This is a genomic window from Micromonospora sp. NPDC049101 (assembly GCF_040648675.1).
Taxonomy (GTDB): domain Bacteria; phylum Actinomycetota; class Actinomycetes; order Mycobacteriales; family Micromonosporaceae; genus Micromonospora.
In genome coordinates this window covers 115,344-173,014 of the sequence record NZ_JBEZED010000002.1, presented here as the reverse complement: position 1 = coordinate 173,014, position 57,671 = coordinate 115,344, and the positions used below count along the sequence as shown (strand labels likewise).

The window sequence follows — 57,671 nt, the reverse complement described above, 5'->3', positions numbered from 1 at the left end:
GCTGAGTCAACGGCTGGCCGGTCTGCCGCGGCGCCCGGCTGTCCTGGTCTTTCCGCAGGGCGACCTGTGGGCCCTGGAAGCGTGCGCGCGGGGCGGATTCGACTACGTCACCGAGCCGTTCCTGCCCGGGCTGCTGCGCAGTCGGCTGTCCACCGCCTCGGAACGCGGGGACCTGCTCGACACCGTCGAGGAGATGGCCACCGAGGCGAGCCTGCGGGCGTACGAGCAGGACCTGAACAACGCCCGGGAGGTCCAGGCGGGATTCCTGCCGGAGTGCCTGCCCACGCCGGACGGCTGGGAGGTGGGCGTACGCTACCGGCCGGCGCGGCAGGTGTCCGGCGACTTCTACGACTGCTTCGAGCTGGTCAACGGGCTGCGGTTGGGGTTCCTGGTGGCCGACGTCTGCGACAAGGGGTTGAGCGCGGCACTGTTCATGGCGCTGATCCGCACCCTGCTGCGACACACCGCCGAGCACGCCGGGTCGTGGAACCTGATGGGCGACACCCCACCCATCGCCCTCGCCGGCGGGTCGATCGCCAGCACGTCGCTGGCGCCGATCCTGTCCGTCGGGGCCGGACCGCTGCTGGAGTCGGTCAACGCCACCAACCGGTACCTGGCCCGCAACCACCTCGGCCAGGGCTACTTCGTGACGCTGTTCTTCGGGGTCCTCGACCCGGTCTCCGGGGCGCTGCTGTTCGTCAACGGCGGGCACAACCCGCCCGTGCTGCTGCGGGCCGACGGCAGTTACACGCTGCTGCCGCCGACCGGGCCCGCGATCGGGATGCTGGCCAACAGCGTGTACTCGTTGGGCAACGTCCGGATGGAGCCGGGTGACACCCTGTTCGTCTACACCGACGGTGTGGTCGAGGCCCGTTCCCACACCGGCGGCCTGTTCGGCATGCCACGCCTGCTCGACGTGCTCGACCAGCCGGTCGACTCCGCCGAGGCGCTGCTGGTGGCGGTGGAGGGCCGGCTGGACCGGTACGTGGGAACGGCGGATCAGGCGGACGACATCACGATGCTGGCGCTGCGTCGGCGACCCTGACCGACGGGGCCCGGCCGCCCCACGGGCCGGCCCCGGCGTGGCCGGGCTCAGCCACCGTTGACGACGGTTCCCTGCCCGCACTGCACCGCACCCTCGGCGGCGACACGGCGCAGCCGGTCGCCCTCCGCACCGGTGGGCACGTGCAGGACGACCGAGTTGAAGGCGTCGGTCATCCGCAGCACGACGAGCTGGACGGTCAGGGCCTGTCCGCTGGGCAGCCGCAGGTGGCGCGGTCGGGTGTGCGGGTCCCGCACGTCGTGGTCGGACCACCAGGTGCGGAACTCGGGGCTGGCCTTGCGCATGGCCTCGATGAGCTCGTTGAAGTGCTGGTCCCAGGGGCGGGCGGCGGAGGCGATCCGGAACCGGGCGATCACGTCCCGGGTGTCCTCGGCCCAGTTGACGATCCGTTCGCGGGCCTGCGGGTCGGTGAGCATCCACCACAGCATGTTGCGCCGGCCCGGCGGCAGTCCGTCGAAGTCGGTGTACCACCGGGCCGCCGCGGCGTTCCACGCGGTCACCCCGGCGTAGATGTTGCCGGCGTAGACCGGATAGTCGGTCTCGCCGATCAGCGCGACGATCTGCCGTACGAGGCCCTCGTCGGCCGCCTCGGACAGGTCGGGGCTTGCCGGGGGTGCCTGGCCGTTGGCCAGCAGGTAGAGGTAGCGGCGTTCGTCTTCGCTGAGCTGCAGCACCCGGGCGAGGCTGTCGAGCACCTCGGGTGAGGGGCGGATGTCGCGACCCTGTTCGAGGTACGTGTACCACGTGGGGCTCAGCCCGGCGAGGACGGCGATCTCCTCCCGACGAAGCCCCGGGGTGCGTCGCCGAGGACCGACCGGAAGACCGACGTGTGCCGGCATGATGCGCTCCCGCCGGCTTCGCAGGAACTCGGCAAGGTCAAACCTGTTGCGACTGACAGTCAAGACGGTATCCCCCCGTACGGTTCCCCCGAACCACGCCGACATAGGCCCTCGGCAGCACCCAACCTAGTACGTGGGTGCCGCCGGACTTCCCCACGCCGCGCCCGCCGATCGGCGGGTGACCGCTCCCCCGGTCAACGGGGCGCACGATACGGTCCGGTGCCATCCGCTGTCCACTGTGGATTGAGGGAGACGCGCGGCGCCGGAGACGCTCAGCGGTCCCGATGGGCCGGCTCCGGTACACCGACCACCGAGTTGATCAGTGCCGACAGGGACACCGCCACGTCCCAGCCGCATCCCTCCTGGGCCGCGTGGAAGTCGGCGGCCGCGACGGTGGCCTCGCTGATCCGACCGGCCAGCAGCAGGGCGTCGATCAGCGCGCCGGTCAGATAGGGCGCGACCCAGGGCAGTTCGGCGCGCAACGCGTCGGCGCCGATGATCGCCCGGCGCAGGTGGGAGATCGCCTGTCTCGGCCGGTCGGCGGCGAACTCGGCAAGTGCCTGGGCGCTACGGACAAAGACCGCCGCCTCCGGGTCCTCGTCCGGCCCCGGGGGGTTCAGCGCGGCGACCGGGGCGCCGATGTGGCCCAGGACGGCCAGCACCCACGCCCGTACGGCGAGCAGCAGCGCCTCCCGGCCGGGATTGAGCCGGGCGGCTTCGGCCAGCAGCTCGGCGGCCTGGTCGACCTGGCCCAGGCCGAGGGCGAGCAGCAGCGCCCGGGACGTGACCAGCCGCACCGATCGGGCCTCCTCGACCGGGGGTTGGTCCAGTCCGTCGAGCAGCCGGAGCCCCTCGGCCGCCTGGCCGCGCAGCAACAGCACGAAGGCCCACACGGGTACGGTCTCGTCGGCCGCCCCGACCCCCAGGGCGAGTTTGCACAGCTCACTGAGCCGCTCGAAGGACAGTGCCGCCCAGGTTGCCCGCATCGCGGAAAGCAACCGGTCCCGGCCCCGAACGGTCAGGTCGAGCCGCCTCCCGAGCTGCGGGGGCAACTGCCAGAACCCCCGCGTCCGCACCATGGTCTCGGCCAGCCCGTTGCCGATCAGCAGGTCGTGCAGCAGGCCGGGGTTGCCGGCGGTCGCCGCGTGCAGGGCCTCGGCGGTGGCGGTGGCCACCTCGCCGCCCAGCACCCCGGAGACCAGGGCGCGGGTGTGGCCCTCCGACAGCGGGGGCAGGACCAGTGTCCGCACACCCGGCTCATAGCGGAGGCAGTCCAGCGGGTCAGGGGTCGGCGGGGGCGGATCGCTCGGTCGGCTGAGCAGCATGACCGCTCCCGCGCCGCGGTGCAGGTCGCGCAGGGTCTCGATCACGGCGTGGTGGGCCAGGTGAGCGTCGTCGACGACGAAGACGGTTCGCCGGGCGCGGAGTTCCCCGGTGGCCGCCGCGGCGGCCTGCACGACCGCCGGGGTCGAGGCGGGCACGACTGTCGTCTCCGCCATCTGACGTTCGGTCAGCATGGTGGCCAGTGACGGCCGGGGGGCACCCACGTCGACCACGATCACGCGGTCGCGTCGGTGGTCCAGCAGGTCGAGGGCCCGTACGAGCAGTGCCGTACGACCGATACCGGACTCGCCGGTGACGATCAGGGGCCCTGGACGGTCCCGGCGCAGCACGTTGTCGATATGGTCCAACTGCTCCGTTCTCCCGGTGAACGGCCAAATCATTTCCTACCTCCACTTTTGCACGACCTCGACGGACGCTGTCGATCCAGCCAGCACAGGGCACGCGCCAGACGCGACGCACTGTCACTCAACCAATGATTTCGCACACAGAATCATCTGCCAAAGAACAGCTAACAGAGTCCCACCATTTTGTGCGATGTCCAGGTATTGATCGCCGAGGTAGTCCCGGCCCGCAATACGGACACAGAGGGTGACGACGGCGGTCGATCACCACCGGTGAGTCGCGGCCGACCGGATCGAACGTGACGGGGTGCCCCACCAGCGCAGCGGACTGGATGCTGGTACTCAAAGTGCCGACATCACTGCATTCTGTATCGCTCATTTGAAGGAATCGATACTTCTTTGAGCAGGCAGCCAGACATGCGACGTCACACAACCAGGGAGCCGTAGGTGATCCTCAAGATCGAAGACAGCCTGGCAAGTCAGGGCCTGCCGACGCGCCCAGGCCGACACGGTGCCGACGGCGGCGGACCGGCGACGTCACCGTCCGGCCGGCGGTGCCGCCGATGCGGACCGGGACACAGGTGCCGGTACGGGGCGCCACCGACGGCGGGTGCCGGGCGGCGGTCCAGACCCAGGCCGGCCGGGAGCGGCGGCGTCGGCGGACCGGTGACACCGACCCGGACGCCCATCCGGTCCGTCCCAGCGGCGCACGCCATCGTCGACCCCACCCCCGACCTGGTGCAGACGATGTCGAGGGCAGGACCGGTGGCACCACTGCGCCCGACCACTGCGCCCGACCACGTCGCCCGACCTCCGTCCCCGCGTGGAGCGGGGACCCGCCGCCGGATGGTCGCTGGCGCGACCCACGGTCCGGTCGCGGACAACCGAACGGCAGCACCCCGGACCCGATCTCCGCATGGAGCTCGGGTCCGGCCGCCTGCCACCGGCCGCGCCCCGGGGACGCCGACGGCCGTGACGAGGCGCCCGGCGCCGTGAGCGGTGCAGCGTGATCCCACCCCCGACGCGGCCCGCGGCCGGCACAGTCAAAATGCGCGCGCCGGATGGAACGCCACCGTCCGACGCCCTGACGACCGCCGGGCGCGGCAATCCGACCCCGATTCTCCGACTGACGGTGCTGTCGGTCGGAACCTTGCCAAGTATCGACGGCTTCCGCTTCTGAATGGCGCACCACCGTCCGGCGCGGTATGGATGGAACAACCGGCGATTTACCTCGCCGATATCACCCCCCATCCGCATCGGAATGCGTCAGATTTTCCGAGAGGCGAGTACATCCCGTACACACTGCGTGCGATCCAGATATCCAAGTCTGTGGACGTCCTGGAAGCATGGCAATACCGCTGAAGCCGCGAATCCGACGGGAGCATTTAATGGTAAACATTGATACCAATCTATATCGCGGCAGCACCGGCGACGATCTTCTGTCTGAGTTCTGCCAGGAGATGCTCATGCACCTGCCGCGGTCGGACCAACGCCGCTGGGGGGAGATCTACATCCGGGGTCTGGTCTCCGTGCCCGGCCGCAAGTCGATCCGGCGCATGTCCGACTACATCGTCGGCGGGCGGGCCGACCAGGGCATCCAACAGTTCGTCAACCAGAGCCCCTGGGAGTGGGCCCCGGTCCGGCGCAGCCTGGCCAACCACGTGCTGTCGCTGTCGAAGCCGGACGCATGGGTGGTCGACGAGGTGGTGATCCCCAAGAACGGCGCCAACTCCGTCGGGGTCGCCCGGCAGTACGCCCCCTCCGCGGGCCGGGTACTCAACTGCCAACTCGGCCTGGGCATCTTCCTCAGCAGTGGCGAGCTGACCAGCCCGGTCAACTGGCGCCTGCTGCTGCCGCCGAGCTGGGACGGCGACGCCGCCCGTCGCGACCGGGCCCACGTTCCGGACCACGAGCGGCACCGGACGCGATGGCAGTACCTGATCGACGCGCTGGACGAGATGACCTTCGAGTGGGAACTGCCCCCGATGCCGATCGTGGTCGACTCCAGCCACGACACCTCAGTCGAGCCCCTGCTGCGCGCCCTGGAGGAACGCGGCCACCGCTACCTGGTCCGAATCGCCTCGGGTACCCCGATGTCCCTGGGCGCGACGGCCTGCCGGACCGACACGATCACCGCCAGCGAGTTGGCCACACTGGTCAACCGCAACGGCAGCACCTCCCTGAGCTGGCGCAACGACGACGGCACCGCATCCCGGTTCGTACTGCAACCGCTGCACCGCGGCGGACTCGGCATACACCGGCCCCGGCACCTGCTCGCCGAGTGGCTACCCGGTCAGCAGCGGCCGAACGGGATCTGGCTGACCAACCTGACCTCGGTCAGGCTGCCCCAGTTGATCGACCTGGCGCGGACACCACGGCGCACGCGGGCCGAGCTGAGTGATCTGCGCCAGGAACTCGGGCTGTGCCACTTCGAGGGGCGGTCCTTCCGCGGCTGGCACCATCACCTGACCCTGGTCTCGCTGGCGCACGCGTACGTGCGCGGCCGGGACCTCGCGGAGCGGGACGAGCAACTGCGACTGCGCGCGTCGTACGCCTGACCCCGCTCCGGTGGGCGTCCGCGCCGGATCGGACCGGTGCGGAGGCCCACGAACCTGGTTGCCAACCCCGGTAACTGGGCGACTCAAAACCCCATCGACAAGCTTAAAGCCCTGACCAACGTTTCCGCTGGTCAGGGCTTTTTGTCTGTCGGGGATGGCCGGATTCGAACCGACGACCCCTTGTTACGCGACCACGGACGCCGTCAACCGCCAGCAGCGCACAGCGTGCCAAGGGAGGCGGGACGTCGACGCGACCATCCACGGAAGCCATTCGGCAGGACCGTGGCATCCACGTCTCACATCACCCGGTCGGCGTCGTAGACGAGCGCGCCACAATGCCGGAAGATCGACTGCGCGATCAGGCCGGGGCGGGCTGTTTGCTGGTCACGTCGGGACAGGCGTCGAGGATGCGTCGGCAGGCTGTCAGCTCGGCCTCGGTGTAGGCGAGGAACAGCACTCGCTCGGGGGCGGCGGCCGAGCGGGTCAGGTGGTCGACAGCGGCCAGCAGGAGGGTGCGGGCCGTCTCGTCCAGGTCGCCGCCCGCGGTGCCCGCGCCGGCCAGCGGGAACAGGACCACCTGGGCCGGGGCGAGAGCGGTGCCATCGGCGAGGACAGGGCGTCCGGCTGCTTTCAGGGCGTGCTGCACGGCCTGATCGAGGTCACGGATCGGGCGGTAGCCGCTGCCGGGCTGGCCCTCGACCGCGGCCGAGTGCACGATCATGCGTACGCCATGGGTCCGGGCCAGCTCGCCGGCCGAGGTCACGATGGCGATGCCGGGGGTCACCGGGCGGTGGTCGCGGACCGCGTCGGCCAGCTCGTTGGCGATCACGTCGTCGAGGACACGGCCGGTCACGTCGCGACGGGAACCTTCGTAGCGAATGATGCCGGACATCGAGAACTCGTGGATGCGGGACATCATCAGGTCAGTGTTCTCAGAGTTGACCCAGGCGTCGGCGCTGGTCACCCGGCGTACGTCACCGGTGATGACCCCGATCCACCGCTTGCCCGAGCCGGCCGTGCGGCGCAGGCGATACCAGTGGGTCTCCTGACGGCCGATCACGGCCGGTCCGGGCGGTGCGGCGGGGACGGCCTTGCGGGCGGCTGCGGCCTCGCGCTTGTCCCGGTCGGCGGCCCGGTTGCCGGCCCGCAGCGCGGCGGTCCAAACGAGAAGCACGAAGGCGCCGGCTCCGCCAAAGGTCACCCCGAAGACTGTGCCGTCGGCCGTAGACGTCGGGAACAGTGAGAAGGTGACGAGCGTGGCCGTGAGGGCGGCGCACAACCAGACGAAGACGAAGAGCGTGTGGCGTACGCCGACCGAGGCCGGCCGGGTCGCCCACCAGAGGGTCGCCAGACACAGAACCAGAAAGACAGCGGCGGCAACGGTCACGACCAAGACGGGAACCTCGATTCCAGCCGGGGGTTCCCACGGTAGCCGGTGCGTCACAGCTGGTGCATGACACGGCGGAGGGGAGAGGCGGCCCTTGCGTACGGGTCTCCAGACGGTCGAGGTCGACACCGGTTTCGCGGACGCGGTGATCGGGCCGACGCCCAGGTGCTCGCCGGTGGCGTCCCGGTGTTCCTCCTGGAGAACTGGCGTGCGGGGCCGGAGCCGGACACGGCCTGGCTGCGGGCGGTGCCGAGCCGGATGCTCGACCCCCGGAACGCGGTCGTCGAATTCCAGGGACGGACAGCCGAGCTGGCCGGTCTGCATCGGTGGTTGTCGCCCGACTGGCCGGACGCTGGCTACACGGGCCAGAAGGAGCGGGCAAGACGCGACTGGCGGCCCGGTTCGCCGACCAGGCGGCAGCGCGGGGGTGGAAGGTTGGGGTGCCCACGCGGGTGCTGTTTCTGGGAAGCCCGGCCCTGATCGGGCTGGCCTCGATCCCGGCGGTGCCACTCGGGCTGCTCGATGCGGTCGAAGGCGCCCTGCCACGGCACCGGGACGTCGATCTCGACGCCGGGATCGCCGCGATCAGCGCCGTCCTGACCCGTCACCGGATCGCGGCCACAACCAGCCCGGCCGTACGGGCCGCGGTGCACCTCGAAGGTTGACTCTACGAGCAGGTGGGCCGGTCGCCTGATCTCGCAGGCCGGCTGCCTCGCGGCAGTCGGCCAGCCGGCGAATGCCCTGGTCGCGGCCGACCGAGCAGCTGCGGCCGGAGGCAGCGCTCAACAACCCGGGCTTCCTCCAGGCACGACAGGGACTGGTCTCGACTGTCGAAGCCGCGGTCGAGGAAGCGGGTGAGATCTGTCGCGAGCTGGTCCGGCGGCATCCGGGATGCTCTGAGGACGGTCTGGCCGAGGTGGAGGATATGGCACGCGAGATGCGGACCTAGCAGACTTCGAGCGGGCGGATGTCGGCCTGAAGCCGGGTGAGGGCGGCGCGCAGCGCGGGCAGGCCGTCCATGGTGCTCGCGGTCAGGAGCAGGCGGACGGGGGCGTCGGGGCGGTGCACCAGGCCATTGCTCAGCAACCAGGTCAACTCGGGTGTCGACCAGTCGTCGGCGCCGCCCACCATGATCACGACGCCGGGGAATCCGGCCGGCGACTCGGTGGGCAAGAGGTCGACGGCCCGGGGCATGGCCGGCTGCTGGATGCGGGCGTCGAGCACGATCCACCCGGCCTGCTCCAGCTCGGCGGCGATCGATTCGGCCACTTCACCCGTACGCGGGAAGTCAGGCCCGTACAGCCAGAGCGCGGCCAGCCGGCGGCCGGGCCACTCGTGGGTCACGGTTCCCCCGGTGATCAGGCCGTGCAGCCGGGTCAACCGGTACGAGGCCTTCTCACGTCCGTGGACATGCAGGTCAGCATGCATGACCGCGTAGGCTGAGGCGCCGCGCGCGAGAAGCCACTGCTCGTCCATGTTGTCCATGATGCCCGCCGCTACGCTTGGCCCGTGAGCACACAGGACGGTGCGGACGTGGTGGTGCTGACCGCGCTGCCGCTCGAGTACGATGCGGTCAGAGAGCACCTGCAAGGCCTGGCGCGTTCTTCCCATCCGGCCACGGGCACGCAGTTCGAGGCCGGGTCCTTACCCGGCGGCACCGGTCGGGTGGCGATCGCGGTGCTGGGGCCGGGCAACACCGACGCCGCCCTGCTGGCCGGTCAGGCCATCGAGTTGTTCGATCCACGCGCGATTCTCTTCGTCGGAATTGCCGGCGCCCTGCACGATGATCTCCAGCTGAGTGATGTCGTCGCCGCCACCAAGGTCTACTCGTATCACGGCGGCTCGGTGACGGACGACGGATTCCGCGCGCGTCCTCGGTCCTACGACGCGGACCACGAGCTTCTCCAGCGCGCCTACGCCGTCGCCCGCGAGCAGTTCTCCGGGCCGAGCACGCCCATGATCCATTTTCGGCCCGTCGCCGCGGGCGAGGTCGTGCTGAACTCGCGTACGCAACCGCTGGCCGACCAGTTGCGGACGCACTACAACGACGCCGCGGCGATCGAGATGGAGAGCGCCGGGATGGCTCGGGCGGGCCACATGCATCGGAAGCCGACATTGACCGTTCGCGGCATCAGTGACCGGGCCGACGGCGCCAAGGCCATCGTCGACGCTTCCGGTTGGCAGCCTCGGGCGGCCCGGCACGCGGCCGATTTCACGATGGCCGTCATCGCGGACTTCCTCTCCGCACCGCCCAGTTCGGCCGGGCGCCGGCCGGAGCGCGCGGGTTCCCCGTCCTCGATCCAGAACATCAACGCAATCGGCGCACCGGCCTACGGCGCTCTGCACGGCAACGTCTACGTGCACGAAGGCGAGCGCCCGTCCACGCCCGAGTGGCGCACGGTGAGCCGACCGCCCGAGGTGGCCTGGCGGTCGATGATCACGCGGTCGACGCTGAATTTCGAGCCGTCCACGCTGGAAGTGCATCTGGTCCCGGCCACCCAGGCCCCGTACATCGAGGTCCGCCGCTTGGCCGGCCTGGCCGACGAGCTCGCCACCCACCTTCCCGCGAGGGTCGCCGTCGAGACCGAGGTCGATGATCGGGGCGCCCGGGCCGTCTCGACCGATCGCAGGGCCGGACCGCAGGGGCTGTTTCTCGGCCGCAACGGTCAACGTTCCGCCTGGGAACCGCTCCCCCGCGACACCATGGGCGCCCTCCTCGACGAGTCCTGGCTGACCGACCACCTCGCGGCGTTGATCACCACTTTGATCAGGTTCAGTCCTCCGCGTGCGGCCCGATATGCGCCGGCGCTCGCGGTGAGCTCGGCCACCATGCTGACCATTGGGCGGGCGGATCAGTTGTCACGGACAGCGGCGAGCGGGTTCCTGATGAGGGACAAGCTCGAGGTGCCGCCCGAAGAATCTGTGCCGGCCGACGACCTCGACAACCTTGCCTCCGAGGTGGCGGCCGAGCTGACCGCCCGGCTGCTGCTGGCCTTCCGCCAGGGCAACCGCTAGGGGCACTGGCCGTGGGACAGCACGTCAGCGCGGTCGAGGGATTCGCGCACGGAGTCGTCGGGGCCGATCTGCACGTCGGGGCCGACGGGGTGCCGCTTTACCTGCTCGCCCGGTGGGAGCGGGTGGATACGCCTCCGAAGGAATGGCTGGCCGAGCTGCCGAGTCGCCTGCTCGACGCCCGGCACCGGGTGGTGCCGTTCACCGGTCGCGACGACGAGCTGGCCGCCTACCGGCGCTGGCGGGACGGCCCGGCCGCGTACGGGATCCGCTGGTTGCACGGCCCGGGCGGGCAGGGCAAGACCCGGCTGGCTGACGAGGTGGCCGCTCAGGCCCACGACGACGGGTGGTTGGTCGTCACCGCGAGTGCCGGTGCCGGGCAGATCCATGCTCCGTCGGCCGGTCCTGACCTGAGAGCGGCCGACACCCCCGGCGTCATGGTGATCGTTGACTACGCCGACCGCTGGCCCGTCTCGCACCTGATGCTGCTGTTGGAGAATCGCCTGCTGGCGCGGGCAACGGTGCCGGTACGGGTGCTGTTCCTGGGGCGAAGTGATGCCACCTGGCGGGGACTCACCAGCGCACTGAACGCCGGTCACCTTGAGCTGGCGTCCGAGCGTCTGTCCCCGCTGACCGGCGCCGGTGACACCCGCCGCCACATGTTCGAGGTGGCCCACCGGGCCTTCCAGGACGGCGACGAGGGAGTTCCGGCCGGCGTCGGTGAGTTGCTCGCCCGGCCCGATTTCGGCCTGACCCTGGCCGTGCACATGGCGGCCCTGGTCGCGGTCGACGCCCGTCCGCTGCCCGCCGACCTGGCCGGCCTCACCCTCTCGTTGCTCGATCGTGAACAGCTGCACTGGGCCAATCGCTACGGCCGGGGCGGCCGCCTGCGGCCCGACCTGATGCGCCGGGTCGTCTTCGTCGCGTCCGTGTGCGGGGTCAGGCCGTCCGCCGAGGCCGCCGGTTTGCTGAGCGACGCGTTGCCCGGCCACATCGATCCGGTGATGGCCGCCGACGACCACGCCGCCTGCTATCCCGCCGACGACACCCAACGGTTACAGCCGCTCTATCCCGACCGGCTCGCCGAGGATTTCGTGGCGTTGACCCTGGACGGCCACGATGCCCCCCACCCGTCGGCGGCGTGGGCCGGGCCGTTGCTCGCGCGCCTGCTGGAACGCGATCCGGCCGGCTCGTCGCGACCGTGGCTCTCTGCCGCCATGTCCACCCTGGCCGCCGCCTCGCTACGCTGGCCCCACGTCGGCGCCCGGCATCTCTATCCGGTGCTGCGCTCGGATCCCCGTCTGGCTGTCGAGGCCGGCGGCAGCCCTCTGGCCGCCCTGGCCACGGCCGAAGGGGTCGACCTGGACCTGCTCGTCGAGATCGAGCCACACCTGCCCAAGGGCCGCCATCTCGACCTCGACCTGGCCGCGCTCACCCTGCAACGCCGCCTGGCCGACCAGCGCCTGGCCGCGGCCGACGGGCCGCGGGCGCGGGGTGACGTCCATGTCGACCTCGGCTATCGGCTCAACGTGGCCGGGCATCGCGAGCAGGCTCGCACCGAGATGGCGGCCGCCGTCGAGGCGTACCGGATCGCGGCCGCCGGCATTCCGGCCGACCCCGACCTGGCGCACGCGGTCATGAATCTCGCGCATACCCAACTCGACGTCGGTGACCGCTCCTCCGCGCTGGCCAGTGCCGAGGAGGCGCGGGATCTCTATCGCACGCTCGCGGTCCAGGATCCGCCGGAGCACGAGCCCGACCTGGCCTATGCCTGGATGACCCTCGGAACAGTCCTCGCCGCCCTCGGCCGGCACCGGGAGGGCGCCGATGCCTGCGGCGAGGCCGTCCAGCTCTACGCGAGGCTCGCGGAGTCCGATCTCGACCAGTACGAGGGTGAGCTGGCCGGGGCGCTGGGCAACCGTGGCATCTGGCTGCACGGGCTAGGCGCCTACGACGAGGCGCTGGCCGACGTGCGCCGGGCGTCCGCGATCTATCGGCGGCGGGCGGCCACCGACCCGAACGCCTACCTGCACGAGGTGGCGGCCTCACTGGTGAACGAGGGGATGCAGCTGGACGGCCTGCGCCGCTATCCGGAGGCCGTCGAGGTGATGACGGAGTCGGTAGCGGCCTATCGCAAGCTGGCCAAGCTGCGTCCCGACTCGTTCGAGCACTTCCTCGCGACCGCTCTGAGCAACCTGAGCGAGCCGCTCTTGCACGTCAGAGGCATCGCGGAGGCACTGGCCGCCTCGGCCGAGGCGGTGGAGATCCGACGGCGGCTGGCCACGGCCCGGCCCGCCGTGTTCGAGGCCGACCTCGCCGTCGGCCTCAACAACTACGCCGTCGACCTGCTGGCCGCGGAGCGCACCGGCGAGGCGATGGACGCGGTAGCCGAGGCCGTGGCGATCCGACGCCGGCTGGCCGCGGGAGACCGGGCGACGTACACCGAATTCCTCGCCTCCTCCTTGAACAACCAGGGCCAGGTGCAGCGGGCGCTCGGCCAGCCCGAGGGGGCCGCCGAGTCGTACGCCGAAGCGACCGCCCTCTATCGCGAGCTCACGGCCGAGCGGCCGGCCGCGCACCGGATCAACCTCGTCACCGTGCTGAACGGCAGCGCTCGCGCCCTGCATGACCTCGGCCGCCACGACGAGTCGCAGGCGTCCGCCGAGGAGTCCGTGCGTGTCTACAGCGAGTTGCCGGCCGAAGTACGGGAACGGCCCGGCGTACGACAACTCCTTGAGGAGGCCGAGGAAGTGTTGCATGGCTGAGCTGGACGAGGCGCTCGAGTGGCTGGCTGAAATACCGTGCCCTGGCCACCCTTGCCCAGTTGGCGCCCAAGGATCACCCGGGTGCCTTCCGCCATCAGCATTACTCGGCTGCCTGATCCGGCGGCCGCTGCGACGGCATCACCTGCGCCGGCGGCCGTACCACCGCCTGGAGCTGCGGCGGCGGCACGAAGCCGGGCGGCCACGGGGTACCCCAGCGGGACGCGCAGATGGCTACGGTCGCCCACGGGACCCACGGCCCATGCAACATGATCGGCTCGGTCCGCTCGTAGTGCAGCGCCACGGAGTAGCCGAGCGGGTTCGGCTCGATCATGAGCAGGTGGTCGTGGTAGTACGAACTCCACTGCCCCGCCATCACCAGCAGGCGTTCGCTGGTGACGATGGCCGGGAAGCGTCCCATCAGCCTCCACTGCGGAGCGGCAGCCGCCTGCGCCTTGCGCCGGTTGTTCGCGTTGACCGCGGCCGAAGCGGCCAGTGACGCCGCAGTGAGGAAGAGACCCCCGGCGGAGAACATGCTGCTTGAGTACTCGACGTCCGCTCCGCAGAAGATGGACATGTTGACTGGCAGCGTGCCGTACTGCACTTCCTGTGGCCGGCACGCGATCGTCGGCGGGGTCGCGAGCGGTTGTTGCCCCGCCTGCACGCGGGCGATCAGCAAGGTCATCGAGTGCCAGCCCGCAGCGGCTTGCTCCGCCTCGGCCTGCTGCATCTGCTGATACCTGGACATGCTCATATCTGACGGACCGTTGCCACCTCACCGCTACAGCCGCCGGACGTCTGGTCTTGCGGTGGTCGGGCTCGCCGCTCAAGACATCTCGGCCGGGGCGTCCTGCCCCGATGCTGTCGTGACGTTCCGTTACCAGCGAGCCAGCACCGGCGGTATGGCGCATCCGCTTCTTCCGAATTGAGTGCATCCGATCAGTCGGCGCGAGGCGCCGAACTCGCACCTTGCCCACTTCCAATAAATGTGGCGACGGAGTCAAGAGCGCCAGCTTCTCCAGTGAAGACTCCGGGACTCAGATTACTTGCAAGATCATTTTGCCTGATGCGGTTCGCATTACAAGTCAAAGCCAACAGTGAGATCTTCGTGAATGTAATTCACTCACGCACCAACCGAAAGAGGCCACTGGCAGGTGGCGCAAAGATTGCGGGCACTAGGTAGCATGGGGTGCCCGTCCAGAGGAGAAGTCTAGTGATGCTGGAAGATGCGGGCAACCTTGGTGATCTTGTCGGCTCCATCGGAGTAATCATCTCCTTACTTCTAATTGCACGACAGACTCGCCAGTTGACACAGCAGACAAAGATCAGCAACGAGGTCGGTTCAACCGAAGCCGCCTACAGCGCTCTCGAGCGGATTCACCAGATCAGTCAAATCATGATTGACGATCCTCAAATGCAACAGTACTTTCACGAAGACAAGGATTTTCCTGCCGATAAGCTCGAGCGCGCGCGGGTGATGATGGTGGCACAGGTCCTGGCTGACACGATCGACTACGGGCTAATGGTATGTGACCTGCGCTCGCACATGGAGAACTACCAAGGATGGCCGGCATTCGCAGTTAGCTCCATGAACACCAGCCCCGCATTGCGCCGCGTCGTAGACGATCACCCAGAGTACTGGCCGCGACTGAACCGGCAGTGGCGGGAGCATCGCCGCGAGCTGGCGCGACCATAGAATTGAGGCAAGTACTGCCGTGGCCCGCCCTTGGAAGCCGCCGCCAGCACCCCCTCCTGCGGACACCGGAGGTGTTACTTTGACCGGGTGGCTAGCAACGCAGGCGTCACCGCCCTTCGGGTCATGAGATACGACGACTTAGCCCGTACGGTCCTAACTCGACCTCCTCAACTCGGCGATTCACGTCTGGTTGCCATCGATGGCCCCAGCGGATCTGGTAAATCTTTCTTTGCGGAACACCTCATGCAGGGCATCGCCGCATGTGGGTCTAACGCTTCCCTCGTGCATACTGACGATCTACTAGAAGGCTGGGACGATCAGATTTCGTTCTGGGAGCGCCTAGAGCTTTGGGTACTTCAGCCGCTACGCCGAGGCGATTCTGGCGGTTTCTACCCATATGACTGGGCAACCGCGCAACGTAGTGCCGACTGGATTACTGTCGCGCCCGCCCCGATTGTGATCATTGAAGGTGTCAGCAGTTCCCGGCAGGCGATTTGCCAGGAACTTAGTCTCGCAGTGTTCGTCACAGCACCCCAGCCGTTGTGCGTTTCACGAGTATCGGCCCGCGACGGAGGAGACTTGCTGCCATTCATGGAGAATTGGCGAGCGAGAGAAAAAGACTTCTTTCGGGAGGACCGAACCCGAGCGCGGGCCGATTTAGTCGTAGACGGCGCGCCCAGCCGGAGTAGCTATCAGTGGGGCGAAGAATTCGTCGTCACCTCCGGGTGAAAGCATTAATTGTGACGGGCGCGCAACCCGATGAAGATCTTGTTCACCCGGGCGGCGTCGAGCGACGCATTCGGATCGGCGGCGAGCGCGGCTTCCAATCCGGCGCTCGGATGTGTAATCCCCGGACTGGCACGGGCTGTCTCCGAGCCACCTCGCCTACCTCATCCGCCGCTATACCCAGTTGGTGAGGTGGTGCTCGACCTCGACGCGCACCCCGCCGCCATCGCTGTGACCGCCTACCTGGACCGGGTACCGGGCCGGCTGGTCACCGGTCGCCACGGCCTGCACGTGCGGCTTTGCCTCGCCTCGCCAGCCCTGGCGGTGGTGGGAATGTCTGCTTGCGGTGCGCGTGAGAGCATCGCTCGATGCTGCGTTATGACGAAGCGGATCTAATCGCCTACGTTGCTGAGCACTGCTCCGGGGTGGCCCTCGCGTTGTACGACACCACGGACCAGGCCGCTGGCGTCGCAGCGCTGCAGGGTGCGGTTCGGGCGGTTGGCCGGATACCGCATCCGGACGACCCCGAGGACCCGCTGCCGAGTTGGTGCACCGTACTCCTGGAGGACGCCGTTCCGGTGTTTCGTCTGGACCTCAAGGACGAAAGTCAGTACGCCGAGCACGTCGTCCGGATCGTCCTTGATGAGCTCGACGCGGCTGACATCGACGGTCGACTCGAGCCCAAGAGGCCAGCACAGCCGCCCTACGACCATGACGCCCAGGCCGACATCTTCTACGGCACCGCGACGGGCCTGACCGAACTGGACGGGGGGCTGCCCCCGCGCTTTCCCGCCAGCTTCCCAATACCGCAGGAAGCCACGCTCGTACTCGCTCAGCAGGCCCGCGACGGCACCTGGGAACACGCCGCTTGGCGGCGTTCAGGCCGGCCATTCATCGAATACCCACAGCAGCTGCGGACCTTTGGGTGTGAGCTCGGCAGCGTCGCCGCGGCCGAGGTCGCCGACTACGTCGACACGACATGCATGGTCAGGTACTCGCTGGGACGGGGACGGGACCGCGGCAGCGTCTCGCTCTATCACGAGATGCGCAAACCGGGTCAGCAGCCATCGAACTGGTACGTCAGCGTCGTCTGGCAAACCGCTACCGACCTGCCGCCTCCGTTACCCGAGAAGACCTCGGCACCGACGTCTGCCGCCGATCGCGGCCTGGACCCGGCAAGGGTACGCGAGCTGGTGCCGGCCTTCGCTGGACTCGAACACATCGTCAGCTGCGAGACGCTGCTTGCGATCAATGCGGCGTCGCTCGCCGTGAACGCGGTGGCCAGTGCCCTGCCACCGCAATGCCACCATGAACGGAACTTCCCGCTCTGGCAGCATGGCCAGCTCGCACCGCTGCTGCGCGGGCTAAGCCCCGATCAGATGACGGTAGTCCGCCACGCCTGCCTGACGACGATCTCCAACTGGACATACCATCGGATAGCGCGCCTGCCACGCCTTCCCCTGGCTCGCGACGACGCCGGCTATCTCTTCGCAACCGACGCCCGACACGCGGCCGCCCCGACGCTGCAACCCGAGCAGATCCTCGAAACCGAAACGCTCTACGCGCTGCAGACCGCCGCGATCATGCTGGACCCGTTGCTCGAAAGCCTACGCACCACCATCGCCGACCCGCTGACCCAACTCCTCGGCCAACTCGTTACACACGACGACGGCAGGCCGCTGGAAGAACTGGTCCGGGGTCCCGACGCAGACCGCTCCGAGCTCGTCGCCGAAGCCGAGCGGGCTGGCATCGTGCAAGGCTCGGCGAGCACCATGTCCGCAGCCCCGATTCTCGTGCGCCTCACCCGGGCCGGCACCCATCAGGTCAACACAGCGATGCGCCAACGAGCCGGCCAACTCTCCAGAACCCTTGAGGGCATCACCCCCGAACAGCTGACCGATGCACGCGACGCCTGCTGGCAGATAGCCTCAAACCGGCCCACTTCGCCCGCAGCTCCCTGACCCGGGAGTTTCTAGTCGATCGAAGCGCGAGGCCGTCGGGTAGGCGACCGGGCCGCCGCCGGGGATCAGCTCGACCACCTGGCCGGTCGCCCCGGGGCTGCGGGTTGTCGGGGTGCCCGTCCAGGGGCGGCAGCTCAGGGGTCAGTCGGCGGGGCGCGAAGCGTACCGACCGTGCGCCACCAGGTCGGCGAGCAGGTCCGGTGGGATCTCGTACAGGTATCCGCAGCCGCGGTCCACGGCGAGAGCGCCGCCGTCGACGCTGGAGATGTCGGCGTCCAACGTGGTGTCGCAGCGGTCGCAGTGCACCCGGGGCCGGGGGTTTCGGCGGCTGCCCCGGACCTGCGCAGCGGGGGCCGGCAGGCGGGTGAGCCGCTGGGCGACCGCGACACGACCGGTTCGGATGTCGATGCTCAGGTCACTGGCGCACCCCTGGCAGGTGAAGGACTTCACGGCGGGATGCGCGCCGTTGCCCTGCAGCACGAACGGGGCCTGGCAGCCGGCGCAGGTCAACGGTCGCCGCCAGTGGCCGGCGGGTGGGTTGTCCGGCGCGGGCGGCGGGCTGCCCGGGCGCGGACCGACCAACCGTGTCGAGGCGGCCCCCGGCGCGGGGAGGCCCGGCGGGCTCGGCCGGTCGGCCAGGCGCGACCGTACCCTGTTCCACGCGCCGGTCGCCGGGGCCGCGTCGAGCCGCGGCTGCGCCAGCGGGCGCAGGTGGGCGCGGTGCACCTCGTCGGGGTACGCGTCCCACAACCGCACCCAGAGGGGCGCGAACACCTCCGCCGCCAGGCCCGGCAGCAGCTCCCGGGAGAACCGCCACGCCGCCTCGGACGGCGCCACCGAGATCAGCCACCGCCACAGGACCGCCCAGACCTCGGTGCGCTGCCAGGTGGTCAGCTCCCGCTGGGCGGCCGCGAGCAACTCGGGCCGCGCCTGCCACTCTTCCACGATCCGGTCGATCACGCCGTACGCCTGGTCGACCGGCGCGTTGGACTCGACCGCCGCCCCCACCACGTCCAAGTCGGTCGGATCGCCGCTGATGAGGTCCTTGGCGATGAGCGCCCAGGACGGCCGTGTTCCGTTGCGGCGCAGCCAGTTCGCGACGACGACACGGAATTCCCGGTCCCGCAGCAGGTGCCGGCACGGCCCCTCGTGTATCGCGATCCGCCACAGCGGGCCGGCCGAGAACTCGTAGGTGTCCGCCGCGCTGAACCAGCGGTGCACCAGCTCGCCCAGGTGCGTGCTGTCGAGGTCGCCGGCCGTCGCGGCCAGCACCCCCGCCCACCGCTTGTCGGTCATCTCGGTCAGCAGCCAGGGCAGCGCCAGGGCGCGGGCCCGGTCGACGGGCAGTGACGGGCGGATGGCGGCGTACACGGCGCCCCACGCCGGTCGAGGGACGCCGAGCCACCGTTCGGCGTGGACCAGCACGGCCGGTTCGGCGGGGGTGCCCGCCGAGGCGGTGGTCGCGACCTGGAGGAGCTGCGCCGCGCGGCCGGACGCCGGGTGGGCGCGTACCCAGTCCAGCAGGGTGCGGGCCGTCCGTTCCCGGTGCTCGGGGGCCGTGGCCCGGGCGATCCGGGAGGCGAGGTCACCCCACGCGGTCTCCTCGTCGGGGTAGCGGGTCAGCCAGAGCAGCGCGGTGTCCGCCACCTCGGCGCGCCGCGCCGGTGGTGCGACGCGCAGCATGCCGACGAACACGTCGGCGCAGTGCAGGGCGTCCAGGCCGCCGGTCAGGCGGTCGGCGCCACGGCCGACGAGCCCGTCGTCCGGCTCCACCATGTTCAGACAGAGATGGCTGTACACGCGGGGCCAGCGGGTCGAACCGGGGTTGCGGTCCAGCCAGTCGATCGCCGCGGCCCGGATCTCGGGTTGCCGGACGTGGGCCGCCCGTAGCTGCACGAACAGCAGCGACCAGGCCGGGTGGTCGGCCGTCAGCAGGCCGACCAGTCGATCCCGCAGCGGCGGGCAGAGCTCACCGTGCCGTTCCAGGTGGGCACGCAGCACGTCGCGCCGCCAGCCGCCCCGGAGAAACCAGGGCCAGCTGACCAGGCGGGCGAGGGCGTGGCCGGTGCCGATGTCGGTGGGGAACGACCGCATCCACGCCCCGAGCGCCGGCAGCAGGTCGACCGGTACGGGCGCGGCGAGGATCTGCCGCCACACCAGGGCCTGCTCGCGGTGGGGAGGACCGGCCAGCCAACCGTGCACGACGCCCTGGTGGTCGCCGCCCCGGCGATGCAGGGCGGCGACCAGCGGCGCGAGCGGCCCGTCGGTCGCGATCCCGCCGCGGACCAGCCGGTGCGCCACCTCCAGCAGCGGGCGGTACGACCACGGCTGGCGCAGGACGGCCACCAGGGTCTGGAGCGCGTCACCGTCGACGCGGCCGGCCGTCGTCTCGACCAACACGTCGAGGTCCCCGTCGTCGGGTCGACGCTCGACCAGCCGGCGTGCCGTGGAGTGCCAGGCCGGCCAGCTCCGCTTCGCCCGCAGGAAGGCCCACACCGCCCGGTCCGCGACCGGATCGCGCAGCCGTACCAGCGCGTCGACCAGGTCGGCCAGCCCAACGTCGGTGCCGGCCGACGTGGTCAGCCGGTGCAGGGCGTGGGCCATCGGACTCCAGCCCCGGGCAAAGCGGACCTGGCGCTCCAGGCCGACCCAGACCGCGAGCACCGGGTGGGCGAGGCGGGTCAGGTCCGCACCGGTCGCCTCGGCGGCGGCGAGTACGGCGGCTTCGGCGTCCAGCCGGGAAAGCGGGGACGCGGCGTCCGGACCGTCGGCGCGACCTGCCGTTTCGGTCGGATGCTGACTCAGGGCGGCCCGGGTGACGGCGGCGAGCAGCACGCGTAGCAGGGGCAGGCTGGCCCAGCCGCGCGGGTTGACCCGCACCGCGCCCAGCAGCGCGTCACGCAGGTGCTCCCGCCGGACGGCGGCGTGCCCCGCCACGGGAAACCAGACGTCGTACATCAGGCCAGCCAGCAGGGGATGGGCGAGCCGGTAACCGGGGCGACCGTCGTCGGACGGCAGCACGTGCAGGTCGGTCCCGTAGCCGTCGAGGGCGTCCCGGACCTCGGCGGGCAGCAGGTGGAACGACTCCTCGGGGTAGCCGACGTCCAGCCGGTTGACGGCGAGCAGGTCGACGAAGAACCCGTACAGCTCAGGACTGTTGGTCGCGGTCACCCGCGACCGGAAACGCCTGGCGTACGCGGTGATGCCCTCACCGTTGTTGCGCCACTCGAAGAACAGCTGCGCGGGCAGGGGAACTCCCCCCTCGGGCAGCCGGGGTGCCGGGGTGCCGGTGCGCAGGGCGTACCAGTCACGGAGCTGTTCGCGCAGCGTCGTGTCGTACCCGTCGTGGCGGTAGCCCCCGGTGACCACCTCGCCGTGCCGCCGCTCGAACATCGCCCGCTGCTCGGTCGGGGCGCAGCAGACGAAGACCGGCAGGCCGCTCACCGGCTCGGTCTGCAACCGGTGGGCGAGGATGTCGAACGCCTGCCGCCAGGGGTCGGGCCCCTGCCCGTCGCCGACGGTGAGCGGGTCGTCCACCCCGATCACCACGTGCCGGGTACGACCGAGTCCGTCGGCGTGCCGCGCGGCGTCGGACAGGTGGGACCCGCCGGCGGGGCACAGCACGGACATGCCGGCGCGGGCGTTGAGCCGGGCCAGCAGTTGCAGGAGCAGGATGCTCTTGCCGGCGCCGGACGGCCCGGTGACCCAGAACATCGGAAGCCGGCCAGCGAGCTGACCCGCGTCGGCCAGGATGACGTCCTCGTACCAGGCCCAGTAGGCCCGTTCCACCTCGTCGACGGCGTCGGTGGGGGCGAAGAAACCCTCGCGGAGGTGGGCCAGGGTGGGTTTCTGGTTGACCAGGACCCCACCGGGACGGGGGACGACGTGCTCAGGTGCCCGGTCCCGGCCGGTCATCATGACGACGGGCGCCGGGCCGGCCTCCCCGAGCGTGGTCCGCAGTAGCTGCTCCGGGTGCTCGCCCAGACCGGAGGCGAAGATCTCGCTGACCAGCTTCGGTGCCCGCGCCGCCGGTTGTGCCCACCCGCCGTTGTGCAGCAGGGCGATCAGCCGGCCCTGCGGGTCCGCGCCCGGGTGCAGGTCGACCCGGTCGATCAGGTCGTGCAGGGTGCGCTCGGCGTCCTCCAGCTCGTCCGTCGGTTGGCCGGCCAGCATGTCCGTCAGCCACCGCCGCATCTCCGCGTGCGGGTCGGCAACCGCGATGCGAGGCGCCTCGATCCGGTACCGCAACCGGGCGCTCGCCCGGGGCAGCGCCGCGACGGTCGAGTGCACCCGGGCCAGCTCGTCGAGCAGCTGGCGCAGGACGCCCGCGGAGAGGGGTCGGCTCGCCGCCACCCGGTACACCGGCCCGGCGGCCTCCGAGCGTGTCAACTCGGTGTGGATCCGCTGCGCGGCGGCACCGGGATCCTGCGGATCCACCGTGGCGAAGGCGCGCTCCAGCACCTCGTACAACTGGATCGCGAAGGTGCCGGGACGCCGCGCCGCCTCCGGCACGCGGGGATTCTGCCGCAGCTCGTCGTGGACGGCCCGCAGGTCGTCCAGCCAACCGGCGCTGGCCCCGTTGCCCGGCAGGACCGGCGCCGCGGCGTGGTCGGGCACCCCGAGCAGCCGCCACCACCGCTGCGGATCCGGGACGCCCGGTCCCCATTCCGGCCACGCCCGGTCCGGCTCCAGCAGGGTCAGCGGCGCGCAGAGCAGGCGGCCGGTACGCGGTGCGTGCTCGACCACCACACCGACCAGGTGGTCCCGCACGATCACCGGACCGCCGGACATCCCGTCCCAGGCCGAGTTCGGCGGGTGGAGGAAGCCTCTCGTCCGTGCGCCGCCGGGGTCGCCGTCGGTCACCGGGGGCAGGCGGACCTCAACCAGGCCCGATTCCAGCTGCGACGCCCGGAGCAGCGAACCCCGTTCACAGAACGACAGACCCCGGTTGGTCTCGGCGAACGCCGGACAACCCCACACGTCCACCCCGTCGAGCGGCGCGAGGTCGGTGCCGACGCGATCCAGCCGGGCCACCGGGAAGGTGCGCAGCCCCGCTCCAAGCCCGGGTACGCGGAGCAGTGCGAGGTCGGGGCCGTCCGGGCCCGGCGTCCAGATCGCGTCCGGGCCACACGGGACCGCATGCCGGGCTCCGTGCAGGTCGACTGCGGCGACCGTCCGACCGGCGGTCACCACGTGCGCGCAGGTGAGCACCACCTCGGGCCGGACCACGAAGCCGCTGCCGTAGACGTAACCGCCCTCGACCCCGACCTCGATCCGCACCAGCCGCTCCGCCGAGGACAGCCCGGCCGACGGTGTCACCAGGACCGGCCTCCCCTCACCGCAGCCGGGTCGCGCTCACCCGGTTGACCTGCACCGGGTTGCCGCTGGCGTCCACCGGTGCCCCGAACTCGATGGTGATGGTGTGGGTGGCCTCGCGCGAGTAGCTGGCGCCCCCGCCCAGCTCCGCCTCGATGATCGGGATCTTGAAGCCGGCCCGGCCGTCGATGTCCGTGGTGGCCACCGCGCTCAGCTCCACCGAGACGGCGTTGATGGGAAACCGGATCTCCGCGCTGGCCGCCCTGGTCTGGGCGAGCGTCAACTCGCGACGCAGCTCCTCGATGGCGTCGGCCAGGTCTAGGCCGCCCTTCCTGGTCATCCGCACCTCCGGGATCACGATCGGCGTGCGCCGCCCGATCGGCGTTTCGACAGCATCGCAGGTGGTAGTCGATCATCCGGTGCGGATGCGGTGCGAGGGAGTGTCCGATTTCCGATTGCCGCAGGCCGCCGTCCCCGCGCCCATCGGTGCCGGGTCGGCGCGCCGCTGCTGCCGCCCCGACCGCCTCGTCGGCACCGGTTCCCGAGCCGTAGGCCCCTCGATGACCGCAAGGCGTTGTGCGGGATCCTGTTCGTGCTCTACACCACGATCCCGTGGGAGTACCTGCCCCAAGAGCTCGGGTTCGGGTCGGGGATGACCTGCTGGCGCCGGTTGCGGGACTGGAACGACGCCGGCGTGTGGCAACGCCTGCGCGAGACACTGCTCGGCAAGCTGCGGGCCGCCGACCAATTCGACATGTCCCGGGCGGTGATCGACGGAACCCATGTTCGGGCCCTCAAGGGCGGCCCAAAGCCGGTCCGAGCCCGGTCGACCGCCGCAAGCCAGGCTCGACGACATCCACGAAGCCTTCCTCACCCTCGCCTGCGCCATCATCTGCTGGGAACGGGTTGAACGCCTCGGTCACGGCGGCGGCGCGGTCCCGGACGCCGAGATTGGCATAGCTGCTCAGCAGGTGGCGCTTGACAGTGGCCGTCAGGCTGACGGTCGGCCGTTGGAACAGCCACATGGCGCTGAGCGAGAAGGGTTTCTACGGTCTCGCGTACGCCATGACCTGTTCGCCGCCGTTGCGGGGCAGAAGTCCGTGACCAGCTCCAGTTCCACGCCCCCGACGCACACGGCACCGCGGTCCCGGCCGATCCGATGGCACGCCTGACAGGCGTGATCGATCCCGTTCGGTCAGCCGCGAAGGTAGGTGAGAACGGCCGACACCCGGCGGTCCGAGTGCGGGTCGATCGGGAGCTTGGCGAAGATGTTGCCGATGTGCTTGCGCACCGCGGCCTCGCTGACGAACAGCTTGCCGGCAATCGCGTGGTTGGTGTGGCCTTCGGCCATGAGCGCCAGCACCTCCCGTTCGCGTTCGGTGAGGCCGGCGAGCGGACCGTCGGTGTGCCGGCGGACGACGAGCTGGCGGACGACCTCGGCGTCGATGACCGTGCCGCCCGCGGCGACACGGTCGACGCTGTCGAGGAAGTCGCGTACGTGGCCGACCCGGTCCTTCAGCAGATAGCCGATGCCGCCGCCGGGGGCGGCGTCGAGCAGCTCGCCGACGTAGGCGTCGGCGACATAGGCGGACAGCAGCAGGATCGCGATGCCGGGATGGGCGGCTCGGATGGTGGCCGCCGCGCGCAGGCCCTCGTCGGTGTGGGTGGGTGGCATGCGAATGTCGGTGACGACGAGGTCGGGGCGGCAGTTGGCCGCGTAGGTGAGCAGGGCCTGCGCGTCTGCGACGGCCGCGACGATGTCGTGGCCAGCGCGTTCGAGGATTCGCACCAACCCTTCGCGGAGCAGGGCCGCGTCCTCGGCGACCACGATGCGCAGTGCCTTCGGCGGCGTCAGTGGATTGGGCACGTCATCCTCACCTGGGTCGGGCCGCCGACGGGGCTGGTGACGTGCAGGTCGCCGTCGAGGGCGTCGAGCCGGGCGCGCAGTCCGGCGAGGCCGGTGCCGGCCTGCGGGTCAGCGCCGCCGACGCCGTCGTCGACCACCGAGACGATCAGTGCGTGGTCCTCGGTCCACGCGTGCACCTGTGCCGATCGGGCCCGGGCGTGGCGGGCGATGTTGGTGAGGTTTTCGCTGACGAAGAAGTAGGCCGCGGCCTCGACGGCCGGGGGGAGCCGGCCGTCGAGGGCGAGATCGAGGTGGACCGGGACCGGTGAGCGACCGGCGATCTCGTGCACGGCCGCGGCGAGACCATGGTCGGTCAGTACCTGGGGGTGGATGCCCCGGATCGTGGTGCGCAGGTCGGCGAGGGCCTGCTCGGCCTGCTGATGGGCCTCGCGCACGAGGTCGAGGCCGGGGCCGTCGGTCAGGTCCAGTTCGGCGCTGCCCAGTGTCATGGTCAGCGCGACGAGGCGCTGTTGGACGCCGTCGTGGAGATCGCGCTCGATCCGGCGGCGTTCGGTTTCGAACGCGTCGACCAGCCCGCTTCGGGAGCGGCGCAGCTGCTGGACCGCTTCGGCCAGTTGGGCTTCGGGCGGGTCCAGCAGGTGCCGCACCAGGGCCGCCTGGCCGCAGGCCAGCGCGGTGACCGCGTACGCCAGCAGGACGAGTGTGAGGATGCCGGCGGGCGCCGCCAACCACGCCTCACCGGTGTTGTCCACCCGCCACCCGGCGGCCTCGACCACGTCGTGACGGACCAGCACCGGAGCGAGGATCAGCACGACCGGAGCCGTCAGCAGCACCACCACCGCGGCGTCCACGAGCCAGAACAGCGTCACCAGCAGGACCGTGACGGCTGTCTCCGGCCAGGCCACGCGGCCACGTTCCCGATCGCGCGGCGCAGGTAACCGGCTCACCGGTCGCCCGGGAAAGATCAGCCGGAGGCGGCGCCGCTCGCCCGCGGCGGCGAGGTGCGCGAGCGTCGGAAGGCCGGCGAGCACGAACAGTCCCGCGACCACCACGATCGTGGCCACGCCCACTGTGAGTACCACGAGCAGGAGGATCAGCCAGCCGAGACCGATGGGCACGGTGGTGGCCACGTACGCGAGTGAGCGCCACGGCCACACCGACGCCAGAAACCGCGTGGGACGTCCCCGTACGGCTGTCCAGGCATCATCCACGTGCCCAACCCTACGGTTCGCACCGGCCGGGCGGGGTAGCGTGCGCGCTACCCCCGAAGTCGCGTCGAAGCCCGTGTGGTGGGCCGCGCCGGCAGGTGTACTCAGGGCATGAACCAGGCATCCCCGGCGGCCGTCACGCTCGACGGCCTCACCCGCACCTACCGCTCGCGCGCCGGCACGGTGCATGCGCTGCGCGGCGTCACCCATGTGTTCCAACGCGGCACGTTCACCGCGATCATGGGACCGTCCGGCTCCGGAAAATCCACCCTGCTGCAGCTCGCCGCAGGCCTCGACCGGCCGACCGGCGGGCGGGTGCTCGTCGGCGACACTCAGCTCGACAAGCTGGACGAGACCGCGCTGACCCGCTTCCGGCGCACGTCGATGGCGTTCGTCTTCCAGTCCTACAACCTTCTCGACGCGCTCACCGCGTTCGAAAACGTCGCGCTTCCCGCCCGCCTGGCCGGACGCCGTGTCGACCCGGCCGCCGTGCAGACCGCCCTGGCTCACGTCGGCCTTGCCGAACACGCCAGGCGTCGGCCATCGGAGCTGTCCGGCGGCCAGCAACAGCGGGTCGCGATCGCCCGGGCGCTGCACGGTCGGCCCGACGTCCTGTTCGCCGACGAACCCACCGGCGCCCTGGACCGCGGCACCGGACGCGACGTGCTGGAACTCCTGCGCTCGCTGGCCGACGGCGGCCAGAGCGTCGTCATGGTGACCCACGATCCACTGGCTGCCTCGTACGCGGACGCGGTGTTGTTCCTCGCCGACGGGCAGATCGTCGGTCACCTCACGCACGCCGACGCCGGTCAGATCGCCGCGACGATGACCGACTTGGAGCGATGATGCTGACTTTGAGCCGGCAGACGGTGCGCAGCTCATGGCGCGGCTACCTGGGCGCCTTCGTCGCGCTGCTGTTCGGCGTCGTCCTGATCGCCGTCACCGTGACGCTCCTCGGGAGCGTCGACGCCACCGGCGGCCGGCCCGGCGTCACCACCGACCAGCGCGCCCAACTCGACGACCTGGCCGCGGTGTTCGGGATGATGTCGGCGATCTCGGCGTTCATGGCGCTGTTCGTGGTCAGCAGCACGTTCGGCTTCGTCGTGGCCGGCCGCCGGCGCGAGCTCGGCCTGCTGCGCCTGGTCGGCGCGACGCCAGGGCAGGTGCGCCGGCTTCTGCTGGGCGAGTCCCTCGTCGTCGCGGCCGCGGCCACCACGGTTGGCGGTCTGCTCGGCACGGCGCTGGCCCCCGCTGTTCTCTGGCTGGTGGAGGCCATCGGGATCACCACGCTCGACCTTCGGGCGCCGCGCCCGTGGATCGCCTGGGCGGTCGCCGTACCCACCGGTGCCGTGATCGCGCTCCTCGGGGTCTGGCGATCCTCGCGCCGCGCCGCCCGGATCGCCCCGAGCGCCGCCCTGCGGGAGGCCACGATCGAACGAACCCGGCCGAGCATTCTCCAGCTCGCCGTCGCGACGCTGTGCTTCGGCGGCCTGGTGGTGGTGGTCGTCGTCGCCGCCGGCATGCCGCCGCTGTTCGCCCTGATCGCCTCCATCCTGCTGCCCGAGGTGGTCGTGATTGGCCTGACGAGCATCGGCCACGCCGTCATCCCGCGGCTCGCCGCCCTGCTCGCCCGCCCGTTCGTCGCCCGGGACGTCACGGCCCGGATGGCCCGCGACGAGGTGCGTGCGGCCGCCCGCACCACCGCCGCGGTCGCCGCCCCGGTCGTGGCCATCTCCGCCATCGCCGGGTCGCTGCTGCTGTCCCTCAGCTTCCTCGCCGACTGGACGAACGCGCAGGACCGGGCCCGGCTGCGCGCACCGCTCGTCGTCGAGGCAGACAGTCCGGCCGCGGCGGCGGTCGCGTCCGACAAGGCCGTCGCGATCGCCGACGTACGCCGGCAGGGCATGCTCCAGCGTGACGAGGAGGGCCGTCCCGGCGTGCGCGATCAGGTCGAGATCCTCGACCCCGTCACCGCCTCCGCCGCCCGGGGCCTGACCGCCACCCGCGGCACCCTCGACGACTTCCAGGGACGCGTGGTGGCGGTCACCGCCTCAGGGGTCATTGACGCCGGCGTCGGCCTGGGCGGCACTCTCCCGGTCTGGATCGCCGGCGAGCGGGTCCCGTTGCGGGTCGTCGCCGTCATCCCCGACGCACCCGACCTGTACGGCGATCTCGTCATCCCGGCCGGCCTGCTCCCGCCCGCAAGCGAACGTGCCACCGGGACGGTCTTCGTCCTACCGCGCGCCGACGCCGCCGCGGCGCGCGTCTCCCTCCAGCGCACCCTCGCCGGCACCAACAGCCGGATCCTCGACTCCGGCGACTGGATCGACGCCACCACGGCCCAGACCCGCCAGGCCAACAACCTCGGCCTCACCATTCTGCTCGGACCGGCCGGCCTCTACGCCGCCATCGCGATCGTCAACGCCACCCTCATCGGCGGATCCCAGCGGCGCCGGCAACGCGACCTGGTCCAGTTCCTCGGCGCGACCCCCGACCAGGTCCGGCGAGCAGCCATCTGGCAGGCCGCCCTCGTCTGCGGCACCGGCCTGCTCCTGGGCGGTGCCACCACCGTGCTGCTCGGCTGGCTCGTACGCCGCGCCATCACCGCCGACCTGGTCGGCATCGCCGTGCCCATCACCATCCCATGGCTCCCGCTGCTCGGCATCGGCGTCACCTGCCTGCTGCTCACCGTGGCCGCAGCAGCGGCCGGTATCCGTACGCGCAAGGCTCCACATCTAGCCGGGAACGCGCCATGAGCGTGGATCCCGGAAGACGTCACGGTGTTAAATCCTTCCGACAGGAGAACCCGATGTCCCGTGTCCTTCCCCGCATCCTGGCGGCCCTGGTGACCGTCGGCGCCGGCCTCGTCGCCGCGCCCGCGGCCCACGCCGACACCTCCCCCGTCCAGCGCAGTGTGGACGCGCTGGTCTCCCAGGACCGATTCCCCGGTGTGCTGGCGTCGGTGCGGCAACCCGACGGCCATACCCGCAACTACACCGCGGGCGTCGCGGACCTGCGCACCGGAGCGAAGATGCCGGTCGACGGGCGGGTCCGGATCGCCAGCAACACCAAGATGTTCACCGCCACGGTGGTGCTCCAGCTGGTCGGCGAGGGCAAGGTCGGCCTGGACACAACGGTCGAGACGTACCTCCCGGGCGTGGTCCGTGGTCCCGCCATCGACGGGCGCAACATCACGGTCCGGCACCTGCTGCAGCAGACGAGCGGCCTGCTCGACTACGACGAGGCGATCTTCGCGGACTTCCCCGACGGACTGAACACCTACTACGAGCCGTACGACCTGCTCCGGGCCGGCTTCGCCACGAAGCCGGAATCCGCGCCGGGGGCCAAGTTCGTCTACAGCAACACGAATTACATCCTGGCCGGCCTGGTGGCGCAGAAGGCGAGCGGCCGCCCGATCGGTGAGCTGATCACCGAGCGCATCATCGAGCCGCTGGGCCTGCGCGGCATGTACTGGCCGGCCGAGGGTGAGACCACGATTCGCGGCACCCACCCGCGCGGGTACCTCCCCGCCGATCCGCCCGTCGACATCACCGAGTCCGACCAGTCGCCCGCCTGGTCCGCCGGCGCCCTGGTCGGCCGCCCCTCCGACGTCAACCGGTTCCTCGCCGGACTGCTGGGCGGCCGCCTCCTGGCACCGGCGCAACTGGCGGAGATGAAGAAGACGGTGGCCGCGCCGGGGTTCGACAGCGTCGGCGGTTCCCGGTACGGCCTCGGCCTCGCCACGTTCGCGCTGAGCTGCGGCGGTTTCGCCTGGACGCACGGTGGCATCGCGCCCGGATACGTCACCGTGGTCGGCATCACCGCCTCCGGCAAGGCGGCGACCGTCGCGGTGAACTCGATGGTCCCGGACGACGACGCCAACCGGCGACTCGAGCGGTCCCTCGACATCGCCCTGTGCCGGGGCTGACACCCCGCGTCGCCCGCGTCACCCTGATCGGGCCCGGCGGCGGCGGGAGCGGATCGGAGGCTCGCGCGGCCTCGCCTCCGCGAACCGCGCGCTCGGTCTGCGGGAGACCCGGCCCAGCTCACACCGGGGGATCACCAAGACCACGGTCGCCGACCAGCTCCGGCTGCTGACCGCGCTGACGTCGCCGACGGGACCGCTGACCCCGCAGGACCGTACTTTCATCATGGGCCTCATGAAGAGGGTAATCTCCGAGCAGCGATGGGGGGTCAGCGCCGCACGGGAGTCGGGCAGTCAGTCTTACTACGTCAAGAACGGCTGGGACGCCGCCGATGTTGACGGCGGCCGCTGGCTGGTCAACAGCACCGGACGGATCGTCGAGGCCCGTCACGACTGGCTGATCGCCGTACTCTCCGACCATCACGTGAGCCAGGAAGCGGGCGTCCGCGTCGTCGAGAAGGCCGCCACGTACGTGCTCAACGAGCTGCGCGCCGCCACCTCGGCCGACGGCCCTTCACAGGGGTAGGCCGCACATCCGAACTGCCCCACGTCGGCTACCACTTTGACGAGGTCAGTCGGCGTACACGATCAGCGCTTTTCCACAGTGCCCACCCGCGGCCGCGCGCCCCCATGCCATCCTCGGCCTTGCGGGCCGTGCGGTACGCGGCCTGGCTCGCTCCGCGGAACATGCTCCAGGCGATGGCCAGGTCACGAGCCGGATCACGCGTCATCGAGTCGATAGGAAGCAGGGAGATCCGCGGCGGTCAGCGCGCCGGCCAGGCGGCCATGGCCAGTTCCGCGGTATCGGTGAGTTCCGCCGCCGTGGCGCCATCCCGGGCGCGTTGGGACATGCCGTGCATGACGGCCGTGAAATACGCGGCAAGCTTGCGAGGGTCGGCTGCCGCCGGCAGTTCGCCCTCGTGCCGGGCGGTTGTCAGGCGCTCCTCGAACGTGCCGACGCTGGCGTTGCGCAGGTCGCGCATGTAGGTGGCGACATCGGTGTCGGCCGCGGCCGCGCTGCAGAGCAGGTTTCCGGCCGGCGTCTCGGGGTCGGTGTACATCGCCGCCGCGTCGAGCAGGATGCGGCGGAAGGCGTCGAAGGCCGTCGACTCCCTGGACATGGCGGCCCAGATGAACTCCCCGGCCGGGGAGCGGCCGTACGTCTCGATGACCTCGTTGAACAGGGACCTCTTGTCGCCGAACGCCGCGTAGAGGCTGCCGGGCCGGATGCCCATCTCCCGGGTCAGGTCGCTGATCGAGGTCCCCTCGTACCCGTTCTCCCAGAACAGGCGGGTGGCGGCCGCCAGTGCCGCCGCCCGGTTGAAGGTCGGCGGCCGGCCTCGCCGTACCTCTGGTGTGTCCATGACCCCATTCTAGAGCGGTCGTTCAAAAGAGGGCAGGCTATTTGTTGGCAGATCACTCAAGAACGAGCTAGGTTCCTCTTGAGCGATCATTCAACAAGGGAGCGGTCATGTCAGGAGCACTGCGGAACAAAGTGGCAGTCGTCACCGGCGGCAGTCACGGGATCGGCCGGGCGACCGTCGAGCGGTTCGCCCGCGACGGGGCGACGGTCGCCGTCGGCTACGGCCACGACGAGGCGGCGGCCCGCGACACGGTGGAGCGCATCCGCAAGGACGGCGGACGTGCCTTCGCCGTGCACACCGAGCTGGGCACACCGGGCGACGCGGCTCGCTTCTGGGAGACCTTCGACAAGGCGGGCCGGGAGCTCGTGCCGGACGGGAAGATCGACATCCTCGTCCACAACGCCGGCAAGGGAAGCTTCGCCCGGCTGGCCGACCTCCCCGAGGACGAGTTCGACCAGGTGATGGCCGTGAACGTGAAGGCGCCGTTCTTCATCACGAAGCTCGCGCTGCCGCGACTGCGCGACGGCGGCCGGATCATCAACGTCTCCAGCACCGCGGCCAGAGTCGGCAGCCCCGATCTGCTGGCCTACGGCGTCAGCAAGGCGGCGCTGAACTGGTTCAGCTACGACATGGCGCTGGATCTGGGCCCGCGCGGGATCACCGTCAACTCGGTGTCACCCGGCATCGTCATGACCCGGAACAGCCAGTACCTGGTCGACAATCCGGAACTCGCGGCGCAGCAGACGGCGCGCGTCGCCCTCGGCCGGCTCGGCGAGACCGACGACGTGGCCAGCATCATCGCCTTCCTCGCCTCTGACGAGGGGCGCTGGGTGACCGGTCAGGTCATCGACGCTTCGGGCGGCACCGCGCTCTGAGGACAGGCTGGCCAGGTCGCGTTCGTAGGTGGCGTTGATGTTGCGGCGTGGCGGTAGTCGATAACGGAAGAGGTCTCCGGTGGTTGATTCAGCGACCAAGCTAGAGCTTCACACCGGAGACCTCTACCACTGCCCGCACTGCCGGTTTTCCGGGCACCGTGACCTGGTCGCGGCTGCCACCATCGCCACCCGTAGCCCGGGCGGCGGACACCACCCCGACAGTTGGTGTGTTGTCGGAGGTGCTCACGCACCGTCGAGCCGGCCGGTCCCGATGTGATCCCGGCCGCCCGCGCGCGGCGCGAGGATCAGGTGGCCCGCGGAGGACCGCCCCACCACCCGGAGGGGAGTCGCTCGCCCACAAGGCGAGGATCCGCAACGACCACCGGACGCCCGGTGAACGTTCGTGGACACCGCACTAGCGGACGCGGAGCCCGGCCACGAGGAGGTCGACCAGGCGGCGTGCGTCGTAGCGGGGGTCGTTGCCCGCGCCGATGCAGAGATTGCCGACGCCGCGCAGCAGCGCGTAGGCGTCGAGGTCGGGGCGGATCTCGTCGGCGGCGACGGCGGCGTCGAGGAGTTGGTCGCAGACCGGGACAAGCCGGTCGAGGAAGTAGGCGTGCAGGGTCTGGAAGGCGGCGTCGTCGGACTGTAGCGCGGCGGCGAGACCGTGCTTGGTGACCAGGAAGTCGACGAACAGGTCGATCCACTGCGCCAGGGCGGCGTACGGGGTGCCGCTGTCGGCCAGTAGGTCCGGTCCCGCGTCGGCGCACGCCTCGATCTGGTGCCGGTAGACGGCGACGATGAGGTCGGCCCGGCTGGGGAAGTGGCGGTAGATCGTGCCCACGCCGACCCCTGCTCGGACGGCGATGTCCCGCACGGGGACGTCGACGCCGGAGGTGACAAACGCCGCGGCGGCAGCGTCGAGCAGGGCCCTCTCGTTGCGCCGGGCGTCGGCCCGCTTACGCGGGACCGGTTGCTGAACGCCGCTGTCGATGTCAGCCACGTCGCGTTACCTCCGTCACTCCACTTGGCATCCGGAACGCAGTTCCGTATCGTGTTTACCGGAACGACGCTCCGCTTGCTCAGCATAATGAACCGGCGCGCTACCGCCAAACCCTGGACCGCCGGACGTCTGAAGGAGAAACAGTCATGCAGTACCGCACCTTGGGCCGCACTGGTGTGCAGGTCAGCACCCTCGTACTCGGCGCGATGAACTTCGGCAAGATCGGCAACACCACCCAGGAGGACGCCACCGCCATCGTCGACGCAGCGCTGCAGGCGGGGATCAACCTCATCGACACCGCCGACGTCTACAGCGGCGGCCAGTCCGAGGAGATGGTCGGCAAGGCCATCGCCGGTCGCCGCGAGGACGTCATTCTGGCCACCAAGGCGACCCTGCCGATGGGCGACGAACGCAACCAGCGGGGCGGCTCGCGCCGCTGGTTGGTCACCGCGCTGGAGAACAGCCTGCGCCGCCTCGGCGTCGACCACGTCGACCTCTACCAGATGCACCGGTGGGATCCGACGACCAGCGACGACGAGACGCTGTCGGCGCTGACGGACCTGCAGCGCGCGGGCAAGATCCGCTACTTCGGCTCCTCGACCTTCCCCGCCTACCGCATCGTGCAGGCGCAGTGGGCCGCCCGCGAGGGACGTCTGAGCCGTTACGTGACCGAGCAGCCGAACTACTCGATCCTGCAGCGTGGCATCGAGACCCACGTGCTGCCCGCGACCCAGGAGTACGGCATGGGCGTGCTCGCCTGGAGCCCACTGGCATCGGGCTGGCTGTCCGGCGCGATCCGTGCCGGACAGGACATCAGCACGAACCGCTCGAGCTTCATGCAGCAGCGCTACGACGTCAGCATCCCCGCCAACCGCGCCAAGCTCGACGCCGTCGAGCAACTCGCCACAGTCGCCGACGAGGCCGGCCTCAGCATCATCCAACTCGCGCTCGGCTTCGTCACCGCGCACCCGGGCGTGACCAGCGCGATCATCGGCCCTCGCACGACGGACCACCTCCGCTCGCAGCTCGCCGCCGCGGACACGGTCCTCCCGGCCGACGTGCTGGACGCCATCGACGCGATCGTGGCCCCCGGCGTCGACCTCGCCGCCGACGAGAAGAACGACACCCCGCCCGCTCTGCTCGAGCCGGCGCTGCGCCGCCGCTGACCACCCGGCAGTCAGTGACCAGGCGGACGCGCGGGCGCATGTCCGCCTGCCGCTGACCCGCCAGACCTTCCAGACTCGGCGCCGAAAGGACGGACGGACCCATGCCAAGCAAGCCCTCGCCCAGCTTCGGGCTCATGACCGCCCCGATGCACGTCGACTACCACGACATCCTGCGGGTATGGCAGGAGGCGGACGCCATCGCCGAGATCGAGCACGCGTGGCTGTTCGACCACCTCATGCCCATCGGTGGCGACCCGGGCGGACCGGCGTACGAAGGCTGGACCCTGCTCTCCGCCCTCGCCACGCAGACCGAGCGGCTGCGACTGGGCGTAATGGTGACCAGCAACCGCTTCCGGCCTCCCGCATTGCTCGCCAAGATCGCCACGGTCGTCGACATCGTTTCCGGCGGGCGCCTCGACTTCGGCATCGGCGTCGGGTCACGGCCTGGTCACCCTCTGGCCCGGCGGGAGTACGCCGCGCACGGCCTGCCCTTCGCCGACACCGCCGACGCCGTGGGCAGCCTCGCCGAGGCGCTCACGGTCATCCGGCGACTCTGGACCGACAACGAGCCCTTCGACTTCCACGGAACGTACGTCGACCTGACCGGAGCGTTCGCCAGCCCCAAGCCCGTGCAGCGCCCGCACCCACCGATCGTTGTCGGTGGCCGCTCCGCCGCCACATTGCGGGTGGTCGCCGAGCACGCGGACATCTGGAACATCGCCAGCGGAGACATCGACGACGCCGTCAGCCGCAGCGCCCTGCTGGAACGCTACTGCGCCGAAATCGGCCGCGACCCGGCGTCGATCACCCGCTCGATCAACCTGCCCGTCTCCTACGACCAGCCCGGGCTCACCCAGGACGCCATCGGCAGGACGATCGGCGCCGGCTTCGGGCACATCGTGCTCACACTGCCGGCGCCCTACCCCGCTGGCGTCGCGCGTTGGGTCGCCGATGAGCTCATCACCCCGTCCACCGCATAGCTGCCCCGGCGGGTCGGCCTGATTGGAGTTGTGCGGACGGCAGATTGAGCCGGAATTCGAAACTGTGCAACTCGGCCGGTTGCTCACGTGCTCGGTCTGCCAAACCGCCGTCGAGGTCCTTGGCCAGCTCGCGAAGGATTTCGAGTTCGAACAGAATCTCTCCTGGGCAAACAGAGCGCCACAGCGGCCACCACGATCGCCAAGCCGGCGCAGGCGAGCCAGACCGTCACGTAACCGGCCGTACCCGTCACCGGCGTCGCGACCCCGGGCACGTGGCTCGACAGGGCCGCCATGACGGCCGCGAAGGTGGCTACGGCGTCGTGAACCAGTGCCGTCAGCACGTACCCCGCCGCAGTCAGTACCGCCCCGACGGCCACAGCGGTCCGGCTCCCGGCCCGTTCGGTCAGCCGAGGCGCCAGCCAGGTGCCGGCGAACGCGGCGAGACCGAACGCGAGCAGCACGAGTCCCAGTTGCAGCGAGGCGAGGCCTCACCCGATTCCGGTGCTTGCGGGCAGCCCGAGGTACAGGGCGCTGGCCGCCTGACTGCCGAACAACTCGGCCCCGGCGAAAAACCCGGCGAGCACCGGCAGACCCAGTGCACCGCGCAGCATGAGCGAAATGTCGACGAAGGGATGCGAGACACGCTGCTCGACCCGGACCCAGATGGCGAGCAGGGCCAGGCCTCCGGCGATCCCCCCGACCGTGCGGGCGTCCGTCCATCCCCAGTCGCTGCCGTTGCCGACGGCGGCGAGCAGCAGCACCAGCCCGACGCTCAACAGCACCGCTCCGGTCCAGTCGATGCGGCCCATCGTGCGCAGCGTCGTCTCAGGCACAAGCCACGCCACCACCGGGACCACCAGGATCATGAGGGCGGCGGGTATCCACAACGTCGCCGACAGACTGAAGTACTGACGTATCACCCCCGACAGCAGCAGGCCGGCGCTGCCGCCCACAGCGACCGCGCCGACGAGCAGCCCGATCGCCCGTCCGGTCGAATGCCCGGCCCGCTCACGGATGATCGCGAACTCCAGCGACAGCAACGCCGCCAACGGCCCTTGAACAGCTCGCCCCAGGAGCAGGATCTCGAAGGTCGGCGCGACGGCCACGACCACCGACCCGACCGCGACCGAGGCGGCTGCCACGACCAGGAAACGGCGGTGACCGTAGCGGTCACCGAGCGAGACCTCCTCCGACCGCAGAGAACCCGCTTGGTGCACCTGCGCCCGGACGATTCTCGCGCGATCGGCGTCGAGCCGTCGTCAGCAACAGTCACTTCGGCGTGGTGGTAGGGATGCTCGTGCTCCAGAACGCCGGCATGAACCAGCAGGTCGGTCCCAACCGGTGCACGGGTGAGCAGAATGGTCGCGATGTCGGTCCGGGCCTTGCTCAACCGCTCGATCTCCGAGGCAAGGCCGGCGTCGACCTGCCTCAGGACGTCCGCTGCCGCCACGCCGTCCAGGCAGATCTCGCGGATCTGGGAGAGCGGCACGCCGAGTTCGGACAAGCACCGGATGCGCTGCAGAAGCATGAGGTCGGACACCCCGTACTGCTTGTATCCGTTGTATCGGCGCGTGGGCTCATCGAGCAGGCCGATCCGATGGTAATGCCGGATCGCGTTGACCGTCGTACCGGCGAGCTCCGCCAGCTCCCGGGTGCTCCAGGCCACGTCAGCTCCTCCCCCCTTGGTACGGCTGTGGCTCCACGCTCGCATCGGCGGGGCGGCGTTCGCGTCGGTGAAACACCCTTACGTAGCAATGGCCAGTAGAACCTGAGTACCAACGGCGGGCCGGAAATGCCGACCGCGGTACCACGATGGGGGCTGTGCCCGGATCTAGCGTGGTGAGCATGATTCAGGTACGCGAAGTAACCAAGCGATACGGTGCGAAGACGGTCGTCGACCGCCTGTCGTTCACCGCGAAGCCCGGACAGGTCACCGGCTTCCTCGGCCCCAACGGTGCCGGCAAGTCGACGACCATGCGGATGATCGTCGCCCTCGACGCACCAACCTCCGGTGACGTGCTGGTCAACGGCAAGCCGTACGCGTCGTCGAAGGCGCCGTTGCGCGAGATCGGCGTGCTGCTCGAGGCCAAGGCCGCGCACCCCGGCCGGACGGCGGTCAGCCACCTTCTGGCCTTGGCTCGCACGAACGGCATCTCGCGCTCGCGCGTGGACGAGGTGCTCGACCTGGCCGGCCTCTCCGCCGTCGCCCACAAGCGGGTCGGTGCGTTCTCCCTCGGCATGGGCCAGCGGCTCGGCATCGCCGCCGCGCTGCTCGGTGACCCGGCCGTGGTGATGCTCGACGAGCCGGTCAACGGCCTCGACCCCGAGGGTGTCCTCTGGGTGCGCAACCTGCTCACCGGCCTGGCCGCCGAGGGCCGCACCGTGATGCTGTCCTCACACCTGATGAGCGAGGTCTCGCTGATCGCGGACCACCTGGTCATCATCGGCCGGGGCAAGCTGCTGGCCGACACCACCGTGGCCGACTTCGTGACCGCCGAAGGCGTCCGGGTCGTCACTCCCGCCCCCGACGCACTGCGCACGACGGTTGCCGGCCCGGGCATCACGGTCACCTCGACCGGCGCCGAGGAACTGCTCGTCGCCGGCACCTCCGCCCGCAAGATCGGGCTGGCCGCGGCCGCCCGCGGCATCCCGCTGTTCGAACTCACCCCGCAGAACGCCTCGCTGGAAGAGGCGTTCATGGACCTGACCCGCGACGCTGTCGAATACGAGGCCTCCCGATGAAGATCACCCCTGGTGGCGTCGCCGCCGCCGAATGGACCAAGTTCTCCTCCCTGCGCTCCACCTGGATCACGACCGGCATCTCCGTCTTCCTCCTGATCGCCTTCGGCATGATCGCCTCGGCGTCCTTCTCGGGCGACAACCTGACCTCGGTCGATCTGGCCCTGTCCGGCAGCGCCCTGGCCGCCCTGTCCGTCGGCGTGCTCGGCGCGTTGCTGGGGGCGAGCGAATACACCACTGGCATGATCCGGGCGACCCTCGCCGCGGTGCCCCGCCGGTTGCCGGTGCTGTGGTCGAAGAGCCTCGTGGCCGGGGCAGCCGCCTTCGTCACGATGACCATCGGCGCCTTCGCCGCTTTCGCCCTGGGATCGGCCGTGCTCAACGACAAGATCGGCAGCCTGGGCCTCGGCGACGACGGCGTGCTGCGGGCCCTGCTCGGCGCCGGCCTCTATCTGGGGCTGGTCGCGGTGCTCGGCGTCGCGCTCGGCATGATCGTCCGGTCCAGCGCCGGAGCCATCGCGATCCTGGCCGGCGCGCTGCTGGTCGTGCCCGGTCTGGCCCCGCTGCTGCCGGACTCGATCTCCGAGGCCATCACCCCCTACCTGCCCAGCAACGCCGGCAGCGCCGTGATGGCACTGGCTCCCACGGACGGCACGCTGGATCCGTGGGCCGGTCTCGCGGTCTTCGCCGGGTACGTGGCCGTGACGCTCGCCGCTGCCGCCTATCGGCTCAAGAAGACCGACGCGTAAGGGAGACTCGGGCGATGAGCACGCAGGGATGGCTCGTGGACCGGCAGGCAGGGCTGCGGGCGTTCGACCGGCGCCACCCGTGGGTCATGGACACCCTGGTAGCCGTCCCGATCGTGCTCTTCAGCATCCCGAACATCATCGAGAAACCCCTGTCGGCGACCATCGCGACCCTGGTGCTGCTGTCACCGCTGTACTGGCGGCGGCGGTACCCGTTCCCGGCGTTCCTGGCCACCGCCCTCATCGAGTTGATCGAGGGACTACTGGACGTCGGCGTCGGCGCCGGGGTGATCCTGCTCGTGATGCTGTTCGGGGTGGCCTCCCGCGGTTCGTGGCGGGCGCTGGCCTGGGCCTCCGGGATCGCCCTCGCGCTGCTGGTCGCCGAGATCTACCTGATCAACCCGGTGACGGAGAACCGCGTCACCACCCTGCTCCTGGCGATCGGCACAGAGGCGGCCGCGGTCGCGTCCGGCGTCGCGGTGCGCACCCGCCGGGCGTACCTCATCGCCCTGGAGGACCGGGCCGCCCGCCTCGAGATCGAACGGGATCAGCAGGCCCGCCTGGCCGTCGCTGAGGAGCGGGCCCGGGTGGCCCGCGAGATGCACGACATCGTCGGCCATCACGTGTCGGTGATCGTCGGCCTCGCCGACGGCAGCGCCGCCCTCGCCAGATCGCGGCAGGAGCAGACCGCCGAACCGCTCGGGCTGATCGGCGAGACCGGCCGTCAGGCGCTCGCGGAGCTGCGCCGGGTGCTGGGCGTGCTGCGCGAGGGTGACCCTGGTCCGCAGCTGAGGCCGCAGCCCGGCATCGACGATCTCGACCGGCTGCTGCCGAGCGTGCGGGCAGCCGGGCTGCCAGTCACCTACTCCACCTCGGGCGAGCTGCACACCCTCGGCAAGGGGCTGCAGCTCGCGGTCTACCGCATCGTCCAGGAAGCGCTCACCAACACCCTCAAACACGCGGGGCGCAGCGCGTCCGCGACAGTCACTCTCGCTGCCTGCCGCGGAGAGGTACGGGTACGCGTTCTCGACAACGGCCGTGCCATACCGGCCCCGCCAAGCCACGGCCTGCTCGGCATAGGCGAACGCGCCGCCATGTACAGCGGGGTGGTGACCGCCGGCCCGGTCGAGAACGGCTGGCTCGTTGACGTCGTCCTCAAGGAGCCCTCATGACCACCGTCCTGATCGTCGACGACCAGCAGTTGCAACGAATGGGCTTCAAGATGCTGCTCGACGGCACCCCCGGCATCACCGTGCTGGGTGAGGCCGCCAACGGTGCCGAGGCCGTGCGGAAAGTCGATCAGACCCGGCCCGATGTGGTGCTGATGGATGTGCGCATGCCCGGCATGGACGGCATCGAGGCCACCCGCCGCATAACCGCGGCCGGTTCCCGCACCCACGTGCTGATCCTGACCACATTCGATCTGGACGAATACGTCTACGCCGGACTTCGAGCCGGAGCGAGCGGCTTTCTCCTCAAAGACGCGCGCCCCGAGGAACTGATCGCCGGTATCCGCGCCGTCGCGAGCGGAGACTCAGTGGTAGCCCCCAGCCTGACCCGCAAGCTGATGGACGCCTACCTGCAGGAACCGGCGCCGACCACATCCGAGGATCCTCGCCTGAGCACGCTGAGCGAGCGGGAGCGCGAGGTGCTCGAGGCGATCGGCCAGGGCGCCACCAACACCGAGATCGCCGAACGCTTCACGCTGACCGAGTCGACAGTGAAGAAGCACGTCGGACGGGTCCTGTTCAAGATCGGCGCCCGCGACCGGATCCAGGCGGTGATCTTCGCGTACGACAACGGCCTGGTCCAGCCTCGCTGACGGGCAGGAAGCCCTGCGCCGATGCCTCATCCAGCCACTGCGTGGTCGGGCCCTGCGTAGGCATGCGGATCCGCTCCTCGCTCCTCGGCGCCAGGGTCGGCGAAGGCGGCCTCGAAGTAGGTCAGTCCGCCGGTGAGGTGCTGCCGCAGTCGCCGCACGTCGAACCCGTCGCACGGAGTCGGCAACGTGTACTGCTCCGCGGTGGTGCCGGCCGCTACCCGCGCCAAGTCATCGAGCAGAGTCACAATCACGCGAGCATTCGACACCGTGTTCCGGCAACAGGGTCAAGTGCCGTCCGCGACCCCGGGCAGCGCCTCCGGCAGGTATCGGGTTTGTGGAGCCGCAACCTCGATGGCGTGCAGGCCCCAGCCGATCACCCCCGGCCGTCGGCGACCGTAGACGCACGGCGGCGGGCCGACCGGGTCCGATCGCGAGGCCGAGGGAGCGGGCGCTGGCCCGACCGACGGTCCGGCCAAGGTCAGTCACCTGCTCTCAGGGCATTGAGCACGGCCGTCACCTCGGGGCGTGACGCGGCCGGTCGCCGGGCCCCGGCGGTGATGCGCCGGGTCAGCGGTGGGCTCAGCGGTCGGGTCACCACCCGGTATCGCGGGTCCACCGCCAGCTTCGGCAGCATGGTGATCGAGCGGCCGTTCTCCACGTGCTGGAGCGCCAGCATGTAGTTGTTGAACCGACAGATCACCGCGGGCTCGAAGCCGGCCTCCCGGCACAGCCGGGTGGACAGCTCGGACATGTACGAGCCGGCGACGTCGAACGTCCAGCGCTGCTGCGCGCACGCCTCCAGGGCTACCGACTCGGCGCTGGTCAGCGGATGCTCCGGGGGCAGTACGAGCACGATCGGGTCGGTGGCGAGCGGCACCAGGTGGATCTCCGGGGAGAGCTCGGCGCCGGCGAAGTCGGCCGTCGTGATGATCAGGTCAACCTCGCCGCGACGCAGCGCCGGCATGCTCTCGTGCGGCTCCAGCTCCAGCAACACCACGCTCACATCCGGGTGTCGGGCCGCGAGACGGACAAGCGCCGGTTCGGCGAGGGCTTGCACCGCACTCTGGAACGCGGCCACGGTGACCGTGCCGGCCGGCTCCTCGGCGAGGCGGCGAAGCTCCGCCTCGGCCGAGTCCATGGCAGCGAGGATCTCCCGAGCCCGGCCGGCGAGCAACATTCCGGCCGCAGTGAGCCGCACCCGCCGCCCGGTGCGTTCGAGCAGCGCGGTCCGGGTCTCCCGTTCCAGCGTGATCAGCTGCTGCGACACCGCCGACGGGCTCAGGTTGCCGCGCTGCGCAACGGCCCGGACGGTGCCGTAGGTCGCCAGGTCGGCGAGCAGGCGCAGTCGCCACGGATTCAGCGTCATGACCGCCGACTGTACGGCTTTGCTTAACAGCGACAGCGGAAATGTGCGATGGACGTGCCTGTCCTGGCTGCCTAGCGTCGATCCATGGCTGATTCGTTCTGGTCCGACGCCGATCGTCACCTGGTCCGCTACATCGGCGCGGGCAGCTTCGTACGCGAGATCATCGACCGCGCCGAGGGCAGTTTCGTCTTCACCGCCGACGGCCGCCGCCTGCTCGACTTCACGTCGGGGCAGATGAGCGCGATCCTCGGCCACTCCCACCCGGCCGTCGTAGCCACGATCCAGCGGCAGGCAGCCACTCTCGACCACCTGTTCAGTGGCATGCTGAGCCGGCCCGTGGTCGAGCTGGCACGCCGCCTCGCCGGCTCGCTGCCCGCGCCGCTGGACAAGGTCCTGCTGCTCACCACCGGCGCGGAGTCCAACGAGGCGGCGATCCGGATGGCGAAGCTGGTCACCGGCCGGCACGAAATCATCTCGTTCGCCCGGTCCTGGCACGGGATGACGCAGGCTGCGGCGAGCGCCACCTACAGCTCGGGGCGCAAGGGGTACGGGCCCGCGGCGCCCGGCAACTTCGCGATCCCCACGCCGAACGCGTACCGTCCCGACTTCACCTTTCCCAACGGCGAGCTGGACTGGGGGCATCAGCTGGAGTTCGCGTTCGAGCTGTTCGACGCCCAGTCGGTGGGCAGCCTGGCGGCGTGCGTCGTCGAGCCGATCCTCAGCTCCGGCGGGGTGATCGACCTACCGCCGGGATACCTCGTGGCGCTGCGCGACAAGGTGCACGAGCGGGGCGGGCTGTTGATCCTCGACGAGGCGCAGACCGGTCTGTGCCGCACCGGAGAGTGGTACGCGTTCCAGCGCGACGGCGTCGTGCCGGACATCCTGACCTTGTCCAAGACGCTCGGCGCCGGCCTGCCGCTGGCCGCTGTGGTGACCAGCCCGGAGATCGAGCAGACGGCGCACGAGCGCGGCTTCCTCTTCTTCACCACCCACGTCTCAGACCCGCTGGTGGCTGCGGTCGGCAACACGGTCCTGGACGTGCTGGAGGATGACCGGCTCGACGAACAGGCGGCGCAACTGGGCTCGTACCTGCGGAAGGGTCTTCAGGAAATCGGCCAACGGCACCCCGTGGTCGGCGACGTGCGCGGCCGCGGGCTGCTGGTCGGGCTCGAGCTGGTCAGGGACCGGGAGTCGAAACGACCGGCCGACGCGTTGGGCGCCGCGGTGACCGGGCGTTGCCTGGAGCTGGGCCTGCACATGAACGTGGTGCAGCTGCCGGGCATGGGCGGCGTCTTCCGCATCGCGCCAGCGCTCACCTCCAGCCACGCAGAGCTGGACCTGGGCCTGGAAATCCTCGACCATGCACTCGCCGACGTGGTGCCGCAGTTCATACCCTGATAGACCGGCCGGGGAGCATGATTCCGGTTGGATGGATGACCACTTCGCGGCGCCGTCGAGCAGCTTCAAGCGCTACGTCGCGCGGGAAATCTTCGGAGCCGTTCGTGCGAGCATCGCGCCAGCCGTGGCGTGAATCAGCAACTCTCCAGCGAGGACCCCAGCTTCCGTAATCGGCCATCGCACCGTGCGTGCAGCGCCCCTCGATCAGGGCGAAGCCTGCACGAGCGCACGGCGGGTGCTATGCAGGGGCGTCGTCATGCCGGGCCGGCCCGAAGAGCGTCATGACGAGCGCCACAATGCTGAAAAAGCCAGATCCCAAGGCCAGCAGAAGCGAGGGTACGAAGGCATCTGGCGGTGGCACCCAGCCACCAAGCACCCAGGGCAACGTGACAAGGACGACGACCGCTGCCGTGGTGGCGACTTCGTTGACAACGAACGCGGTTGATATGGCCGAGCCGCCGCGAGCGACTGTGCGGTAGGTCGTGTCGGCAGTTGAGGCAACCAGCACGACCGAGAGCGCGATGAAAGTAAGAGCACCCCAGATCGGCTCCAGGCCGGCGAGTGTGAGCGACACGATGAGCGGCACGGCCGAGACCAAGAAGATCCACCGCACTCCTGAGCGCATGTAGCGGTCGGCCGCAGCTGAGCCCTTGCGGGTCTTGTGCAGGTCGGAGTCGAGGTAGAAGAAGACTCCAACGAGAAGTGTGCCGACAAGAGCACCAGAGACTTCTGCCATGGTAAAGAAGAACTCGTCGCTGATTCCTCGCATCGCGACCGACTCCCCTTCAGCATGGAAGATGTCCCGACGGCAGCCTCTCGGTCACCATACGACCGGCCGAGGAGGGCGTGTGCGTATTCGCAGTCTCGGCATTTCGAGGTGCCAGGTCCGTGCGTTCGGGCGCGAGTTATCCGAGGCCCGGAAGGCAGCATCAGCACACTGAGAGCGCCTTTCGCATTTGTGTCATTCGGGTGTGCTCACGGTGCTGCCGGGCAGGGGAAGCTACGGCCACAACGGTTCACCCCGGCTGCGGATGGGCGGCGGTTCGCGTTCTATGGACGGATGTTCACCGTCGACTTCCAGGATCGGGCGTCGTCGTGCCGGTGGCACCGCGACCACGCCGGCAACCTGATCGCCGATCATGGCCGAAACGTGGCGGAGTTCTTCGACGAGGGCGTTTGTCGCCGGCAGCCTCGTGACCGCCGGCACACCCGCGGAGCGCGCGGACCAGGCGAAGGGCCCCGGTCGACGTGACCAGACCCTGAGGTCGCTCGGCGCACCCCACATGGTCAGCCGGTCTTGGTGGCGAATGGGCCACCGTCGCCGAACGCGAGCCGCGCGAAGTTCTCGGCGATACGGCGATGTCCAGCAGGGTCGGGGTGCACCTCGTCGGGCAGCGGGAGTTCGGCGTAGTCCGCCTCGCCGTACAGGTCCCGTCCGTCGAGGTAGTACAGGTTCGGGTCGTCGGCCGTGCGCTGTTCGACGATCCGGGCGAGTTCGTCACGGATGACGTTGAGCGTCAGCCGCCCGGCGCTGCGCTCGGCCGGATCGCCCGTGGCCTTGAACCGCAGGGTCCCGCCCTCGAAGTCCGGCGCGAGGGGGCCGGGCGTGTCCTCCTGGACCGGGCACAGAATGGCCGACACGACCAGCAGAGGTGTGGTCGGATGCCCCTCGCGGACGGTGTCGAGGAAACCGTGGACCGCGGGAGCGAAGGCGCGCAGACGCATCACATCGCTGTTGACGATGTTGATGCCGATCTTCAGGCTGATCAGGTCCGCCGGGATGTCGCGCATCGCGCGGGCGGTGAACGGGTCGAGCAGCGCGCTCCCGCCGAACCCCATGTTGACCAACTCCACGCCGCCCGCAGCCGCGGCCAGGGCTGGCCAGGTGGCGCTGGGATGAGCGGCGTTCGAGCCGTGGCTGATGGAACTGCCGTGGTGCAGCCACGTCCTGCGCCCGCTGGGCGGGGCCTGCTCAACGGGCGCGTCGGTGCGCAGCGCGATCAGCTCGGTGATCTCCGTGTGCGGGAGCCAGATCTCGACGTCCTTCTCCCCCGCCGGCAGATCCGCGAAGCGGGCGGTGCCGGCCGGCCCCTCGGTCAGCACCGAGGTTTGGGTGAACATGTCGGTAACCGTCCGGACGTTGCCCTCGGGGACCGAGGCCTGCGCGGCCAGGCGGCCGTTGACCAGCAGGTCGTAGACGCCGTCCGCCGGTGGTGGGAAGCCTTGGTAGACCCGTTTGGTGGGCAGCGTGTCCAGTTCGATCGTGGTGGCCCGGGTACGGAACGCCAGCCGCACACCGGAGGGCTGGGCCTCGGCCATGGCCAGTTGGTCGTCGGGGATCTGCCGGCGCGCCTGGGCGGTCAGCCGGTGCGGCAGCAGACCGCGCGCGGTCGCCTCCACGTCGACAAAGCCGCGCAGGAAATCCGCGGTGACCGGGGTGATCCATTGGCGTTCGGTGGGCATTGCCTCAAGCCTTTCGACCGAAATCTCGGTGTTCATCGGCGCGCCGCGCAGCGAACCGCTTGCGGCGGTGCGGCCGTTGTCCGGGTCAGGTAGTGCTGCGGTTGCGTAACAGCGCGTCGAGCGCATCCACGATCCAGTCCCAGGATTCCTGCGCGGCGGGGGCGCTGTGCGCGAAACCACCGGCCAGCTCCAAACTGACGTAGCCGTGGAAGACGCTGCCCAACATTCGGACCGCATGCGTCGCGTCCGGCTCGTCCACGTCGTAGCCCCGCAGGATCGCCCGGGCCATCTGGGCGTGCCGGACGCCGGCGCTGGCGGGCCTGCCTGCTAACGACTTGCGGTCTTCAAGGTCGAGGCGGTGCCGGTCAGCAGCAGCTCAGGCCCGCACTTCGTTGCGAAACGCCTGCGATCCGGTGGCCACCGGGATGGGTGTCGGTGGCCACCGTTTCCGCACGGGGCATCCTGGTCAGCTGCCGCGGCACCCGTCGGATGCCTGCGTGTTTGTGGACACGTCGACGAGGGCGAGCGGCGCGGTGAGTAGACCGCCGGAGATGCCGGTGGCGAGCCCTCTCCCCGTGGAGATCGTCACGGGCTCTGCTGCCGCTGTGGCGCAGCAGCCGCCGGAGTCGGCGATGGTGTCGTCGCCGATGACCGGGTTGCTGTTGCAGACACCGGTTTCCGGCAGGTCGAGCTGGACGTCGCGGGCGGCGGCCCAGTCACCGGCGAGCGCGGCGACGACGGAACGGGCTTGCTCGTAGCCGGTGGCCATGAGGAACGTGGGGGCGCGGCCGTAGCTCTTCACGCCGATGGCGTAGAAGTTAGGTTCGGGGTGGGCGAGTTCGTCGACGCCGTGCGGCGGGACGGTGCCGCAGGAGTGCTCGTTGGGATCGATCAGCGGGGCGAGCGCCCGGGTGGAGCCCATGATCGGGTCTAGGTCGAGGCGGAGTTCGGAGACGATCGTGTGGTCCGGGCGGAATCCGGTGGCGGCCACGACCTGGTCGACCTCGATCGTGCGGGATCCGTCCGACACCTCCACCCCACCGTTCGGCAGCAACGTCAGGGAGTGGACGGAGAACCCGGTGACCAGGTGGATCCGGCCCGCTTCGACGTGCTCGCGTAGCCGGGTGCCGAGAGCCCCCCGTGCCGGGAGTGCGTCGGCTGCCTCGCCGCCGTAGGTGCGGGCGGGGCTGGTCGCGCGGATCGCCCAGCTGATGCTGGTCCCCTGCTCTTGTTCAGCTAGGTCGGCCAGGGATAGGAGTGTGTTCGCGGCCGAGTGGCCGGCGCCGACAACCAGGGTTCGCCGGCCGGCGAACCGGTCACGGTCGGCACCGAGAACGTTGGGCAAGGCGTGGTCGAGCAGCGCGGCCACGTCGGTCTCGCCGTGGGCGGGGATTCCGGAGGCACCGAGGACGTTGGGGGTGGCCCAGGTGCCGGAGGCGTCGATGACCGCCCGCGCGAGGAGGTCTTCGCCGGTGCTCAGGCGGATCAGAAACGGGGCGGTCTCCCGCCCGGTGGTGCGGACCCGGTCGAGGCCGAATCGGGTCACCGCTACGACCCGGGTGCCGTAGCGGATGTGTGGCTTCAGCTCCGAGAGGTCGGCCAGGGGCTGGAGGTAGTCCGTGGCGAGTTGTTCGCCGGTCGGAAGGATGTCGAGGTCGGGCTCGACCCAGCCGGCGTCCTGAAGGAGGCGGCCGGCGGTGCGATCGATGTTGTAGCGCCACGGGGAGAACAGCCGCACGTGCCCCCACTGGCGTACGGCGGCGGCGGGACCGTCCCCGGCTTCGAGGACGGTGAAGGGCAGGCCGCGGTCGTGCAGGTGGGCGGCGGCGGCCAGGCCCACCGGTCCCGCGCCGATCACGACGACGGGCAGGCCTTCCAGGTGAATGCTCACAACAACTCCTGCTGTCTCGATGCTGTTCGAAATAGTTGGGCGGACTGGGCGCTCGGTGATCAGCGCGGCCAGATCAGCGCGTGGATGTCGGTGCGGTTGCGGTCGTAGCGGCGGCGGGCCCGCTCGGCTGCCGCGGTGAACTCGGCGCAGCCGTCGCAGAACCGCGCCGCGATGTCGGCCGCGCGGCGTCGGTTTGCCCGGAACATGGCGCTCTCCTCATGCTCTCGCAGATACTGTCTCGAAGTTGCTCGAATCAGAGAGTTGCACGTTGTTTCGAGATCTGTCAACCTAGAGAGATGTCAAAGCAGACCGGGACAGCGCTGCGCCTCACCGACCTCGACGAGGGTGCGCCCTGCTGCGCGCCGATCAGCGAGCAGCGGATCCCCGCCGAGACCGCCGCTGTGCTCGCGCCGGCCTTCAAGGCTCTCGGCGACCCGGTACGGCTCCAGCTCATGTCGATGATCGCCTCGGCACCCGGCGGGGAGACCTGCGTCTGCGACCTCACCCCGGCGTTCGACCTGACCGGACCCACAATCTCCCACCACCTGAAGACCCTGCGCGAGACCGGCCTCGTCGACGCCGAGCGTCGTGGCACCTGGGTGTACTACCGGCCCCGACCGGGCATCATGCGACAGCTCGCGTCGCTGCTGACGGTCGACGCCGCCAGCACTCCACGATGAGCGAGGTGAGGACCTCAATTGAGGGTCATGGGCGCCGCAGGCGTGCACGCTGCCGGCGGCGGAGCAGCAGTTACGGCTGGCGGAGCCCGGTGGGCTGCTCGCCGCCGGGGTGATCACGCAACTGTTCGATCGGCTGGACACGATCGTAAGCCCGACGAATTAAGCGGTGGGCAAATCTCCTCCTGACGGGCCGCCCACCTGCCCAGACCGCTCGTTCGCGCGTCTTCCCCGACGAGCGGCAACCCGGCCGGGCCTTCGTGCACACCGCCACCTTGGCCCTCTGATCACTCAGTACTACACCCTTGTCCGCGATCGGGCAGGACCAGGAGAAGGCTTGACCCCGAGGCGCCCACGCTGTCCGGAGGGGTGACCACCGCACAACGGGTGACTTGACTTCGCAAACCAACTCAGCAACCATTGAGTCAATGGACGCTGAGTCATCTTCGTTGTGGCGACGGGCGCGGATCCACGCCGCCCTAGGCGAGCCGGCCCGCCTCGCCATCGTGGACACCCTCACCGTCGGCGACGCCTCCCCCGGCGAGATCGCCCGCGCCCTGCGCCTGCCCACGAACCTCGTCGCGCACCACGTGAAGGTGCTGCAAGACGCCGGTCTCCTGGTACGGACCCGGTCCGAGGGTGACCGGCGGCGTACCTACCTGCGCCTGGAACCCGAGGCCCTCGCGGCGCTGACTCCCCCGCCGCTGGCCGAGGCGGCGCGGGTGGTGTTCGTGTGCACCCACAACTCCGCGCGTTCCCAGCTCGCCGCCGCGCTCTGGGCCCAACGCGCCCGAATCCCGGCCGCCTCCGCCGGCACTCAACCCGCCCCACGGGTGCACCCTCGGGCGATCAAGGTCGCGAGCCGGCACGGCCTCACGCTCAACCCGACCGGTACCGCGCACGTCGCCGATGTCGTGCACGAGGGCGACCTGGTCATCGCGGTCTGCGACAACGCCCACGAAGACCTCACCGAGACCGTCCGGCCCCGGCTGCACTGGTCCGTGCCCGACCCCGCGCCGGCCGACAGTGACGCCGCGTTCGAGGCCGCATTCACCGACCTCGCCGGACGCATCGACCGCCTCGCGCCCGCCCTCGAGCCCGGAGCGTCCCATGCCTGACCTGACCGCCCACGACCGGCGCGAAGACCTGTCCGTCGACCGGCAACTCGCGCTGCACACCGCCGCCACCCGGCTCGCCGCCGGGTTCGACGGCACCCACGGCACCGAGACCATCGAACGGCCCCTACACGCAAAGCGACGACCAGTTCGCCACCAACGGCAGCGTGCCCACTTCCTCCCCCTGCTCGCCGAACGGTTCGCCCGCCAACGCCTGCACGCCCTGGCCCGAGTCGAAGGACTCCACCACGACGGCCGCCCCGTCGTCCTGTTCCTCGGCACCCACAACGCCGGCCGCAGCCAGATGGCCCCTGGCTTCTTCACCCACCTGGCCGGAGACCGCGCCGTGGCCTGGCCCGGCGGATCCGAACCCGGCATCGAGGTCAACCCCGCCGCCATCACCGCGATGACCGAACGCGGCATCGACATCTCCGGCGAGTACCCCAAACCCTGGACCGACGAAGCCGTCCGCGCCGCCGACATCGTGATCACCATGGGCTGCGGCGACTCCCCCAGCACCCGCTACGAGAACTGGGACCTCAACGACCCCTTCGGGCACACCGTCGCCGAGATACGACCCGTACGCGGCGAGTTCAAGCGACGCGTCCGCCGCCTCCTCGACCAACTCGACATCCCCACCACCGGATAACCCCGGCCTCGTCCCAAGCCAGCGAACCAACCGTCCAGGCCGCAGGACCAGCCCGCCGACCTCTCAGAACCGGAGCACCACCCTGATGACCACCGAAGCACCCTGGCGGCGACTCCTCGCCGAATTCCTCGGCACCGCACTGCTCGTCACCGCCGTCGTCGGCTCCGGAATCATGGCCACCACCCTGTCACCCAACGACACCGGCCTACAGCTACTGGAGAACTCCGTCGCGACCGCCCTCGCCCTGGGCGCACTCATCCTGATCTTCGGCCCGGTATCCGGCGCGCACTTCAACCCCGTCGTCTCCGCCGCCGACTGGTTCCTAGGTCGCCGTACCCGTAGCGGCCTCACCACCCGGGAACTGTGCGGCTACATCGCCGCCCAAAGCGCGGGCGCCATCGGCGGCTCGATCCTGGCCAACCTGATGTTCGCGCTACCCGCGGTCGAATGGTCGACCAAGGAAAGGTCCGCCGGGCACCTGTGGCTCGGTGAAGTGGTCGCCACGGCCGGGCTCATCCTGCTGGTCTTCGCCCTGGCCCGCGCTGGCCGCTCCCTCGCCGCTCCCGCTGCCGTCGGCGCCTACATCGGCGCCGCTTACTGGTTCACGTCATCAACGTCGTTCGCCAACCCTGCCGTCACCCTTGCCCGGGCGTTTACCGACACCTTTGCCGGCATCGACCCCTCCTCCGTTCCCGCGTTCATCCTGGCTCAACTCGGCGGGCTCCTCCTGGGGGTGGCCCTCCTCCTCGCCCTGTATCCGCAGGTTGATCACCGCGCCGGCGAGGTGCATGTCCAGCACCCGTCCGCCGACGAGCACGCAGCCGGCGTTGCCAGCCAGACATCCTGATAGAAAGGAAGAACAGCGATGAGCAAGCCCAGTGTTCTATTCGTGTGCGTACACAATGCCGGCCGTTCTCAGATGGCCGCCGGCTGGCTCCGCCACCTCGGCGGCGACACCGTCGAGGTCCGCTCAGCCGGGTCGGAACCCGCCGAACAGATCAACCCTGTCGCGGTGCAGGCCATGCGCGAGGTGGGTATCGACATCACTGCCAACACTCCGCGCAAGCTGGAGTACGACCTCGCCAGAAGCTCCGACGTGATCATCACCATGGGCTGCGGGGACGCATGCCCCGTCTTTCCTGGCAAGCGGTACGAGGACTGGCAACTTACCGACCCCGCGGGTCAGGGCATTGAAACTGTGCGCGAGGTCCGCGATGAGATCCGTCACCGCGTCAAGAGCCTCCTGGCGGAGCTGCTTCCCGCTGACGTTCGAGCACGAACCAATCAGTCTGATTGACGGCGTCGCACGTCCCGATGCCCGACGCCGTCTGATGTCATGTATCGCTCTGCCGTTGGGACACGGCGCCCCATCGGGTCAGGACCAGGCGCTGGTGTCGGCGTGCTCGCAGCCGTTCAGGTCGACGGTGTCGGCGGACAGTTCGTCAGCGGGGTCCAGCAACAGGCGCAGCCGGGGGTTGCCGATGCGGTAAAGCACACGTCGACCCCGCCGTTCGGCAACGACTGGGCGGCGGGTCCGCAGACGGGCAAGTGGTTGGAGATCCGACCAGGGACAACCGCGAGCCGCACCGGCACGTCCCGGTTTTCGGATCATGGCTTGCGCAGGCGGATAGGCCGCCACCATGGGAACTGGCAGGACGTTGTGCCGGGGAGACGTGACCCTCATCTGCTGAGCCGTCACGCCCACGTCATCAGTTGACCATGCTGGTTCGGCCCCGGCCACCACGGTGCGCCGAACTGTTCGAGGAATGCCGTTGCGGGGGCTGTTGTGAACGCTCGTTTGGAAGACCTGCCCGTCGTGGTGATCGGTGCGGGGCCAGTGGGCCTTGCCGCCGCCGCACACCTGTACGAGCGTGGAATCCCGTTCGCGCTGTTGGAAGCCGGCGACGGCCCTGCTGCCGCCGTCCGGCAGTGGGGACACGTTCGGCTGTTCTCCCCCTGGCGGTACAACATCGACCGCGCAGCCGGACGGTTGCTCGACTCGGCCGGTTGGGTGGAGCCGGAGCCGGACGACCTGCCGACCGGGGCCCAACTCGCTGAGGCGTATCTTCAGCCACTTGCTGAACTGCCGGCCTTGCGACCGAGTGTGCGCTACGGCACGCAAGTCGTAGCGGTCACCAGGCTGAATTTGGATCGGGTCAGCTCCAGCCGGCGGGAATCAACACCGTTCCTGGTTCGCCTCAGCGACGGTGAGGACATGCTGGCCAGAGCTGTCGTCGACGCCTCCGGCACCTGGGGTATGCCGAACACTCTCGGAGCCTCTGGCATCCCGGCTCATGGAGAGGCCGCCGCTCGGAGCCTGCTCGAGCACGCCCTGCCCGACGTCCTTGGCTCCGCCATCGACCGGTTTACCGGTGCGCACACCTTGGTCGTGGGATCCGGCCACTCGGCCGCGAATACGCTCCTCGCCCTGGCCGATCTGGCTGGCATGTCAGAGGGAACTACCGTGACATGGGCAATCCGGGCTGCCAGGCCGGACCGGCTCTATGGCAGCGGCGAGTCGGATCCGCTGCCTGCCCGAGGCGCACTTGCCACCCGGCTACGTGAACACGTCGAAACGGGGCGAATCCGGCTGGTAACCGGCTTCTCGGTGCAGACGCTGGTGCCGTCGGCGGGTGGCGGGGTGAGTGTCTTCGACGGGGTCCGCCGCCTTGTGGTGGATCGGATCGTGGCAGCGACCGGTTTTCGCCCCGACCACACCATCGCCTCGGAACTGCGCTTGGATCTCGATCCGATCCTCGGCTCCCCCCGTGCCCTCGCACCGCTGATCGACCCGAACGCGCACACCTGCGACACCGTCGCGCCGCACGGCGTCAACGAACTCACCCACTCTGAGCCGGGCTACTACGCCGTGGGCGTCAAGAGCTACGGTCGCGCTCCGACGTTCCTCCTGACCACAGGTTACGAACAGGCCCGCTCGGTTGTCGCCGCGCTGGCCGGGGACTGGGACGCGGCACGCGAAAGCCAACTGAACCTGCCCGAAGCGGGCGTGTGCACGAGCAGCACGGAAGACGTCGATGTCGCCACCAGCGGCTGCGCCGCGCCGGCGAGCGGTCAGTCCGCGACCGGCTTCCCCGGTCGCCGGCTGACCGGGCACCGAACCCTGATCGAACTGGTGGATGAGTCTCCGGCGGGGACAGGACAATCCGACATCTGCAGCTGCTGATGCCCATCACGCAAACAGCACCTGCCGGAGGTCCCACCGGCGGCGGCCTGTTCCAGGGGTGGCGGATCGTGGCCGCGTTGGCGGTCACTCAGACCGTTGGCTACGGCGTCCTCTACTACACCTTCGCAGTCCTGCTCCACCCGATGGCGGCGACCCTGCACGCCTCTACCACCACCGTCACGGGCGCTCTGACCGCGGCGATTCTCGCTTGGGCGGTCATGGCTGTGCCGGTCGGAAGATGGCTCGATCGGCACGGCGGCAGGGCTCTCATGACCGTCGGTTCCCTGGCGGCGACCGGACTCGTCGTGGCATGGTCTCAGGTCCGTACCGTCGCGCAGCTGTACGCCGTGCTGATCGGTATCGGCCTCACCATGGCCATGGTGCTGTACGAGCCGGCATCGGCGATCATCGTCTCCTGGTTCGACCCGGCACGGCGCGCCAAGGCGCTACTGCTGATGATCGTCATCGCCGGCTTCGCGAGCACCATCTTCCTGCCGCTTACCGGCCAGCTCGTCGCCCGGTTTGAGTGGCGTACCACGTTGGTCGTACTGGCCGTGGTCTACGGTCTGATCGCCATACCGCTGCACGTGAGTGCCGTGCGCAGGCCGCCGCACCTCAAGGCGAAATCGCCAAGCGCCACCCCGGAGAGGCGGCGCGCACTGATCCGGGCGGCGCTGCGGGACGGCCGATTCTGGTGCCTGGCGGTCGCATTCGTCGCGCACACCGCGGCTGTGGCCGCCATAACCGTTCACCTGGTCGGGTTCCTCATCAGCGTGGGGCATCCGGGAACGTTCGCCGCGACGGTCGCCGGCCTGCTCGGCGTCCTGTCGGTCGCGGGACGCCTGATTCTCACCGGTGCGCAGCGTCGTGTCCGTACGACCACTGTCGTCGCGATCGTCTTCGGGATCCAGGCCGGCGCCGCGTTGGCCCTCCCGATTGTCGGTGGCAGCCGGATCGGGGCGATCGTGGCGGTGATCGGCTTCGGACTCGGCTTCGGCGTGGCCAGCCTCGCCACGCCCGCCTTACTCGCCGACCGTTACGGGACGACCACCTATGCGAGCATCGCGGGCACCTTGGCCGTGCCCACGACTCTTGCCAAGGCGGGTGCGCCGCTCGGCGCCGCAGCCCTGCTGGTCAGCCCTGGTGGCTACACGACAGTCCTCGTCGCTATCGGTGGCAGCTGCCTCGTAGCCGCGGCCGGCATCCTCGCCCGGGCCGGAGAGCCGTCGCCGATCGCGGAGGGGGAACTCGTCGCCCCCTCCGCCGCGGACACCCGCTCGGCGGGCAGGGACACCACGGCGTCGTAGGCGGAATGTGCGCCGCAACGACTCCCGGCAGGCACCATCGTCGCCCACGCGTTGCCAGGGGCGAACTTGCGGCGCAAGGCGCGGCGGGCTTGCCGGAAACGACAACCGCTGGTGGCCCGTGCGTCGGCCGCTGCGGGTTTCCTCTCGTCGCGGTCAATCCGAGACGACCTCAACCGCTGGTCGCTCGCCCCACCCTCACTGACCGTCAGAACGCGAATGGCCTGTCGGATTCATGTCTTGCCCACGCTCGTCAGCGACCGATAGCATCGCCGAAGTTGCTTACATCAGCCAATATTGATGTTGGCGACGGGAGCTGCGCTTGTACAGACGTTTGCCGATTCGGGGAGGCACCTCGTGAACGTACAGCCTGTAGGTATTCCGCTGACCGAGATCGGCGCCGCCTGCGCGGCGCCTGTTGATGACTCCAAGGGGCTGGTCGTCTACGTCAACGACGAGGATGAGAGCAGGTCGGCCCTGGCGACGTTCGACCTGCTCGCGGACCCGCCCGACTGCTGTCGAATGCGCACCCGACTGCTCGCCCGTGACGAGTCCGGCGCGCGTCCGGAGGTGGTTGCCGAGGTCGCCGCACACATGGGTTCGTGGCCGTTGCCGCTGACGGTGGTAGACGGGCACCCGGTGGTAGCGCAGCGACTGCCGACGCTGGAGGAACTGGCTCGATTCACCAACGGCAAGACGTACGGCCCGGCACCCAGTCTGCTGCCGTCCTGAATCCTGCCGCAGGGGTCATCCGGCACGCGCACCTTCCAGGAGGCCTACCGTGTCCCGCACCGTAACTGGAGCGTGCCCGCATGACTGCCCGGACCGGTGCAGCTGGCTGGTCAGGGTCGATGACAGCGGACGGGCGGTGGCGCTGCAGGGCAATCCCGCCCATCCGCTGACCGCCGGTCGGCTGTGCGGCAAGGTTGCCGGCTATCTGGAAGACCGGGTCTACAGTTCGCAGCGCCTGACCCGGGCACTGCGACGCACCGGTGACAAAGGCGATGGGCGATTCGCCGAGATCGACCTGGACGAGGCCCTCGAAGAGGTCGCGGCGCGGCTGGCCGGGATCGTCCTCGACGTCGGTCCGGCGGCGGTCGTGCCATTCAGCTACGAGGGCACCCAGGGCCTGCTGCAGTCGAAATCGATGAGTGAACGGTTCTTCGCCCGGCTGGGCGCTACTGAGCTCGTCAAGGCGATCTGCGGGCCTACCGGCGGACTGGGGGTCGCCGCAGTCAACGGGACCACCACCGGGGTGCTGCCCGAGGATGCCGAGCATGCCCGGCTGATCATCGTGTGGGGTGCCAACCCTGTCGTCACCACGCAACACCTCTGGCCGGCGATACTCAGGGCCCGGCAGGCGGGTGCCCGGCTCATCGTCATCGACCCGGTCGCCACCCGGACGGCACGCGCCGCCGACTGGCACATCGCTCCCCGCCCTGGTACCGACACCGCACTCGCACTCGGTCTGGCACACGTGATCTTCGAGCATGAGCTCACCGATGAGCGGTGGATCGCCACACACACCAGTGGAGTTGCCGAGCTGCGCGCCGCCGCTGCCGAGTTCACCCCGGCACGCACCGCGGAGATCACCGGCCTTCGCACAGAGGACATCGTCAGGCTGGCCCACGAGTACGCCATCGGCAGCCCATCGCTGATCCGACTGCTGGTCGGCATGGAGCACCACACGCACGGAGCGGCCGCGTACGCCGCTATCGCCTGTCTACCGTCACTGACGGGGGCCTGGCGCAAGCATGGTGGAGGGCTGGCCTACCACACCTCGCCGCACTTCATGGACGCCTTCAACATGGCGGGCCTCAAGATGCCGCACCTCGCCCCGGGTCCGCGCCGTCGGATCAACATGGTGCAGTTGGGCCGGGCCCTCACCGATCCGGAGCTGGATCCGCCGGTGCGAGCGTTGTTCGTGCACGGCAGCAATCCAGCGGTGATCCTGCCCCGACAGCGATTGGTCCGCGCCGGGCTGCGGCGTGACGATCTGTTCACAGTTGTCCACGAGCATGTTCTGACGGACACTGCCCGCTACGCCGACATCGTGCTTCCGGCGACAAGCCAGCTGGAGCATCTCGACCTGATGAAGTCGTGGGGGCATGTCGACCTCACGCTCAATCTTCCGGCGGTGGCACCACCAGGGGACGCGATCAGCGTCACCGACCTCTTTCGCGACCTCGCCAGGCGGATGGGCTTCGCCAATCCATGCTTCCGCGACACCGACGAAGATCTCCTCGCCACCGCGCTGGACTCACCGCACCCGCATTTGACCGGCATCACCGCGGCCAGCCTTGCCGAGCACGGCGGCTGGCAGCGTCTCAACCTGCCGCAACCCTATGTTCCCTTTGTCGATGGCTTTCCCACCTCCGACCGGCGGGCCCATCTTGACGCCGGAGCCCGCGCGGCCTCGACAGCGCTGCCCGCACAGCCCACCGATGCTCGTTGGCCGTTGCAGCTGCTGTCGGTCAAAGGATTGCGTTCCATGAACTCCACCTACGCGGACACCGAGCGGGGGCGGCGCGACGGGGGCCCGTGGCTGGACCTACATCCAGACGACGCGGACGAACGTGGCATCGCCGACGGCGATCCGGTGCACGTGCACAACCAGCAAGACTCCTTGAGCTTCTACGCCCGGGTCAGCACCTGCGTGCTGCCGGGAGTGGTCGCGGCGGTCTTCGGGGCCTGGACTGTGAGCCCCGGCCGAAACGATGGTGCCACGGTCAACCTGCTCACGGACGACAGCCTGACCGAGGCAGGCGGATCGTCCTATCACGACACCTTTGTGCAGGTCACTCGCCAGGTATGACGCTAACCGGACAGCCGGTGTCCGGCCAGATGCCAGTACGAGGCTTGCCCCATCGATGGCCACCCCATTAGCCTCAACCAGAACGAGTGACATCAGATTCCACTGATGA

The 57,671-nt window shown here is 69.9% G+C and carries 46 protein-coding genes and 3 pseudogenes (1 of these 49 only partly in view); 29 read left to right on the top strand and 20 right to left on the bottom strand.

What is annotated here, in order from left to right; genetic code table 11:
* Positions 1–1,045: the 3' portion of a PP2C family protein-serine/threonine phosphatase gene (locus AB0B57_RS03460; protein ID WP_357064742.1), read on the top strand. Its footprint begins 191 nt before the window's first position; 1,045 of the gene's 1,236 nt are visible here — the last part of the coding sequence; its start codon lies off the left edge, out of view; the stop codon is at positions 1,043–1,045.
* A gap of 47 nt (positions 1,046–1,092) precedes the next feature.
* Here the strand turns inward: AB0B57_RS03460 and AB0B57_RS03455 are convergent, their stop codons facing one another.
* Together AB0B57_RS03455 and AB0B57_RS03450 are read right to left on the bottom strand one after the other, a co-directional pair.
* Positions 1,093–2,007, bottom strand: coding sequence for a helix-turn-helix transcriptional regulator (locus tag AB0B57_RS03455; RefSeq protein ID WP_357064740.1), 915 nt, complete (start codon positions 2,005–2,007; stop codon positions 1,093–1,095).
* A 167-nt stretch (positions 2,008–2,174) separates the two neighbouring features.
* Positions 2,175–3,626: an ATP-binding protein gene (locus tag AB0B57_RS03450; RefSeq protein ID WP_357064738.1), complete on the bottom strand. Its 1,452-nt coding sequence runs from the start codon at positions 3,624–3,626 to the stop codon at positions 2,175–2,177.
* A gap of 1,349 nt (positions 3,627–4,975) precedes the next feature.
* On the opposite strand from AB0B57_RS03450, the gene AB0B57_RS03445 reads away from it, so the two are divergent.
* Positions 4,976–6,145, top strand: coding sequence for an IS701 family transposase (locus AB0B57_RS03445; RefSeq protein ID WP_357064737.1), 1,170 nt, complete (start codon positions 4,976–4,978; stop codon positions 6,143–6,145).
* A gap of 358 nt (positions 6,146–6,503) precedes the next feature.
* On the opposite strand, the gene AB0B57_RS03440 is transcribed toward AB0B57_RS03445, so the two are convergent.
* Positions 6,504–7,532, bottom strand: a complete 1,029-nt coding sequence (locus AB0B57_RS03440) for a hypothetical protein (RefSeq protein ID WP_357064735.1) — start codon at positions 7,530–7,532, stop codon at positions 6,504–6,506.
* 452 nt (positions 7,533–7,984) lie between these two features.
* On the opposite strand from AB0B57_RS03440, the gene AB0B57_RS03435 reads away from it, so the two are divergent.
* Positions 7,985–8,197 carry a hypothetical protein gene (locus AB0B57_RS03435; protein ID WP_357064733.1) on the top strand — a complete coding sequence of 71 codons (213 nt, stop codon included), beginning with the start codon at positions 7,985–7,987 and terminating at the stop codon, positions 8,195–8,197.
* A gap of 280 nt (positions 8,198–8,477) precedes the next feature.
* Here AB0B57_RS03435 and AB0B57_RS03430 read toward each other — a convergent pair whose 3' ends face one another.
* Positions 8,478–9,008 carry a hypothetical protein gene (locus tag AB0B57_RS03430; RefSeq protein ID WP_357064732.1) on the bottom strand — a complete coding sequence of 177 codons (531 nt, stop codon included), beginning with the start codon at positions 9,006–9,008 and terminating at the stop codon, positions 8,478–8,480.
* Positions 9,009–9,041: 33 nt separating this feature from the next.
* Here AB0B57_RS03430 and AB0B57_RS03425 point away from each other — a divergent pair, with 33 nt between their 5' ends.
* Positions 9,042–10,547 (top strand): 5'-methylthioadenosine/S-adenosylhomocysteine nucleosidase, encoded by a 1,506-nt coding sequence (locus AB0B57_RS03425; RefSeq protein WP_357064730.1) that lies wholly within the window; start codon positions 9,042–9,044, stop codon positions 10,545–10,547.
* An 11-nt stretch (positions 10,548–10,558) separates the two neighbouring features.
* Positions 10,559–13,309 (top strand): tetratricopeptide repeat protein, encoded by a 2,751-nt coding sequence (locus AB0B57_RS03420; RefSeq protein WP_357064728.1) that lies wholly within the window; start codon positions 10,559–10,561, stop codon positions 13,307–13,309.
* Positions 13,310–13,409: 100 nt separating this feature from the next.
* On the opposite strand, the gene AB0B57_RS03415 is transcribed toward AB0B57_RS03420, so the two are convergent.
* Positions 13,410–14,054, bottom strand: coding sequence for a hypothetical protein (locus tag AB0B57_RS03415; protein ID WP_357064726.1), 645 nt, complete (start codon positions 14,052–14,054; stop codon positions 13,410–13,412).
* Between the two features lie 465 nt (positions 14,055–14,519).
* Between AB0B57_RS03415 and AB0B57_RS03410 the strand changes: the two genes are divergently transcribed.
* Both AB0B57_RS03410 and AB0B57_RS03405 read left to right on the top strand, forming a co-directional pair.
* Positions 14,520–15,002, top strand: coding sequence for a hypothetical protein (locus tag AB0B57_RS03410; RefSeq protein WP_357064724.1), 483 nt, complete (start codon positions 14,520–14,522; stop codon positions 15,000–15,002).
* A gap of 1,094 nt (positions 15,003–16,096) precedes the next feature.
* Positions 16,097–17,689, top strand: a complete 1,593-nt coding sequence (locus tag AB0B57_RS03405; RefSeq protein ID WP_357064723.1) for a hypothetical protein — start codon at positions 16,097–16,099, stop codon at positions 17,687–17,689.
* Positions 17,690–17,830: 141 nt separating this feature from the next.
* Here the strand turns inward: AB0B57_RS03405 and AB0B57_RS03400 are convergent, their stop codons facing one another.
* Both AB0B57_RS03400 and AB0B57_RS03395 read right to left on the bottom strand, forming a co-directional pair.
* Positions 17,831–23,008: a serine protease gene (locus AB0B57_RS03400; protein ID WP_357064722.1), complete on the bottom strand. Its 5,178-nt coding sequence runs from the start codon at positions 23,006–23,008 to the stop codon at positions 17,831–17,833.
* 16 nt (positions 23,009–23,024) lie between these two features.
* Complete coding sequence (locus tag AB0B57_RS03395; RefSeq protein ID WP_357064720.1) at positions 23,025–23,345, bottom strand: trypco2 family protein; 321 nt, start codon at positions 23,343–23,345, stop codon at positions 23,025–23,027.
* Positions 23,346–23,510: 165 nt separating this feature from the next.
* Here AB0B57_RS03395 and AB0B57_RS03390 point away from each other — a divergent pair.
* A pseudogene (locus AB0B57_RS03390) lies at positions 23,511–23,854 on the top strand (transposase); the annotation flags it as partial.
* Between the two features lie 346 nt (positions 23,855–24,200).
* Here the strand turns inward: AB0B57_RS03390 and AB0B57_RS03385 are convergent.
* Both AB0B57_RS03385 and AB0B57_RS03380 read right to left on the bottom strand, forming a co-directional pair.
* Entirely contained in the window at positions 24,201–24,842 is a 642-nt protein-coding gene (locus tag AB0B57_RS03385) for a response regulator transcription factor (protein WP_357064974.1), read from the bottom strand.
* Between the two features lie 14 nt (positions 24,843–24,856).
* Positions 24,857–26,083: a histidine kinase gene (locus tag AB0B57_RS03380; RefSeq protein WP_357064718.1), complete on the bottom strand. Its 1,227-nt coding sequence runs from the start codon at positions 26,081–26,083 to the stop codon at positions 24,857–24,859.
* A 108-nt stretch (positions 26,084–26,191) separates the two neighbouring features.
* Between AB0B57_RS03380 and AB0B57_RS03375 the strand changes: the two genes are divergently transcribed.
* The 4 genes from AB0B57_RS03375 (at position 26,192) to AB0B57_RS03360 (ending at position 30,531) form a co-directional block, all read left to right on the top strand.
* Positions 26,192–26,926 carry an ABC transporter ATP-binding protein gene (locus AB0B57_RS03375; protein ID WP_357064972.1) on the top strand — a complete coding sequence of 245 codons (735 nt, stop codon included), beginning with the start codon at positions 26,192–26,194 and terminating at the stop codon, positions 26,924–26,926.
* Entirely contained in the window at positions 26,923–28,836 is a 1,914-nt protein-coding gene (locus AB0B57_RS03370; RefSeq protein ID WP_357064717.1) for an FtsX-like permease family protein, read from the top strand. Before AB0B57_RS03375 ends, AB0B57_RS03370 begins: the two co-directional genes overlap by 4 nt.
* Positions 28,837–28,889: 53 nt before the next feature.
* The gene (locus AB0B57_RS03365) at positions 28,890–30,008 is read left to right on the top strand and encodes a serine hydrolase domain-containing protein (protein ID WP_357064715.1); all 1,119 of its coding nucleotides are present in this window, start codon (positions 28,890–28,892) and stop codon (positions 30,006–30,008) included.
* Positions 30,009–30,240: 232 nt separating this feature from the next.
* Positions 30,241–30,531, top strand: coding sequence for a hypothetical protein (locus tag AB0B57_RS03360; RefSeq protein WP_357064713.1), 291 nt, complete (start codon positions 30,241–30,243; stop codon positions 30,529–30,531).
* 238 nt (positions 30,532–30,769) lie between these two features.
* On the opposite strand, the gene AB0B57_RS03355 is transcribed toward AB0B57_RS03360, so the two are convergent.
* Positions 30,770–31,369 carry a TetR/AcrR family transcriptional regulator gene (locus tag AB0B57_RS03355; protein WP_357064712.1) on the bottom strand — a complete coding sequence of 200 codons (600 nt, stop codon included), beginning with the start codon at positions 31,367–31,369 and terminating at the stop codon, positions 30,770–30,772.
* Between the two features lie 107 nt (positions 31,370–31,476).
* Here AB0B57_RS03355 and AB0B57_RS03350 point away from each other — a divergent pair, with 107 nt between their 5' ends.
* Positions 31,477–32,244: an SDR family oxidoreductase gene (locus AB0B57_RS03350; RefSeq protein WP_357064711.1), complete on the top strand. Its 768-nt coding sequence runs from the start codon at positions 31,477–31,479 to the stop codon at positions 32,242–32,244.
* Positions 32,245–32,659: 415 nt separating this feature from the next.
* Here the strand turns inward: AB0B57_RS03350 and AB0B57_RS03345 are convergent, their stop codons facing one another.
* Positions 32,660–33,238 carry a TetR/AcrR family transcriptional regulator gene (locus AB0B57_RS03345; RefSeq protein ID WP_357064971.1) on the bottom strand — a complete coding sequence of 193 codons (579 nt, stop codon included), beginning with the start codon at positions 33,236–33,238 and terminating at the stop codon, positions 32,660–32,662.
* Between the two features lie 155 nt (positions 33,239–33,393).
* Between AB0B57_RS03345 and AB0B57_RS03340 the strand changes: the two genes are divergently transcribed.
* Together AB0B57_RS03340 and AB0B57_RS03335 are read left to right on the top strand one after the other, a co-directional pair.
* Positions 33,394–34,413 carry an aldo/keto reductase gene (locus AB0B57_RS03340; protein WP_357064709.1) on the top strand — a complete coding sequence of 340 codons (1,020 nt, stop codon included), beginning with the start codon at positions 33,394–33,396 and terminating at the stop codon, positions 34,411–34,413.
* A gap of 101 nt (positions 34,414–34,514) precedes the next feature.
* Entirely contained in the window at positions 34,515–35,393 is an 879-nt protein-coding gene (locus tag AB0B57_RS03335; protein ID WP_357064708.1) for an LLM class flavin-dependent oxidoreductase, read from the top strand.
* A 488-nt stretch (positions 35,394–35,881) separates the two neighbouring features.
* On the opposite strand, the gene AB0B57_RS03330 is transcribed toward AB0B57_RS03335, so the two are convergent.
* Positions 35,882–36,610 carry an MFS transporter gene (locus AB0B57_RS03330; RefSeq protein WP_357064707.1) on the bottom strand — a complete coding sequence of 243 codons (729 nt, stop codon included), beginning with the start codon at positions 36,608–36,610 and terminating at the stop codon, positions 35,882–35,884.
* Between the two features lie 254 nt (positions 36,611–36,864).
* A pseudogene (locus AB0B57_RS03325) lies at positions 36,865–37,104 on the bottom strand (MerR family transcriptional regulator); the annotation flags it as partial.
* 134 nt (positions 37,105–37,238) lie between these two features.
* Between AB0B57_RS03325 and AB0B57_RS03320 the strand changes: the two are divergent.
* From AB0B57_RS03320 to AB0B57_RS03305, 4 genes are read left to right on the top strand one after another with little or no spacing between them, the layout of a single operon-like run.
* Positions 37,239–38,135, top strand: coding sequence for an ABC transporter ATP-binding protein (locus AB0B57_RS03320; RefSeq protein ID WP_357064705.1), 897 nt, complete (start codon positions 37,239–37,241; stop codon positions 38,133–38,135).
* Complete coding sequence (locus AB0B57_RS03315) at positions 38,132–38,881, top strand: ABC transporter permease (RefSeq protein WP_357064703.1); 750 nt, start codon at positions 38,132–38,134, stop codon at positions 38,879–38,881. Before AB0B57_RS03320 ends, AB0B57_RS03315 begins: the two co-directional genes overlap by 4 nt.
* A 14-nt stretch (positions 38,882–38,895) precedes the next feature.
* Positions 38,896–40,050 (top strand): histidine kinase, encoded by a 1,155-nt coding sequence (locus tag AB0B57_RS03310; protein WP_357064701.1) that lies wholly within the window; start codon positions 38,896–38,898, stop codon positions 40,048–40,050.
* A complete protein-coding gene (locus AB0B57_RS03305; RefSeq protein ID WP_357064699.1) occupies positions 40,047–40,700 on the top strand; it encodes a response regulator transcription factor in 654 nt (217 codons plus the stop codon). The genes AB0B57_RS03310 and AB0B57_RS03305 overlap by 4 nt, the downstream gene beginning before the upstream one ends.
* A gap of 26 nt (positions 40,701–40,726) precedes the next feature.
* Here AB0B57_RS03305 and AB0B57_RS03300 read toward each other — a convergent pair whose 3' ends face one another.
* Positions 40,727–40,951, bottom strand: coding sequence for a maleylpyruvate isomerase N-terminal domain-containing protein (locus AB0B57_RS03300; RefSeq protein WP_357064697.1), 225 nt, complete (start codon positions 40,949–40,951; stop codon positions 40,727–40,729).
* 227 nt (positions 40,952–41,178) lie between these two features.
* The gene (locus AB0B57_RS03295; RefSeq protein WP_357064695.1) at positions 41,179–42,066 is read right to left on the bottom strand and encodes a LysR family transcriptional regulator; all 888 of its coding nucleotides are present in this window, start codon (positions 42,064–42,066) and stop codon (positions 41,179–41,181) included.
* A gap of 84 nt (positions 42,067–42,150) precedes the next feature.
* On the opposite strand from AB0B57_RS03295, the gene AB0B57_RS03290 reads away from it, so the two are divergent.
* Entirely contained in the window at positions 42,151–43,464 is a 1,314-nt protein-coding gene (locus AB0B57_RS03290) for an aspartate aminotransferase family protein (protein WP_357064693.1), read from the top strand.
* Positions 43,465–43,702: 238 nt separating this feature from the next.
* On the opposite strand, the gene AB0B57_RS03285 is transcribed toward AB0B57_RS03290, so the two are convergent.
* The 5 genes and pseudogenes from AB0B57_RS03285 to AB0B57_RS03265 all read right to left on the bottom strand — a co-directional run bounded on the left by AB0B57_RS03285 (position 43,703) and on the right by AB0B57_RS03265 (position 48,024).
* Positions 43,703–44,233 (bottom strand): hypothetical protein, encoded by a 531-nt coding sequence (locus AB0B57_RS03285; RefSeq protein WP_357064692.1) that lies wholly within the window; start codon positions 44,231–44,233, stop codon positions 43,703–43,705.
* Between the two features lie 518 nt (positions 44,234–44,751).
* A complete protein-coding gene (locus AB0B57_RS03280) occupies positions 44,752–45,927 on the bottom strand; it encodes a GDSL-type esterase/lipase family protein (protein WP_357064690.1) in 1,176 nt (391 codons plus the stop codon).
* Between the two features lie 85 nt (positions 45,928–46,012).
* A pseudogene (locus AB0B57_RS03275) lies at positions 46,013–46,234 on the bottom strand (TetR-like C-terminal domain-containing protein); the annotation flags it as partial.
* A 159-nt stretch (positions 46,235–46,393) separates the two neighbouring features.
* Positions 46,394–47,818 (bottom strand): FAD-dependent oxidoreductase, encoded by a 1,425-nt coding sequence (locus AB0B57_RS03270; protein WP_357064688.1) that lies wholly within the window; start codon positions 47,816–47,818, stop codon positions 46,394–46,396.
* Between the two features lie 59 nt (positions 47,819–47,877).
* Positions 47,878–48,024, bottom strand: a complete 147-nt coding sequence (locus tag AB0B57_RS03265) for a hypothetical protein (protein ID WP_357064687.1) — start codon at positions 48,022–48,024, stop codon at positions 47,878–47,880.
* A 90-nt stretch (positions 48,025–48,114) separates the two neighbouring features.
* On the opposite strand from AB0B57_RS03265, the gene AB0B57_RS03260 reads away from it, so the two are divergent.
* The 9 genes from AB0B57_RS03260 to AB0B57_RS03220 all read left to right on the top strand — a co-directional run bounded on the left by AB0B57_RS03260 (position 48,115) and on the right by AB0B57_RS03220 (position 57,562).
* Positions 48,115–48,498, top strand: a complete 384-nt coding sequence (locus AB0B57_RS03260) for a metalloregulator ArsR/SmtB family transcription factor (RefSeq protein WP_357064685.1) — start codon at positions 48,115–48,117, stop codon at positions 48,496–48,498.
* A gap of 425 nt (positions 48,499–48,923) precedes the next feature.
* Positions 48,924–49,613: a MarR family transcriptional regulator gene (locus tag AB0B57_RS03255; protein WP_357064683.1), complete on the top strand. Its 690-nt coding sequence runs from the start codon at positions 48,924–48,926 to the stop codon at positions 49,611–49,613.
* The gene (locus AB0B57_RS03250) at positions 49,606–50,259 is read left to right on the top strand and encodes an arsenate reductase ArsC (RefSeq protein WP_357064681.1); all 654 of its coding nucleotides are present in this window, start codon (positions 49,606–49,608) and stop codon (positions 50,257–50,259) included. The genes AB0B57_RS03255 and AB0B57_RS03250 overlap by 8 nt, the downstream gene beginning before the upstream one ends.
* A gap of 85 nt (positions 50,260–50,344) precedes the next feature.
* Positions 50,345–51,106, top strand: a complete 762-nt coding sequence (locus AB0B57_RS03245) for an MIP/aquaporin family protein (RefSeq protein WP_357064680.1) — start codon at positions 50,345–50,347, stop codon at positions 51,104–51,106.
* Between the two features lie 18 nt (positions 51,107–51,124).
* Positions 51,125–51,556 carry an arsenate reductase ArsC gene (locus tag AB0B57_RS03240; RefSeq protein WP_357064678.1) on the top strand — a complete coding sequence of 144 codons (432 nt, stop codon included), beginning with the start codon at positions 51,125–51,127 and terminating at the stop codon, positions 51,554–51,556.
* A gap of 489 nt (positions 51,557–52,045) precedes the next feature.
* Positions 52,046–53,443 carry an NAD(P)-binding domain-containing protein gene (locus AB0B57_RS03235; RefSeq protein ID WP_357064676.1) on the top strand — a complete coding sequence of 466 codons (1,398 nt, stop codon included), beginning with the start codon at positions 52,046–52,048 and terminating at the stop codon, positions 53,441–53,443.
* Positions 53,443–54,750 carry an MFS transporter gene (locus tag AB0B57_RS03230; protein ID WP_357064674.1) on the top strand — a complete coding sequence of 436 codons (1,308 nt, stop codon included), beginning with the start codon at positions 53,443–53,445 and terminating at the stop codon, positions 54,748–54,750. The genes AB0B57_RS03235 and AB0B57_RS03230 overlap by 1 nt, the downstream gene beginning before the upstream one ends.
* Positions 54,751–55,104: 354 nt before the next feature.
* Positions 55,105–55,479: a hypothetical protein gene (locus tag AB0B57_RS03225; protein ID WP_357064673.1), complete on the top strand. Its 375-nt coding sequence runs from the start codon at positions 55,105–55,107 to the stop codon at positions 55,477–55,479.
* A 49-nt stretch (positions 55,480–55,528) separates the two neighbouring features.
* Entirely contained in the window at positions 55,529–57,562 is a 2,034-nt protein-coding gene (locus tag AB0B57_RS03220; protein ID WP_357064672.1) for a molybdopterin-dependent oxidoreductase, read from the top strand.
* Positions 57,563–57,671: the final 109 nt, after the last annotated feature.

Coding starts and splice junctions, on each gene's coding strand:
- AB0B57_RS03455 (WP_357064740.1), bottom strand. CDS start 2,007: ATGTCGGCGTGGTTCGGGGGAACCGTACGGGGGGATACCGTCTTGACT.
- AB0B57_RS03450 (WP_357064738.1), bottom strand. CDS start 3,626: ATGATTTGGCCGTTCACCGGGAGAACGGAGCAGTTGGACCATATCGAC.
- AB0B57_RS03445 (WP_357064737.1), top strand. CDS start 4,976: ATGGTAAACATTGATACCAATCTATATCGCGGCAGCACCGGCGACGAT.
- AB0B57_RS03430 (WP_357064732.1), bottom strand. CDS start 9,008: ATGGACGAGCAGTGGCTTCTCGCGCGCGGCGCCTCAGCCTACGCGGTC.
- AB0B57_RS03415 (WP_357064726.1), bottom strand. CDS start 14,054: ATGTCCAGGTATCAGCAGATGCAGCAGGCCGAGGCGGAGCAAGCCGCT.
- AB0B57_RS03405 (WP_357064723.1), top strand. CDS start 16,097: ATGCTGCGTTATGACGAAGCGGATCTAATCGCCTACGTTGCTGAGCAC.
- AB0B57_RS03395 (WP_357064720.1), bottom strand. CDS start 23,345: ATGACCAGGAAGGGCGGCCTAGACCTGGCCGACGCCATCGAGGAGCTG.
- AB0B57_RS03375 (WP_357064972.1), top strand. CDS start 26,192: ATGAACCAGGCATCCCCGGCGGCCGTCACGCTCGACGGCCTCACCCGC.
- AB0B57_RS03370 (WP_357064717.1), top strand. CDS start 26,923: ATGATGCTGACTTTGAGCCGGCAGACGGTGCGCAGCTCATGGCGCGGC.
- AB0B57_RS03365 (WP_357064715.1), top strand. CDS start 28,890: ATGTCCCGTGTCCTTCCCCGCATCCTGGCGGCCCTGGTGACCGTCGGC.
- AB0B57_RS03360 (WP_357064713.1), top strand. CDS start 30,241: ATGAAGAGGGTAATCTCCGAGCAGCGATGGGGGGTCAGCGCCGCACGG.
- AB0B57_RS03355 (WP_357064712.1), bottom strand. CDS start 31,369: ATGGACACACCAGAGGTACGGCGAGGCCGGCCGCCGACCTTCAACCGG.
- AB0B57_RS03350 (WP_357064711.1), top strand. CDS start 31,477: ATGTCAGGAGCACTGCGGAACAAAGTGGCAGTCGTCACCGGCGGCAGT.
- AB0B57_RS03340 (WP_357064709.1), top strand. CDS start 33,394: ATGCAGTACCGCACCTTGGGCCGCACTGGTGTGCAGGTCAGCACCCTC.
- AB0B57_RS03335 (WP_357064708.1), top strand. CDS start 34,515: ATGCCAAGCAAGCCCTCGCCCAGCTTCGGGCTCATGACCGCCCCGATG.
- AB0B57_RS03320 (WP_357064705.1), top strand. CDS start 37,239: ATGATTCAGGTACGCGAAGTAACCAAGCGATACGGTGCGAAGACGGTC.
- AB0B57_RS03315 (WP_357064703.1), top strand. CDS start 38,132: ATGAAGATCACCCCTGGTGGCGTCGCCGCCGCCGAATGGACCAAGTTC.
- AB0B57_RS03310 (WP_357064701.1), top strand. CDS start 38,896: ATGAGCACGCAGGGATGGCTCGTGGACCGGCAGGCAGGGCTGCGGGCG.
- AB0B57_RS03305 (WP_357064699.1), top strand. CDS start 40,047: ATGACCACCGTCCTGATCGTCGACGACCAGCAGTTGCAACGAATGGGC.
- AB0B57_RS03295 (WP_357064695.1), bottom strand. CDS start 42,066: ATGACGCTGAATCCGTGGCGACTGCGCCTGCTCGCCGACCTGGCGACC.
- AB0B57_RS03290 (WP_357064693.1), top strand. CDS start 42,151: ATGGCTGATTCGTTCTGGTCCGACGCCGATCGTCACCTGGTCCGCTAC.
- AB0B57_RS03285 (WP_357064692.1), bottom strand. CDS start 44,233: ATGCGAGGAATCAGCGACGAGTTCTTCTTTACCATGGCAGAAGTCTCT.
- AB0B57_RS03280 (WP_357064690.1), bottom strand. CDS start 45,927: ATGCCCACCGAACGCCAATGGATCACCCCGGTCACCGCGGATTTCCTG.
- AB0B57_RS03265 (WP_357064687.1), bottom strand. CDS start 48,024: ATGTTCCGGGCAAACCGACGCCGCGCGGCCGACATCGCGGCGCGGTTC.
- AB0B57_RS03260 (WP_357064685.1), top strand. CDS start 48,115: ATGTCAAAGCAGACCGGGACAGCGCTGCGCCTCACCGACCTCGACGAG.
- AB0B57_RS03255 (WP_357064683.1), top strand. CDS start 48,924: ATGGACGCTGAGTCATCTTCGTTGTGGCGACGGGCGCGGATCCACGCC.
- AB0B57_RS03250 (WP_357064681.1), top strand. CDS start 49,606: ATGCCTGACCTGACCGCCCACGACCGGCGCGAAGACCTGTCCGTCGAC.
- AB0B57_RS03245 (WP_357064680.1), top strand. CDS start 50,345: ATGACCACCGAAGCACCCTGGCGGCGACTCCTCGCCGAATTCCTCGGC.
- AB0B57_RS03240 (WP_357064678.1), top strand. CDS start 51,125: ATGAGCAAGCCCAGTGTTCTATTCGTGTGCGTACACAATGCCGGCCGT.
- AB0B57_RS03230 (WP_357064674.1), top strand. CDS start 53,443: ATGCCCATCACGCAAACAGCACCTGCCGGAGGTCCCACCGGCGGCGGC.